The sequence below is a fragment of the Kribbella jiaozuonensis genome (assembly GCF_005233875.1).
Lineage (GTDB): Bacteria > Actinomycetota > Actinomycetes > Propionibacteriales > Kribbellaceae > Kribbella > Kribbella jiaozuonensis.
Window position 1 is genome coordinate 1131358 of the sequence record NZ_SZPZ01000002.1, and the last position, 54693, is coordinate 1186050.

53 protein-coding genes, 7 tRNA genes, 1 pseudogene and 1 riboswitch (2 of these 62 cut by a window edge) are annotated in these 54693 nt (G+C 67.9%); of the genes and pseudogenes, 28 read left to right on the plus strand and 33 right to left on the minus strand.

Features of this window, described 5'->3' with window-relative positions; genetic code table 11:
- Nucleotides 1–161 carry the 5' end (the start) of a zinc-binding dehydrogenase gene (locus tag FDA38_RS16960; RefSeq protein ID WP_137254977.1) on the minus strand. Its footprint begins 814 nt before the window's first position, so only the first 161 of its 975 coding nucleotides appear in the window; it begins with the start codon at nt 159–161; its stop codon lies off the left edge, out of view.
- Nucleotides 162–253: 92 nt separating this feature from the next.
- On the opposite strand from FDA38_RS16960, the gene FDA38_RS16965 reads away from it, so the two are divergent.
- The gene (locus FDA38_RS16965) at nt 254–1474 is read left to right on the plus strand and encodes an ROK family transcriptional regulator (RefSeq protein WP_137254978.1); all 1221 of its coding nucleotides are present in this window, start codon (nt 254–256) and stop codon (nt 1472–1474) included.
- Here FDA38_RS16965 and FDA38_RS16970 read toward each other — a convergent pair.
- Genes FDA38_RS16970 through FDA38_RS16995 form a run of 6 tightly spaced genes read right to left on the minus strand, consistent with a single transcriptional unit; the run spans nt 1471 to nt 7637 of the window.
- The gene (locus FDA38_RS16970; protein ID WP_137254979.1) at nt 1471–2808 is read right to left on the minus strand and encodes a GH1 family beta-glucosidase; all 1338 of its coding nucleotides are present in this window, start codon (nt 2806–2808) and stop codon (nt 1471–1473) included. The two genes, FDA38_RS16965 and FDA38_RS16970, sit on opposite strands and share 4 nt — an antisense overlap.
- Complete coding sequence (locus tag FDA38_RS16975; RefSeq protein WP_137254980.1) at nt 2805–3746, minus strand: aldo/keto reductase; 942 nt, start codon at nt 3744–3746, stop codon at nt 2805–2807. The genes FDA38_RS16970 and FDA38_RS16975 overlap by 4 nt, the downstream gene beginning before the upstream one ends.
- Nucleotides 3743–4519, minus strand: a complete 777-nt coding sequence (locus FDA38_RS16980) for a VOC family protein (RefSeq protein ID WP_137254981.1) — start codon at nt 4517–4519, stop codon at nt 3743–3745. The genes FDA38_RS16975 and FDA38_RS16980 overlap by 4 nt, the downstream gene beginning before the upstream one ends.
- Nucleotides 4520–4538: 19 nt before the next feature.
- Nucleotides 4539–5360: a carbohydrate ABC transporter permease gene (locus tag FDA38_RS16985; RefSeq protein WP_137254982.1), complete on the minus strand. Its 822-nt coding sequence runs from the start codon at nt 5358–5360 to the stop codon at nt 4539–4541.
- Complete coding sequence (locus FDA38_RS16990; RefSeq protein WP_137254983.1) at nt 5357–6319, minus strand: carbohydrate ABC transporter permease; 963 nt, start codon at nt 6317–6319, stop codon at nt 5357–5359. The genes FDA38_RS16985 and FDA38_RS16990 overlap by 4 nt, the downstream gene beginning before the upstream one ends.
- A 4-nt stretch (nt 6320–6323) precedes the next feature.
- Nucleotides 6324–7637, minus strand: coding sequence for an ABC transporter substrate-binding protein (locus FDA38_RS16995; protein WP_137254984.1), 1314 nt, complete (start codon nt 7635–7637; stop codon nt 6324–6326).
- Between the two features lie 105 nt (nt 7638–7742).
- Between FDA38_RS16995 and zapE the strand changes: the two genes are divergently transcribed.
- From zapE to FDA38_RS17015, 4 genes are read left to right on the plus strand one after another with little or no spacing between them, the layout of a single operon-like run.
- Nucleotides 7743–8753 (plus strand): cell division protein ZapE, encoded by a 1011-nt coding sequence (zapE, locus tag FDA38_RS17000; RefSeq protein WP_137254985.1) that lies wholly within the window; start codon nt 7743–7745, stop codon nt 8751–8753.
- 25 nt (nt 8754–8778) lie between these two features.
- On the plus strand, nt 8779–9438 hold the full coding sequence (locus FDA38_RS17005) for a hypothetical protein (protein WP_137254986.1): 660 nt from the start codon (nt 8779–8781) through the stop codon (nt 9436–9438).
- 14 nt (nt 9439–9452) lie between these two features.
- Entirely contained in the window at nt 9453–10319 is an 867-nt protein-coding gene (locus FDA38_RS17010) for a PPK2 family polyphosphate kinase (protein WP_137254987.1), read from the plus strand.
- A gap of 43 nt (nt 10320–10362) precedes the next feature.
- The gene (locus FDA38_RS17015; protein ID WP_137254988.1) at nt 10363–10968 is read left to right on the plus strand and encodes a DUF998 domain-containing protein; all 606 of its coding nucleotides are present in this window, start codon (nt 10363–10365) and stop codon (nt 10966–10968) included.
- On the opposite strand, the gene FDA38_RS43100 is transcribed toward FDA38_RS17015, so the two are convergent.
- The 4 genes and pseudogenes from FDA38_RS43100 to FDA38_RS17025 form a co-directional block, all read right to left on the minus strand.
- Complete coding sequence (locus FDA38_RS43100) at nt 10965–11402, minus strand: Clp protease N-terminal domain-containing protein (RefSeq protein ID WP_233714765.1); 438 nt, start codon at nt 11400–11402, stop codon at nt 10965–10967. The two genes, FDA38_RS17015 and FDA38_RS43100, sit on opposite strands and share 4 nt — an antisense overlap.
- Nucleotides 11403–11447: 45 nt before the next feature.
- A pseudogene (locus FDA38_RS43680) lies at nt 11448–11495 on the minus strand (hypothetical protein); the annotation flags it as partial.
- Entirely contained in the window at nt 11480–11722 is a 243-nt protein-coding gene (locus FDA38_RS43105) for a hypothetical protein (RefSeq protein ID WP_233714766.1), read from the minus strand. The pseudogene FDA38_RS43680 and the gene FDA38_RS43105, both read right to left, overlap by 16 nt.
- Nucleotides 11722–11949, minus strand: a complete 228-nt coding sequence (locus FDA38_RS17025; RefSeq protein WP_170989714.1) for a ribbon-helix-helix protein, CopG family — start codon at nt 11947–11949, stop codon at nt 11722–11724. The genes FDA38_RS43105 and FDA38_RS17025 overlap by 1 nt, the downstream gene beginning before the upstream one ends.
- A gap of 53 nt (nt 11950–12002) precedes the next feature.
- Here FDA38_RS17025 and solA point away from each other — a divergent pair, with 53 nt between their 5' ends.
- Nucleotides 12003–13127 (plus strand): N-methyl-L-tryptophan oxidase, encoded by a 1125-nt coding sequence (gene solA / locus FDA38_RS17030; RefSeq protein ID WP_137254990.1) that lies wholly within the window; start codon nt 12003–12005, stop codon nt 13125–13127.
- Here the strand turns inward: solA and FDA38_RS17035 are convergent.
- The 5 genes from FDA38_RS17035 to FDA38_RS17055 form a co-directional block, all read right to left on the minus strand.
- Nucleotides 13124–13918, minus strand: a complete 795-nt coding sequence (locus FDA38_RS17035) for a sirohydrochlorin chelatase (RefSeq protein ID WP_137254991.1) — start codon at nt 13916–13918, stop codon at nt 13124–13126. The genes solA and FDA38_RS17035 overlap by 4 nt on opposite strands.
- Nucleotides 13915–15201, minus strand: coding sequence for a sulfate adenylyltransferase subunit 1 (locus FDA38_RS17040; protein WP_137254992.1), 1287 nt, complete (start codon nt 15199–15201; stop codon nt 13915–13917). The genes FDA38_RS17035 and FDA38_RS17040 overlap by 4 nt, the downstream gene beginning before the upstream one ends.
- Nucleotides 15201–16100 carry a sulfate adenylyltransferase subunit CysD gene (gene cysD, locus FDA38_RS17045; RefSeq protein WP_202877701.1) on the minus strand — a complete coding sequence of 300 codons (900 nt, stop codon included), beginning with the start codon at nt 16098–16100 and terminating at the stop codon, nt 15201–15203. Before cysD ends, FDA38_RS17040 begins: the two co-directional genes overlap by 1 nt.
- A complete protein-coding gene (locus FDA38_RS17050; RefSeq protein ID WP_137254994.1) occupies nt 16097–16780 on the minus strand; it encodes a phosphoadenylyl-sulfate reductase in 684 nt (227 codons plus the stop codon). Before FDA38_RS17050 ends, cysD begins: the two co-directional genes overlap by 4 nt.
- A gap of 142 nt (nt 16781–16922) precedes the next feature.
- A complete protein-coding gene (locus tag FDA38_RS17055; protein WP_137254995.1) occupies nt 16923–18614 on the minus strand; it encodes a nitrite/sulfite reductase in 1692 nt (563 codons plus the stop codon).
- A gap of 413 nt (nt 18615–19027) precedes the next feature.
- Between FDA38_RS17055 and FDA38_RS17060 the strand changes: the two genes are divergently transcribed.
- The 5 genes from FDA38_RS17060 to FDA38_RS17080 all read left to right on the plus strand — a co-directional run bounded on the left by FDA38_RS17060 (nt 19028) and on the right by FDA38_RS17080 (nt 24431).
- Entirely contained in the window at nt 19028–19597 is a 570-nt protein-coding gene (locus FDA38_RS17060) for an ArsR/SmtB family transcription factor (RefSeq protein ID WP_137254996.1), read from the plus strand.
- Nucleotides 19594–20787 (plus strand): MFS transporter, encoded by a 1194-nt coding sequence (locus FDA38_RS17065; RefSeq protein ID WP_137254997.1) that lies wholly within the window; start codon nt 19594–19596, stop codon nt 20785–20787. Before FDA38_RS17060 ends, FDA38_RS17065 begins: the two co-directional genes overlap by 4 nt.
- Before the next feature lie 83 nt (nt 20788–20870).
- Entirely contained in the window at nt 20871–22655 is a 1785-nt protein-coding gene (locus FDA38_RS17070) for a glycoside hydrolase family 9 protein (protein ID WP_137254998.1), read from the plus strand.
- Between the two features lie 10 nt (nt 22656–22665).
- Nucleotides 22666–23250 (plus strand): hypothetical protein, encoded by a 585-nt coding sequence (locus FDA38_RS17075; RefSeq protein ID WP_137254999.1) that lies wholly within the window; start codon nt 22666–22668, stop codon nt 23248–23250.
- On the plus strand, nt 23247–24431 hold the full coding sequence (locus FDA38_RS17080) for an amidase (protein WP_170989758.1): 1185 nt from the start codon (nt 23247–23249) through the stop codon (nt 24429–24431). The genes FDA38_RS17075 and FDA38_RS17080 overlap by 4 nt, the downstream gene beginning before the upstream one ends.
- A gap of 945 nt (nt 24432–25376) precedes the next feature.
- Here FDA38_RS17080 and FDA38_RS17085 read toward each other — a convergent pair.
- On the minus strand, nt 25377–25847 hold the full coding sequence (locus tag FDA38_RS17085; RefSeq protein WP_137255001.1) for a GbsR/MarR family transcriptional regulator: 471 nt from the start codon (nt 25845–25847) through the stop codon (nt 25377–25379).
- Between the two features lie 62 nt (nt 25848–25909).
- On the opposite strand from FDA38_RS17085, the gene FDA38_RS17090 reads away from it, so the two are divergent.
- Nucleotides 25910–27400: a DHA2 family efflux MFS transporter permease subunit gene (locus FDA38_RS17090; protein ID WP_137255002.1), complete on the plus strand. Its 1491-nt coding sequence runs from the start codon at nt 25910–25912 to the stop codon at nt 27398–27400.
- A gap of 51 nt (nt 27401–27451) precedes the next feature.
- Here the strand turns inward: FDA38_RS17090 and FDA38_RS17095 are convergent, their stop codons facing one another.
- Nucleotides 27452–28900 (minus strand): glycine hydroxymethyltransferase, encoded by a 1449-nt coding sequence (locus FDA38_RS17095; protein ID WP_137255003.1) that lies wholly within the window; start codon nt 28898–28900, stop codon nt 27452–27454.
- 28 nt (nt 28901–28928) lie between these two features.
- Nucleotides 28929–29010, minus strand: a riboswitch (ZMP/ZTP riboswitch).
- Nucleotides 29008–30627 (minus strand): acyl-CoA dehydrogenase family protein, encoded by a 1620-nt coding sequence (locus FDA38_RS17100; protein ID WP_137255004.1) that lies wholly within the window; start codon nt 30625–30627, stop codon nt 29008–29010. Its footprint overlaps the riboswitch before it by 3 nt.
- Nucleotides 30628–30645: 18 nt before the next feature.
- On the opposite strand from FDA38_RS17100, the gene FDA38_RS17105 reads away from it, so the two are divergent.
- The 4 genes from FDA38_RS17105 (at nt 30646) to FDA38_RS17120 (ending at nt 34825) form a co-directional block, all read left to right on the plus strand.
- Nucleotides 30646–31851 (plus strand): YihY/virulence factor BrkB family protein, encoded by a 1206-nt coding sequence (locus FDA38_RS17105; RefSeq protein WP_137255005.1) that lies wholly within the window; start codon nt 30646–30648, stop codon nt 31849–31851.
- Between the two features lie 149 nt (nt 31852–32000).
- Nucleotides 32001–33068 (plus strand): ribosome small subunit-dependent GTPase A, encoded by a 1068-nt coding sequence (rsgA, locus tag FDA38_RS17110; RefSeq protein ID WP_137255006.1) that lies wholly within the window; start codon nt 32001–32003, stop codon nt 33066–33068.
- A 16-nt stretch (nt 33069–33084) separates the two neighbouring features.
- Nucleotides 33085–33828, plus strand: coding sequence for an SDR family NAD(P)-dependent oxidoreductase (locus tag FDA38_RS17115; protein ID WP_137255007.1), 744 nt, complete (start codon nt 33085–33087; stop codon nt 33826–33828).
- A gap of 205 nt (nt 33829–34033) precedes the next feature.
- Nucleotides 34034–34825 carry a DMT family transporter gene (locus tag FDA38_RS17120; RefSeq protein WP_202877702.1) on the plus strand — a complete coding sequence of 264 codons (792 nt, stop codon included), beginning with the start codon at nt 34034–34036 and terminating at the stop codon, nt 34823–34825.
- Nucleotides 34826–34896: 71 nt separating this feature from the next.
- Here the strand turns inward: FDA38_RS17120 and FDA38_RS17125 are convergent.
- From FDA38_RS17125 to FDA38_RS17140, 4 genes are all read right to left on the minus strand, one after another.
- Nucleotides 34897–34968 (minus strand) — tRNA-Val (locus FDA38_RS17125).
- A 27-nt stretch (nt 34969–34995) separates the two neighbouring features.
- Nucleotides 34996–35066 (minus strand) — tRNA-Cys (locus FDA38_RS17130).
- Between the two features lie 39 nt (nt 35067–35105).
- Nucleotides 35106–35178, minus strand: a tRNA-Gly gene (locus tag FDA38_RS17135).
- Nucleotides 35179–35321: 143 nt separating this feature from the next.
- On the minus strand, nt 35322–36197 hold the full coding sequence (locus FDA38_RS17140; protein WP_325053087.1) for a sigma-70 family RNA polymerase sigma factor: 876 nt from the start codon (nt 36195–36197) through the stop codon (nt 35322–35324).
- A gap of 96 nt (nt 36198–36293) precedes the next feature.
- Here FDA38_RS17140 and FDA38_RS17145 point away from each other — a divergent pair, with 96 nt between their 5' ends.
- Both FDA38_RS17145 and FDA38_RS17150 read left to right on the plus strand, forming a co-directional pair.
- On the plus strand, nt 36294–36734 hold the full coding sequence (locus tag FDA38_RS17145) for a pyridoxamine 5'-phosphate oxidase family protein (RefSeq protein WP_137255009.1): 441 nt from the start codon (nt 36294–36296) through the stop codon (nt 36732–36734).
- Between the two features lie 39 nt (nt 36735–36773).
- Nucleotides 36774–37739 (plus strand): aldo/keto reductase, encoded by a 966-nt coding sequence (locus tag FDA38_RS17150; RefSeq protein WP_137255010.1) that lies wholly within the window; start codon nt 36774–36776, stop codon nt 37737–37739.
- Here FDA38_RS17150 and FDA38_RS17155 read toward each other — a convergent pair.
- Entirely contained in the window at nt 37721–38635 is a 915-nt protein-coding gene (locus FDA38_RS17155) for an AraC family transcriptional regulator (protein WP_137255011.1), read from the minus strand. The two genes, FDA38_RS17150 and FDA38_RS17155, sit on opposite strands and share 19 nt — an antisense overlap.
- 74 nt (nt 38636–38709) lie before the next feature.
- Between FDA38_RS17155 and FDA38_RS17160 the strand changes: the two genes are divergently transcribed.
- Nucleotides 38710–39717: an SDR family NAD(P)-dependent oxidoreductase gene (locus tag FDA38_RS17160; protein ID WP_137255012.1), complete on the plus strand. Its 1008-nt coding sequence runs from the start codon at nt 38710–38712 to the stop codon at nt 39715–39717.
- Here FDA38_RS17160 and FDA38_RS17165 read toward each other — a convergent pair.
- From FDA38_RS17165 to FDA38_RS17180, 4 genes are all read right to left on the minus strand, one after another.
- Entirely contained in the window at nt 39714–40991 is a 1278-nt protein-coding gene (locus tag FDA38_RS17165) for a M20/M25/M40 family metallo-hydrolase (protein ID WP_202877703.1), read from the minus strand. The two genes, FDA38_RS17160 and FDA38_RS17165, sit on opposite strands and share 4 nt — an antisense overlap.
- Nucleotides 40992–41277: 286 nt before the next feature.
- On the minus strand, nt 41278–41883 hold the full coding sequence (locus tag FDA38_RS17170; RefSeq protein WP_137255014.1) for a dihydrofolate reductase family protein: 606 nt from the start codon (nt 41881–41883) through the stop codon (nt 41278–41280).
- A gap of 66 nt (nt 41884–41949) precedes the next feature.
- On the minus strand, nt 41950–42789 hold the full coding sequence (locus tag FDA38_RS17175) for a helix-turn-helix domain-containing protein (RefSeq protein WP_137255015.1): 840 nt from the start codon (nt 42787–42789) through the stop codon (nt 41950–41952).
- An 80-nt stretch (nt 42790–42869) separates the two neighbouring features.
- Nucleotides 42870–42941, minus strand: a tRNA-Val gene (locus tag FDA38_RS17180).
- Nucleotides 42942–43071: 130 nt separating this feature from the next.
- Between FDA38_RS17180 and FDA38_RS17185 the strand changes: the two genes are divergently transcribed.
- Nucleotides 43072–43632 (plus strand): CGNR zinc finger domain-containing protein, encoded by a 561-nt coding sequence (locus FDA38_RS17185; RefSeq protein WP_137255016.1) that lies wholly within the window; start codon nt 43072–43074, stop codon nt 43630–43632.
- 44 nt (nt 43633–43676) lie between these two features.
- On the opposite strand, the gene FDA38_RS17190 is transcribed toward FDA38_RS17185, so the two are convergent.
- The gene (locus FDA38_RS17190; protein ID WP_137255017.1) at nt 43677–44489 is read right to left on the minus strand and encodes an aminotransferase class IV; all 813 of its coding nucleotides are present in this window, start codon (nt 44487–44489) and stop codon (nt 43677–43679) included.
- Between the two features lie 166 nt (nt 44490–44655).
- Here FDA38_RS17190 and FDA38_RS17195 point away from each other — a divergent pair.
- The 4 genes from FDA38_RS17195 to FDA38_RS17210 all read left to right on the plus strand — a co-directional run bounded on the left by FDA38_RS17195 (nt 44656) and on the right by FDA38_RS17210 (nt 46263).
- Nucleotides 44656–44728, plus strand: a tRNA-Gly gene (locus FDA38_RS17195).
- A 61-nt stretch (nt 44729–44789) separates the two neighbouring features.
- Nucleotides 44790–44860: transfer RNA gene (locus FDA38_RS17200), tRNA-Cys, on the plus strand.
- A gap of 31 nt (nt 44861–44891) precedes the next feature.
- Nucleotides 44892–44963, plus strand: a tRNA-Val gene (locus FDA38_RS17205).
- A gap of 397 nt (nt 44964–45360) precedes the next feature.
- A complete protein-coding gene (locus tag FDA38_RS17210) occupies nt 45361–46263 on the plus strand; it encodes a zinc-binding dehydrogenase (RefSeq protein WP_267901750.1) in 903 nt (300 codons plus the stop codon).
- On the opposite strand, the gene FDA38_RS17215 is transcribed toward FDA38_RS17210, so the two are convergent.
- The 3 genes from FDA38_RS17215 to FDA38_RS17225 are packed head-to-tail and all read right to left on the minus strand — an operon-like array spanning nt 46253 to nt 49038.
- A complete protein-coding gene (locus tag FDA38_RS17215; RefSeq protein WP_137255018.1) occupies nt 46253–46852 on the minus strand; it encodes a formylglycine-generating enzyme family protein in 600 nt (199 codons plus the stop codon). The genes FDA38_RS17210 and FDA38_RS17215 overlap by 11 nt on opposite strands.
- Nucleotides 46852–48303, minus strand: coding sequence for an ArnT family glycosyltransferase (locus FDA38_RS17220; RefSeq protein ID WP_137255019.1), 1452 nt, complete (start codon nt 48301–48303; stop codon nt 46852–46854). Before FDA38_RS17220 ends, FDA38_RS17215 begins: the two co-directional genes overlap by 1 nt.
- Before the next feature lie 12 nt (nt 48304–48315).
- Complete coding sequence (locus FDA38_RS17225; RefSeq protein ID WP_137255020.1) at nt 48316–49038, minus strand: SDR family NAD(P)-dependent oxidoreductase; 723 nt, start codon at nt 49036–49038, stop codon at nt 48316–48318.
- 79 nt (nt 49039–49117) lie between these two features.
- Here FDA38_RS17225 and FDA38_RS17230 point away from each other — a divergent pair, with 79 nt between their 5' ends.
- The 4 genes from FDA38_RS17230 to FDA38_RS17245 all read left to right on the plus strand — a co-directional run bounded on the left by FDA38_RS17230 (nt 49118) and on the right by FDA38_RS17245 (nt 54148).
- Nucleotides 49118–50200 (plus strand): GntR family transcriptional regulator, encoded by a 1083-nt coding sequence (locus FDA38_RS17230; protein WP_137255021.1) that lies wholly within the window; start codon nt 49118–49120, stop codon nt 50198–50200.
- Between the two features lie 34 nt (nt 50201–50234).
- On the plus strand, nt 50235–51788 hold the full coding sequence (locus FDA38_RS17235; RefSeq protein ID WP_137255022.1) for a sensor histidine kinase: 1554 nt from the start codon (nt 50235–50237) through the stop codon (nt 51786–51788).
- Entirely contained in the window at nt 51785–52450 is a 666-nt protein-coding gene (locus FDA38_RS17240) for a response regulator transcription factor (protein ID WP_137255023.1), read from the plus strand. The genes FDA38_RS17235 and FDA38_RS17240 overlap by 4 nt, the downstream gene beginning before the upstream one ends.
- 144 nt (nt 52451–52594) lie before the next feature.
- Nucleotides 52595–54148, plus strand: coding sequence for a MinD/ParA family ATP-binding protein (locus FDA38_RS17245; RefSeq protein WP_137255024.1), 1554 nt, complete (start codon nt 52595–52597; stop codon nt 54146–54148).
- Here the strand turns inward: FDA38_RS17245 and FDA38_RS17250 are convergent.
- Nucleotides 54132–54693: the 3' portion of a sigma-70 family RNA polymerase sigma factor gene (locus FDA38_RS17250; protein ID WP_137255025.1), read on the minus strand. It continues 320 nt past the right edge of the window; 562 of the gene's 882 nt are visible here — the last part of the coding sequence; its start codon lies beyond the right edge, outside the window; its stop codon occupies nt 54132–54134. The genes FDA38_RS17245 and FDA38_RS17250 overlap by 17 nt on opposite strands.

Genomic DNA, 54693 nt, shown 5'->3' on the forward strand with positions numbered 1-54693 from the left:
CTCCCGCCGGTCGACCCCGCCCGGATCATCGTGTCGACGAGATGGACCCCGGCCGCCTCCACCTCGACCAGCACCATCCCCGCCGACAGCACCGGATCCGGCACGTCCTCGTACACCAGGTTCTCCGCCGGACCGAACGCATGCAATCTGATCGCCTTCATGCCCAGCAACGCTAGAACCTCAACAATGATTGAGGTCAACCTCTGCCACTTCCTTACGTTGTGTACTAAAGTGCGATCCGAGGGAGGGTGACGTGGCGAAGATTCTGAGAGGTGCGACCGCGCAGGAGACCCACAGCGCGATCCTGGACCTGATCCGCTCCAGCGGCACGGTCACCCGCGTCGACCTCGCCGACCGGTCCGGGCTGACCGGTGCGTCGATCTCGCGCGTGGTCAAACGACTGCTGGCCGACGGCCTGATCATCGAGACCGGGTACGGCGACCCCACCGGCGGCAAACGCGCCACGCTCCTGCAGTTCAACCCCCGCGCCCGGCACGCGATCGGGATCGCGGTCGACACCCCGAGCACGACGTACGTCGTCACCGACATGAGCGGCCGGGTGATCGAGCAGGTGTCGTCGCGCGGGATCGGCAAGGATGCTCCGGCGACCGCGGTACGACGGATCACGGCCGAGCTCGAGGACCTGATCGTGAAGGCCGAGATCGAGCCGTCCACGCTGGTCGGCGTCGGTGTCGCACTGGCCGGACGGCAGGGGCGGGGCGGGACGCGGCTGCTGCGGACGGACTCGGAGAAGTACGCGTGGGAGCCCTTCGCCGTACGGGACACGCTCAAGGACGCGATCGACCACCCGATCGTGGTGGAGAACGACTCGACCTGCGCGGCGATCGGCGAGTTCTGGGCGGGCAAGATCCCGTCGGTGAACGACTTCGCCACCGTCTACATGGCGGCCGGGTTCGGCCTCGGCCTCGTGACCAACGGCGATGTGTACCGCGGCTCGTCGTCGAACGTCGGCGAGATCGGCCACATGGTGCTCGACGTCAACGGCCCGCTGTGCTGGTGCGGCGGTCAGGGCTGCCTGGAGAGCCTCGCCGCACCGGCAGCAGTGGTTGCACGTGCCGGTCAAGATGAGCAGCTGGCGGACAAGCTCGGCCTCCGCGGCCGTCGGCTGTCGACCCGCTCCGACTTTGCCAAGATCGCCCGCCTGGCCGCCGCCGGAGACCCGCGCTGTGTCGAGCTGATCGAGGAGTCCGCGACCTATCTGGCCAAGGCCTTGCTCTCGATCACCAACCTGCTCGACCTCAACCAGATCATCCTGGCCGGCCCCGGATTCAGCGAGGCCGGCGACATCTACGTCCGCGTGGCGGCCCAGGAACTCAACCGCCTGTCCTTCGTCCGCGCGATGCATCCGACCCGCGTCGAGCTCTCCAAACTGGGCCCGAGCGCGGCGGCCCTGGGAGCCGCCTCGCTCGTTCTCCACACACAACTAACGCCGCACCAGAACACCCGCTCCTAAGCGGTCAGGTGCTCCTTGAGCCAGCGCCCGCTCTTCTTCACGGTGCGAGCCTGGGTCGCGTAGTCGACGTACACGATGCCGAAGCGGCGGCTGTAGCCCCACGCCCATTCGTAGTTGTCCATCAGCGACCAGACGAAGTACCCCTTGAGCGGGAAGCCCTCGGCGACCAGGTCCTCGCAGACGGCGATGTGCTGCTTGATGTAGTCGAGGCGTTCGTCGTCCTCGATCGCGCCGTCGGCAGTGACCGAGTCCGGGTACGCCGCGCCGTTCTCCGTCACGTACAACGGCAGCTCGGGCGCGAGCTTGTTGATCGTGACCAGGATGTCGCGCAGCCCGGTGGCCTGGATCGGCCAGCCCATCTGCGTCCGGGGCAGACCGGTGTCGACGGCAACGACATTCTCGCTACCCGGCTGCGTCGACGCGACCGGCGACGAGATCGGTCCGTCCGGCGCGGCGACCGTGGTCGGGCAGTAGTAGTTGACGCCGATGAAGTCGAGCGGCGCCGCGATCACCGGAAGATCCGCCTCCTGCTCAGCGAACCACCCAGTCATCCCGGTGTCTTCGAGCACGTCCGAGGGATAGCGCCCCGACAGCAGCGGCTCGAGGAACATGCGGTTCCGCAGTCCGTCGACCCGGCGCGCGGCGTCGCGGTCGGCGGGGGAGTCGGTCGCGGCGTGGATCGGCGCCGGGTTCAGCGCGATCCCGTACGACGAACCCTCCGACCGGATCGCGTCGAGCGTCAGACCGTGCCCGAGCAGCAGGTGGTGTACGGCCTTCAGCGCGTCAGCGCCCTCCGTCCGACCCGGCGCGTGCTCACCGTTCCCGTACCCGAGGAACGCGGAGCACCACGGCTCGTTCAGCGTCATCCAGTTCTTGATGACGTCGGACAGCCCGTCATGCGCGATCACCGCGTAGTCACGGAAGCGCTCGGCCGTGTCGCGGTTCAGCCACCCGCCGGCGTCCTCCAGCGGCTGCGGCAGATCCCAGTGATAGAGCGTCGCGTACGGCGTGACGCCGTTCTCCAGACACGCCTCGGCCAGCCGCCGGTAGAAGTCCAGCCCGGCCGCGTTGGCAGCACCCGAGCCGCCCGGCACGATCCGCGGCCACGCGATCGAGAACCGGTACGCGTTCAGCCCGAGGTCCGCCAACATCCGGATGTCCTCGCCGAACCGGTGGTAATGGTCGTCGGCCACGTCGCCGTTGGTGCCGTCCGCGATCTTGCCCGGGGTGTGCGCGAACGTGTCCCAGACACTCGGGCCGCGCCCGTCGGTGGAGACCGCGCCCTCGACCTGGTACGACGCGGTCGCCGCGCCCCACGTGAATCCGCTCGTCACGTCGTCTCCTTCTCAACCCAGTACTGCCTGTCCGGAAGTAGGCTACCTAACCGGTTAAGTAGCTCGTCGGGCAGGTCCGCCGCCAGCGCTTCCTGCAAGGCGTCGACCCGGGCCGGCTTGGTGATGCCGACGACCGTGCCCGCGATCCCCGGCTCGTCCACCGAGTGCCGCAACGCCGCGGTCGCGAGATCGAGGCCGTACTCCTGGCAGGCCTTCTCCATCTCGGCCACCGCGTCCAGGACGGCCGCAGGCGCCTCCCGGTACCCGTACTTCGTCGTGGCCGCGGGATTGGCGAGGATCCCGCCGCCGTAGATCGCCGCGTTCACCACCGCGATGTCTTCGGAACGAGCCCGCTCGAAGATGCCGAGCGCCGAGTGATCCACGAGGCTCCACCGGTTGTGCACAAGCAGCACCTCGAACCCACCGAGATCCAGATAGCGGGAGAGCTCGCGCGTGTTCCCGCCCGCCAGCCCGACGTGCCCGATCTCTCCGTCCGCGCGCAGTTGCATCAAGGTGTCGACCGCGTCCCGCATCGAGTCGAAGTCGTGGAACTCGGGATCGTGCAGGTACACCAGCGGCAGCTCGTCCAGCCCCAGCCGCTCCTTGCTCTCAGCAACGCTCGCCCGGACCCGCGCACCCGAGTAGTCGCCGTCGCGGGCGTCGACCTTGGTCGCGACCAGGAACCCGTCCGGCAGGCCGCCGTGCTCCTTGATCGCCAGACCGATGCGCAGTTCGCTCTCGCCGTCGCTGTACCCGTTCGAGGTGTCGATCCAGGTCAGCGGGCTGTCGAACACGCGCAGTACCAGGTCGATCGCTTCTCGTCGGGTCACGTCGTACCCGAACACCGCGGGCATGCTTCCGAGGCCGCTGCCGCCGGCGCAGACGGCGGACACGGTCAGACCGGTGGAACCCAGGGGCCGCAGCCAGTTCTCTGTCATGCCTCGGAGCCTACGGCGAACGCGAACCCGTCGCTGTCGACGTAGACCTTCGTTCCGTCCGGGGCGGTCTCGGCGGGTAGATCCGCCCGGTCGCCGACGAGTTCGGCGTACGCGAAACCGGCGACGTCGAGCTGCGGGGCGCGGGAGCTCTTGTCGACCTCGTACGTGAACACCTCGAGGACGGTGTCGCCGCCTTTCAGGTAGCCGATGTGGAAGCCGCGCTTGTCGTGCGGCTGCTCGATCGTGCCGATGAACGAGAAGCCGTAGTTCCGGTCGTAGTACGCGCTGGTGGCGTCCCGGTCCTCGATCGTCACCGCGACATGGTCGAACCGCGGCCGCGCCGGTACGCCGAGCGCCCGCTCGCGCGCGACCCCGTCCGCGTCGAGGATCTCGGCGTACTGCAGGTCGCCCTGGATCATCTCGAGCAGCGTGCCGTCCGGGTCGTAGAAGAAGGAGATCCGGACGTTGCCCTCGGCATCGAGCGGGTCGAGCTTGAACTCGACCCCGGCGTCCTTCAGTACGGCGGCGCGCTCGTCGATCCGGTCGACCTTGAACCCGATGTGCCGGAACCCCTTCTGCAGATCGTCCGGCGACCACGTGCTCTGCTCTCGGCCGTTGCCCACGGCCCGTAACTCGATCGTCGCGGTGACGGCGTCCAGCACGGCGCGTTGTGCGGTCGGCTCGCCGACCACCTCCAGCTCGAGGAACCTGGTGTAGAACTCGACCGAGCGGGCGACATCGGTGCAGTTGACCACGACGTTCTTGATCGGCATACGACCTCTTTCGAAGGAGTCAGTTCTTGACCGCGCCGAGCATCATCCCGGCGACGAACTGCCGCTGCATCCGGACGTAGACGATCACGACCGGTACGACGGACAGCGTGAGGCCGGCGGTGAGGGCCGGCCAGTTCGTGGAGTACTGGCCCATCAGCGTGAACAGCACCGGCTGCAGGGGGAGTGCGTCGGTGTTGCGCAGGACCGTGTTGGCGATCAGGAACTCGTTCCAGGTGGAGAGGAACTGGAAGATCACCACGGTCGCGATCCCGGGCCGGGTCAGTGGCAGGATCACCCGCCGGAAGATCGTCAACTCGCTCCCGCCGTCCACCCGAGCCGCCTCGATCAGCTCGTCGGGCAGGGTCTGGAAGAACGCCCGCATCAGGAACATCGCGAACGGCGCCGATCCGGAGATGTACAGCACGAGCAGCCCGGCCTGACTGTCGAGCAGCCCGAGCGACTTGAGCTCCAGATACAGCGGGATGATCAACGCCGTTGACGGCATCATCAGCGTGGTCAGCAGCAGGACGAACAACGTGTTCCGGAACGGGAAGTCCAGCTTCGCGAAGGCGTAACCGCTCAGCGTCGCGAAGATCAGCACCCCGATCACGGTGACCGAGGTGATCCAGACGCTGTTCCAGAAATGCAACGGGAAGTCGATCGACGTCCACGCGTCCTTGTAGGCGACGCCGGTGAACTTCCGCGGGATGATCGGCCCGTTGAAGATCGTGTTCTGCTCCCGCAGCGACGTCAGCAGCATCCACACGAACGGGAACGCCATCAGCAGGCAGAACGGCAGGAGCACGAAGGTCGCGAAGGACTTTCCGAGCCAGCGATTCATCGGTCCGCCCTCCGCGTCAGCCAGAGTTGTGCGATGACCGCGAGCGTGCAGAGCACCATCGTCACCACGCTGAACGCGCTCGCGTACCCGAGCTGCGGGATCGAGCCGGACGTCGACCCGAACGCCAGCGAGTACAGGTACGTGCCAAGTACTTCGCTGGCGTGGTTGGGTCCGCCGCCCGTCATCACGAAGATGATGTCGAAGGCCTTGAACCCGTTCAGCAGGCCGAGGCTGACGATCAGCCCGGTGACGATCCGCAGACTCGGCACGGTGATGTGACGGAACTGCTGGACCGTGTTGGCGCCGTCCATCGCCGCGGCTTCGTACAGGTTCGGGTCGATGCTCTGCAGGCCCGCGAAGTAGATCAGCATGTTGAACCCGAGCCCGCCCCAGACCGTCACCACGACGATCGCCGGCAGGACGGTCTTGTGGTCGGCCAGCCAGGGATGCTGCAGGCTGTCCAGACCGATTGCCCCGAGCAACCGGTTCAGCGTGCCGATGTTCGGGTCGTAGATCAGCTTCCACAGCACCGCCGACACGACGAACGACACGATGCCCGGGATGAACAGGATGGTCCGGACGACGACGCCGACCTTCGACCAGATCACGTTCACCAGCACGGCGGTGACCATTCCGAGGAACGTCAGGATCGCGGTCGTCACGCCGGTCAGCACCAGCGTGACGATCAGCGCCCGGCGCGCCACCGGGTCGTGCAGCATCCGGCTGTAGTTGTCGAAGTGCACGAACCGCGGCGACCCGAACCCGCCCCACGAGGTCAGGCTCAGGTACGCCGTGTAGAGGATCGGCCAGAGCACGAACGCCAGGAACAAGGCGAACGTCGGCAGTACGAACAGGTAACCCGCAAGCCGTTGCGACTTCCGCAGCGGCGACCCGAACCGGTACGACGTTCGCCCGGCGGATCGTCGTACGACGTCTTGCCGGGAGAGCGTTGTCGCCATCCGATCAGCCGCCCTTGGCGTTCTGGACCGCCTGCTGCATCGCCTTCGCGACCGCGGCCGGCTCGCCGGTGCCGTCGAAGATCTTCGCCAGCGGATCGCCGGCCGCGACCGAGCCGGGCCCGAACGGGATGTGCGGGCACCCGTCGCCGTCGAGCAGCCAGGACGTCATCTGCTTCATGATCGGCAGCTCGATCCGGGCCGCGGCGCTCTTGGTGGCCGGCATCGAGTTCGAGTCGTTCATCGTGGGGGAGTACTGCTCGGCGGAGTACATGAACTTCAGGAACTCCAGCGCGGCGTCCTTGTTCTTGCTGTTCGCCGCGACCGCCCAGCCGGCGCCGGCCTGGTTCGCGGTCCAGTGCCGCTTGCCCGGCGCGATCGCAGGCGTCTTCATCACCTTGTAGAGCTTGTTGAACGCGGGTGTCGCGTCCTTGGTCAGGCCCTGCGGGGTCCAGCTGCCGTTGAACAGCATCGCGGACTTGCCGGTGTAGAAGATCTGCGGAGCCTGGTCGCCGCTGGTGCCGGTCGTACCGGGCTGGAAGACGCCGCCCTTGACGATCTTCTGCTGCAGCTCGATCGCCTGGATCACCTTCGGATCCTCGTACGTCGCACCGTCCTTGAGCTGGTCGAGCTTCAGGTAGTACGTCGGGTCGTCGGCGACCTGCGTGATCAGCGGCAGGAAGAAGTCGAGCGAACTCGTCGTCGGGTTGCAGCTCAGCGCCACCGGGAACTTGCCGGTGGCCTTGATCTTCTGCGCCGCCGCGATCAGGTCGTCCCAGGTCTCGATACCGTCTTCCTCGACGCCGGCCTTCTTCAGCATGTCCGGGTTGTAGAAGATCCCGAACGTCTGCGCCATCCAGCCGACCGCGTACTGCTTGCCGTCCAGGGTGTACTCCTGGTTGGCCGAGTCGAAGAAGTCCTTCAGGAAGTCGTCGCCGAGCTCCTGCTTCAGGTCCGCGGAGATCCCGCCGGTGCCGTACGTCAGCGCGCGCGTGTGCGGCGCGAAGATCTCCGGTACGTCGCCACCCGCGACCGCGGCCTGCAACGCCGGCAGGTACTGGTCCGGGGTGCCGAAGATCCGGTTCTCGATCTTGATGTTGCTGTGCGCGGCCTCGAACGCGCTGATCAGCTTGGGGAACTGGTCCTCCTGGTCGTTGTACCAGGACCACATCCGGACCACGGCCTTGCCGCCGCTGGTCGTCCCGCCGCCGCTGTCACTGCCACCGCAGGCGGCCAGTGTGGATCCGAGCGCGGACCCGAGGCCGAGCGCACCCACCGCCCCTTTGAGAACTGTCCGCCGCCGCACGTGCTGTTCGCCCATCGGAGACTCCTCGTCGTTCGTCTACTCAACTTCCTAACTGAAAGTAAGAAAGCGGTCAAGGTCACAGCTGAGTTTCCAGAGATTTCCCTCGCTTAGGGTTGGTCCATGGTGATCCGGTTGAGCGAGCAATGGCCGGAGGTGAGCCCCGACCGCCTGTTGTCGGAGTGCGTCCCTCCGCCGCGCTTCGCCGACGCCCGCTTCACCACCTACCGCCCGAACCCCGACGAGCCCTCGCAGTCCGAGGCGCTCGAGGCCCTGACAGCTCGCGCCGCCAATCTCGCCAAGCCTCGGCAAACCCGATCGCTCTGGGCCAGGCTCCGCGGTCGCTCCCAGGTCGAGGGCAAACAGGGCATCTACCTCGACGGCGGATTCGGCGTCGGCAAGACCCACCTCCTCGCCTCGCTGTGGCACGAGTCGGCGGGACCGAAGATGTACTGCACGTTCGTCGAGCTGACCAACCTCGTCGGCGCGCTGGGCCTCCGGACAGCAGTCGACAAGCTCTCGGAGTACCGCCTGATCTGCATCGACGAGTTCGAGCTCGACGACCCCGGTGACACGATGCTGATCTCCCGCCTGATCGGTCAGTTGGTCGAGGCCGGCGTCGAGTTCGCCGCGACGTCCAACACGCTGCCCGACAAGCTCGGCGAGGGCCGCTTCCAGGCAGTCGACTTCCTCCGCGAGATCCAGGCCCTCGCGGCGCACTTCGACGTACGCCGGATCGACGGCCCCGACTACCGCCACCGCGGCCTCCCCGTCGCCCCCGACCCCTGGCCCGATGAAAAGGTCGAGCGGGAAGCCGCGCAACGCCCCAACGCCTCCTGCGACCACTTCGTCGACCTCCACCGCCACCTTGCCGAGCTACACCCGAGCAGGTACGGCGCGCTCCTCGACGGGATCGAGACAGTGGCGATCACCGACGTACGCCCGCTGACCGACGAGAACGTCGCGCTCCGGCTGGTTGTGCTCGCGGACCGGATGTACGACCGCAACCTCCCGCTGCTGGCCGGCGGCGTACCGCTTGACCAACTGTTCTCACCCGACATGCTCAAGGGCGGCTACCGCAAGAAGTACCTCCGCGCCCTGTCCCGCCTGATCGCTCTCGCCCGCGCGGCGTGATCCCCGGGCGTGCTTCCCTGGACGGATGAGTCGGCGTTCGATCTCACTGTTGCTGCTGGCAGTCGCCCTCGGGCTGCTGGTCGCCGGCGGGTTCGTCCAGTTCGACGACACCTCCGGCTTCGGCGCCGAGCAATGGATCCTGCCGCTCGGAGGGCTGGCGTTCGTCCCGGCCCTGGCGTCGGTCGTGACCGCGTGGCCGGATCCGAAGGCACGCCTCTGGCTGGGCAACGTCCTGGCCGGCCTGACCGGGCTCCTGATCTGGGGGAGCATCTCCGACGACGGGTTCCGGTTCATCTGGAATCGGAGTGAGGGCGAGCTCGCCCTGCTGGAGTTCGCGACCGGCCTGGTCGCTTTCGTACTGATCGCTAACGGCGTCCAGCCCGCGCCGGCTGATGCGACAGCGATGGAGCCGGGTGTTACCCAGCAGCCTGGGCCGGGGCGGTGGTTGGTCCGTACGGCGGCGTACCTGTGCGGGACGATCTTCGTCGTGCTGGTGGTGATCAAGGCCGGGGCCGACTACTACGCGCGGACCGAGTGCCCTGAGGAGGGAGACTGCCTGGCGCCGATCGCCGGCTTCGTCTGGGGTGCGCTCGCCGTCCCGGTCTGCGGCCTCGCCGTGCTGGTGATCGAGATCGTGTTGTGGCGGCGTCGGCGGCGCAATACCGCTGAAGTCGGGGGTGGATGAGGCAGGATGTGGAGATGGCGAAGCAGAAGAAGGGCGAGAAGGCTGCCGCGGGGATCCGCGAACAGCTGCGGGTGCCGGCCGGGCCGGTTGACCTGACGACGTACGACACGCGTGCGACGCCGGGCTTCGACGGCTCCAAGGACGACGGCAAGGTCGCGCTGGAGGACCTCGGTGCCGAGGTCTCGGACTGGCAGGAGCGGCTGTTCGCCGAGGGGCGCAAGGGCGGCGAGCGCAGTGTGCTGCTGGTGCTGCAGGGCATGGACACCTCGGGCAAGGGCGGGGTGATCCGGCACGGTGCGGGGCTGATGGACCCGCAGGGCCTGAAGATCACCTCGTTCAAGGCGCCGACGCCGGCCGAGAAGCGGCGCGGGTTCCTGTGGCGGATCAAGCAGGCGCTGCCGGCGGAGGGGATGGTCGGGATCTTCGACCGGTCGCACTACGAGGACGTGCTGATCGCGCGGGTGCGGAACCTGGTCACGCCGAACGTGTGGGACCGGCGCTACGACCAGATCAACGACTTCGAGGCCGAGCTGGCCGCGCACGGTACGACGGTCCTCAAGTGCTACCTGCACATCTCGCCGGAGGAGCAGCGCGCCCGGCTCGACGCGCGGCTCGACGATCCGACCAAGCACTGGAAGTACAACCCGTCCGACGTCGACGAGCGGCAGCTCTGGCCGGACTACATGGACGCCTACCACGCGGCGATCGAGCGCTGTAACACGCCCGAGGCGCCGTGGTACGTCATCCCGAGCGACCGCAAGTGGTACCGCAACTGGGCCGTCACCACGCTCCTCCTGGAGACGCTGCGCGAGCTGAACCCGGAGTGGCCGGTCGCGGACTTCGACGTCGAGAAGGAAAAGAAGCGCCTGGCAGCAACCTGACGCCAGGGGTGGCCCGGCCCCCGGGCCACCTACGGTTACGCCCATGGCGTTGCTGCTGGCGGTTCTCGCCGTCCTGGGGATGGGCGGCTACTTCTGCGTCTTCGTTGCGTTCCATCTGCTGCCGACCGGGTACCACCCGGTTCGCCATGCCGTCAGCGATTACGGTGTCGGCCGCTACGCATGGCTGTTCCGTTGGGCGCTCGTGGCGTCCTCGGTCGGCATCCTTGCGTTGGCCGCCGGACTCGCACTCGAGCCCGGCACGCCGACCGTGACCGTGCTGCAGCTGGTCTTTCTGTTCCTGATCCCGGTGATGCGGGTCGGGATGCTGAAGTTCCCGACCGACCTGGAGGGGCAGCGGCTGACCCGCTCGGGTCGGCTGCACTACCTGTTCGCGGTTGCCGCGTTTGCATTGACGTACTCCGCGATCGCCGGGATGACGCCTGAGCTCGGATCCGTCGGCGCCTGGGAATCGGTGGGCGGCCTGCTGTCGGTGCTGCGCATCGTCGCGCTGGTGTCGCTCGTGCTGCTGGTGATCGCGCTCGTGCCGCGGCTGCGGGTCGTGTTCGGTCTGTTCGAGCGCGGCTTTCTGGTGAGCACCAACCTCTGGTTCCTGACCGTAGGCATCTGCCTGCTGGTAGAGGCCGCCTAGCTGTCCGGGTCGATGTCGTGCTGGCGGAGTAGGTCGCGGAGTTTGGCGACCTGCTCGTGCAGCCGCTCGTTCTCGTCCAGCAGCGCGTTGAGCTCGTGGATCAGGTGGTGCCGGCGGCCGTACGTCGTCCAGTTCGCGGTGGCGCTCTCGGTGAGCATGCCGGCGACGAGTGACTCGGAGCGCTCGCGCCAGTTCATCCGCTCCTCGAGCTTGCGGCGTACCTGATCGATGTCGGCGGCAAGCTTCGTGATGATCTGGCCGCCGACGCCGTCCCGGTCGTTCAGTACGCCGAGCAGCAGGTGCTCCGGCCGGACCTGCTCCGCCCCGCGCGCCCGCGATTCGCCCCACGCGTACTCGAACGTGCTCTTGGCCCGCGGCGTGAACGGGATCGACGCTCCCGCCGTACCGGAGTTCCCGCGGCCGATGATCTCCACCACCAGGTCCTTGACGGCCGGCGCGGTGATCCCGACCCCGTTCAGGACCCGGGCGGCGATGCTCTGCCCCTCGGTGATCAGCCCCAGCAGCAGGTGTTCGGTGCCGACGTACGCGTGGTCGAAACCGCGAGCCTCCTCCTGGGCGAGGACGATGACCCGCCTCGCACGCCCGCAGACTCGGCCAGCCCGCTGGTCAACCGGACGCTGTCCAGCACACGCTCGACCGCGTTCAGATCGGTCCGCTGGACCGCGTCCGCCGAGCTGCAGCGCAGCACCCGCGCCGCGATCGCCAGCACGTCGTACGGGCCGAGGTATCGCATCAGTCGTCGCCCTTGAGCCGGCGCAGGGACTCCTCGTGCCGGGCGAGGTTCGCTTCGAGCAGCTCGCTGAACTGGCTGTCCTGCCGCCGCTGATCGACCAGAGCCGCAATCGCCTCCCGCGCCACATCGGACACCGACCGCCCCTCCACCGAGGCCACGGTCTGCAGCCGCTCGGCCAACTCCGGGTCGAGCCGCAGCAGGATGTTCTTGGTCGCGTCCTTCGCCATAGATATCAAGATATCACGCTATCTGACCGCGTCGCTGTGAAAGGGTTGGAGCCATGCGGACAGACGTCGTGGTGGTGGGGCTGGGCGCGTTCGGGTCGGCGGCGTTGTGGCGGCTGGCGGCGCGTGGGGTGAACGTCGTCGGGATCGAGCGGCAGGCGATCGGGCATCCGTTCGGGTCGTCGCACGGGACGACGCGGTTGTTCCGGGTGGCGTGTATGGAGCATCCGGGGCTGACCGAGATCGCGCGGAAGTCGCTCGCGCTGTGGACCGAGCTGGGGGAGCGGACCGGCGAGACATACGTCCGTCAGACCGGCTCGTTGAACGTCGGTGGTCCGGACAGCCGGCCGGTGAAGGGTGCGCGGCAGGCTGCGATGGATGCGGGCGCGCCGACGACAGACCTCAGCCACGACGAGCTGGCCAAGCGTTTCCCGCAATACGCGCTGGCGTCCGAGGACGTCGCGGTCTGGGATCCGGGCGCGGGGATCTGTTACGCCGAGCCGACCGTTCGGGCGCATGTCGCGGAGGCGCAGCGGTTGGGTGCGACGGTGTATCCGCACACGATGGTGACGGCGATCGAGGTCGGTCGCGACGAGGTGACGGTCCGGACCCCGACGACGACCATCACCGCGGACCAGGTCGTGATCAGCACGGGCGCCTGGCTGAGCAAGCTCGTCCCGTCGGCGCCGCTGTCACCCCGCCGTACGCCGTTGTTCTGGTTCCAGCCGAAGGACCCGGCGTCGGACGCGTTCCAGCTGACGAACTTCCCGGCGTTCATCTGGGAGTTTGCCGACGGCAAGGGACTGTGGGGACACGGCTCCGACGAGGACTTCCTGGTCAAGGTCGGCCTCGACGGCGCCGAACGCGACCGGGACGTCGACCCGGACGAGCTGGACCGCTACATCCATCCGCGCAAGGACATCGCCGAGCTGTCCGCGACGATCGCGAAGTCCTTCCCGGAGCTCGACCCGGAGCCGGTCAAGCTGATGCCGTGCATGGTGACGGACTCGCCCGACGGGCAGTTCCTGGTCGGGCGGTACGACGAGCGCGTGGTGATCGCCGGCGGTGACAGCGGCCACGGCTTCAAGCACTGCGCCGGAGTTGGCGAGCTCCTGGCTCAGGTCACGACGAAGGAGACGCCGTACGCCGACGTCTCCTTCATCGATCCGCTGCGGTTCTAGGCGGTACGGACCAGCTCCGGGCGAGCGATGACCGGACGCGGAGCAGGCTCGAGCGTGAGCAGGTCGAGGCCGGCCACGCCGTACCGGAGCAGGACCAGGCGTGCGACCTCAGCGCTCACACCCAGCGGCGCCGACACCGCGACGGCACCCGCACGGCGGGCCGTCGACTCGGCGCGGTCCGGGAGTACGCCGGGAGCGAGGAAGAGCGATCCCACCGCGACGTGCCGACGGCCCTCGAGACGCCACTTGAGCACGGCCTCGGCGGGCGACGGCGACGCGGCGCAGACGAACGCGGCCGTGACCGGCAGCTTGTGCCGCTGACCCCACAGGCGCGCGAGCCGCGTAACGCTCGCGTTGGCGTGCGAGTCGCTCGACCCGGCGCACGCCAGCACCAGCGCGTCCAGTTCGCGGACCCGCCCGTCCTTGAGCTCGGCCCGCATCCGGCGGTCGAGTACGTCGAGCAGCGTGTCGTCGTACCCGAGCACGTCGGACGCGATGATCCGCAGGCTCGGGAAGCGCGAGCGCGCCTCGTCGACGACGGCCGGTACGTCGATCTTCGCGTGGTACGCCGACGACAGCAGCAGCGGCAGGACGACGACCTCTTCCACACCTTCGGCGGCGAGCTTGCCGATCACCTGGTACGGCGTCGGCGGGCAGTGGTCGAGGAAGGAGGCTTCGATCCGCAGGTCGGCACGCATCTCACGCAGGCACTTGATCAGGGCGTGGACGGTGGCGGCCGAACGCGGATCGCGGCTGCCGTGGGCGAGGACTACGAGAGCTGGCGCAGTCATAGCAGTTCCCCTTCTTCGTCGTCGATCATTCCGGCTGCCAGCGTCCACCCGTCGTGGGCGTCGATCAGCAGGAACGATCCGGTGATGGTGTTGCTGGAGTACGGGTCGGCGGCCAACGGTGCGGCGATCTTCAGTTGCACCTTGCCGATGTCGTTCAGTGCGAGCTCGGTGGCGTCGATGACTCCGAGCGTGTCGAGGTCCAGCGCGCCGGTGATCTTGGTGACGATCGCCTGTGCGGTGGTGGTGGTGTGCTTGATCAGCACCCTGGCCCCGACGGTCAGTGGCCGGTCGGACAACCAGCTCACGGTGGCGGCCAGCTCCCGGCGGGTGCCGGGGGAGGCCTCGGCGGCCACGATGACCGAGCCGCGGGCCACGTCGAGGTCGTCGGCGAGCCGGACCGTGACCGCTTCGCCGGCGACCGCGGACGGCCGCTCGACCACGGCGGTGGACGTGGCGGTGACGACGGCGCGGTCGATCCCGGCCACCGACGTACGGCGGCCGGCGGGCAGCACGATCACCTGGTCGCCGACCGAAACGGTGCCGGAGGCAACGGTGCCGGTGTAGCCGCGGTAGTCGCGGTACTGGTCGTCGGTCTGCGGCCGGATCACGTACTGCACCGGGAACCGCAGCGGCTGCTGGGAGTTGTCGATCCGCCCGGTGGCGTTCTCGAGGTACTCGAGCAGCGTCGGGCCGTCGTACCAGTCCGTCCGGCTCGAGTGGTCCACCACGTTGTCACCGACGAGCGCGGAGACCGGGATGGCCTGGATGTCCGCGATGCCGAGCTGGTCGGCGACCTCGTTGACGTCCTTGGCGATCTTGGTGAACACGGCCTCGTCGTAGCCGACCAGGTCGACCTTGTTCACCGCGAGTACGACGTGCGGCACCCGGAGCAGACCGGCCACGGCCAGGTGCCGCCGGGTCTGCTCGAGTACGCCGTGCCGCGCGTCGACCAGGATGATCACCACGTCCGCCGTCGAGGCGCCGGTCACGGTGTTGCGGGTGTACTGCACGTGCCCGGGGCAGTCGGCGAGGATGAACGAGCGCTTGTCGGTGGCGAAGTACCGGTAGGCGACGTCGATCGTGATGCCCTGCTCGCGTTCGGCCCGCAGGCCGTCGGTGAGCAGCGCGAAGTCGAAGTCGCCGCCGCGGGCTTCGGAGACCGTCTTCACGTGCGCGATCTGGTCAGCGAGGATCGCCTTGCAATCGTGAAGCAGCCGGCCCACCAGCGTGGACTTGCCGTCGTCGACCGATCCGGCAGTGGCGAGGCGGAGAAGCGTGCTCATCAGAAGTACCCCTCTCGCTTGCGGTCTTCCATCGCGGCCTCGCTGGCGCGGTCGTCGGCGCGGGTGGCGCCGCGCTCGGTGATCTCGCTGGCCGCGACCTCGACGACGACCTCGGCGGCACTCCTGGCTTCGGAAGCCACGGCCCCGGTGCAGGACATGTCGCCGACGGTCCGGTACCGAACGGTGCGCTGGGCAACGGTCTCGCCGTCGCGCGGTTGCGAGTACGGGCCGACGGCAAGCAACATGCCGTCGCGCTCGAAGACATCCCGCTCGTGGGCGTAGTAGATGCTCGGCAGCGGGATCTGCTCGCGCTCGATGTAGTTCCAGATGTCGAGCTCGGTCCAGTTCGACAGCGGGAACACCCGCACGTGCTCACCCGGCCGGTGCTTGCCGTTGTACAGCGACCACAGCTCCGGCCGCTGGTTCCGCGGGTCCCACTGGCCGAACTCGTCGCGCAGGCTGAAGATCCGCTCCTTCGCCCGGGCCCGCTCCTCGTCCCGCCGGCCGCCGCCGAACACCGCGTCGAACCGGTGCCCGTTGATTGCGTCGAGCAACGGAATGGTCTGCAGCTGGTTCCGGGTCCCGTCGGTGCGCTCGCGCAGCCGGCCGTCGGCGATGTAGTCCTCGACCTTGGCCACCTCGAGCCGCAGGCCCAACTGCTCGACCGTCGCATCGCGGTACGCCAGGACCTCGGGGAAGTTGTGCCCGGTGTCGACGTGCAGCAACGTGAACGGCACTCCGGCCGGCGAGAACGCCTTCCGCGCCAGGTGCAGCATCACGATCGAGTCCTTGCCGCCGGAGAACAGGATCACCGGCCGCTCGAACTCGGCTGCCACCTCCCGGAACACGAAGATCGATTCGCTCTCGAGAGCATCGAGCTCGGTGACTGTGATGCTCATGTGTGCAACCCGCATTCGACCTTGCCCGTGCCGGCCCAACGGCCGCTGCGCGGGTCCTCGCCGGGCGCGACGCGCTGCGTGCAGGGCTCGCAGCCGATCGACGGGTAGCCGTCGTACTGCAGGAGATTGACGAGTACGCCGTTGTCCTGGATGTACGCGTCCAGGTCTTCCTGCGTCCACGGTGCGATCGGGTTGAGCTTGACCATGTCGCGCTTGGCGTCGTACTCGACGACCGGGGTGTTGGCGCGGGTCGGCGCCTCCTCGCGGCGGATACCGGTGACCCAGGCCTTGTAGCCGGACAGGTACCGGTTCAGCGGCTCGACCTTGCGCAGCGCGCAGCATTTGTTCGGGTCGCGGTCGTGCAGCTTCTCGCCGTACTCCGCGTCCTGCTCCGCGACCGTCTGCTGCGGGGTGGCGTTGATCAGGTGGATCGGCAGCGTCGCGGCGACCGCGTCCCGGGTCCCGATCGTCTCGGCGAAGTGGTAGCCGGTGTCGATGAACAGTACGTCGACCCCGGGCGCCGCCTCGGCCGCGAGGTGGGGGAGTGCGCCGTCGGCCATCGAGGCGGTCACGACCAGCTCGTCACCGAAGGTCTCCCGCGCCCACGCGAGCACCTCGACCGCCGACGCGTCGGCGAGCCGTTCGTTCGCCTCCTCGGCGATCGTCTTCAAGTCACTCATTCCACCGTCACCCGCAACCCGATCATCTTGAGCTGGAACACCCGTGCACACGGCCGGCACTCCCACGCGCCATGGCCTTCTTCGGAGGGCCTGAGGTCCTCGTCCCCGCAGTACGGGCAGTACAGAGGTGCCGCACGCTCGCTCATTGCAAAGCCTCCTGATCCGCACGGGTGACCCACTGGGCGAACCGCTCGCCCTCGTTGCGCTCCTTCAGGTAGTTCTGGGTGACGCGCTCGACGTAGTCCGTCAGGTCGTCAGCGGTGACCTTGTGGCCACGCAGCTTGCGGCCGAAGCCGGCGTCCAGGCCGAGCCCGCCGCCGAGGTGCACCTGGTAGCCGGGCACCTGGTTGCCATTGGCATCCATCACCAGCTGGCCCTTGAGCCCGATGTCGGCGACCTGGATCCGGGCGCAGGAGTTCGGGCAGCCGTTCACGTTCACGGTGATCGGTACGTCGAGCTCCGGGATCCGCTCCTCGAGCTCGTCGATCAGCTGGGCCGCCTTCGCCTTGGTCTCGACGATCGCCAGCTTGCAGAACTCGATCCCGGTGCAGGCCATCGTGTTCCGCCGCCACGCCGAGGGTCGAGCCTGGAAGCCGAGCGCGTCGAGTTCCGTCACCAGCGACTCGACCTGCGCCTCCTCGACGTCCAGCACGAGCAGCTTCTGTTGCGCGGTGGTCCGGATCCGGTCCGACCCGTGGGCCGCGACCACGTCCGCGACCTGCGCGAGCTTGGCGCCCGACACCCGGCCGACGACCGGAGCGACACCGACGAAGAACTTGCCGTCCTTCTGCTTGTGCACGCCGATGTGGTCACCCTGTACGGCGGGAACCTCGGGCGCGGGTCCGTCGATCAGCTTGCGCTTGAGGTACTTGTCCTCGAGCACCTCGCGGAACTTCTCCACACCCCAGTCCGCGAGCAGGAACTTCAGCCGCGCCCGCGTCCGCAGCCGGCGGTAGCCGTAGTCGCGGAAGATGCTGGTCACGCCCCACCACGCCTCGGCGACCTCGTCCAGCGGGATCCAGGTGCCGAGCCGCTGCGCGAGCATCGGGTTCGTCGACAGGCCGCCGCCGACCCACAGGTCGAAGCCCGGGCCGTGCTCCGGGTGCACGACGCCGACGAACGCGATGTCGTTCACCTCCGGTACGACGTCGTGCGACGGGTGACCGGTCAGCGCGGTCTTGAACTTCCGCGGCAGGTTCGAGAACTCGTCCGAGCCGATGTATTTCGTGACGATCTCGTCGATGGCCGGCGTCGGGTCGATGATCTCGTCCGCCGCGATCCCGGCCACCGGGCTGGCGATCACCACGCGCGGGACGTCACCGCAGGCCTCGGTGGTGTAGAGCCCGACAGCCTCCAGCTTCTGCCAGATCGCCGGCACGTCCTCGATCCGGATCCAGTGCAGCTGGATGTTCTGCCGGTCGGTGATGTCGGCGGTGTCGCGCGCGTACGTCGTGGAGATCTCCGCGATCACCCGCAGCTGCTCGGCGGTCAGCTGTCCGCCCTCGATCCGGATCCGCATCATAAAGTAGCGGTCGTCCAGCTCCTCGGGCTCCAGCGTCGCGGTCTTGCCGCCGTCGATCCCGGGCTTGCGCTGGGTGTACAGCCCCCACCAGCGGAACCGGCCGCGCAGGTCGGCGGGGTCGATCGAGTCGAAGCCGCGGTGCGCGTAGACGTTCTCGATCCGGGCCCGGACATTCAGGCCGTCGTCGTTCTTCTTGTTCTCCTCGTTCTTGTTCAGCGGCTCGCGGTAGCCGAGCGCCCACTGCCCTTCGCCTTTGCCCTTACGCGGGCGGGCGGGTTTACGGGCAGCCGGAGAGGTGACGCCAGCAGTCATCGGGGACGTGTCCTTGTCCTAGTGACAGGTGCTCACCGAGGTGCGGCGGGATCGAAGCGTCGTCGGTTCGATGCGTTCCGCGCGGTGCGCACCCAGCGGTGATCGGGAGGGATCAGGGGGCCGTCGTTGGCCCGGGCATGGGTCGCTGTCAGAACATCGAAGGACAACAGATGGCGCTGCGCATCCGCCCGAGGTCGACATGAATGCGACCTACGAGGTGGGTGGATCGGGCAGCGAGCATGTCCACAAGCGTCAGCGCCAGCGCCCGACTTTGCAACTGTCAATCCTGAAGTTTGAGACTCGATCTCACGATGTGGCTATGTCCACCAGTCTGCTGGAGATTGATCCAGGCGTCGAACACATCGTACAAGAACTCTTGCACAAGAGTTCTTGTGGAAGCTACGGTGCTGTCCATGACACCCGCCAACCGCCGGACCGTGACGCCGTCCGTGCTCGCCGCGATCCACCATCCGCTCCGCCGCCGGCTGCTCGACCTGATCCACCTGGACGGCCCCGCGACCGCCTCCCGGCTGGCCGAGGCCACCGGCGAACTGGTCGGCAACATCAGTCATCACCTCAAGGTTCTGAGCGCGGCGGGGGTGATCGTCGAGGCTCCCGAGCTGGCCAAGAACCGCCGCGAGCGCTGGTGGAAGCTCGGCGACACCTCGGAGTACTCGTGGTCGATCGCGGACGCCCAGGGCGATCCGGCCGATGAGCTGGTCGCAGCCACCGCCGAGGACCAGAACCTGGCTCATCACGTCGGCAAGGTGCGGCAGTGGTTCGACATCCGGTACGAGTTCGAGGAGCCCTGGGTGCGGGCGGCGTACGCGACCGAGAGATGGCTCACATTGACGCCCGAGCAGCTCGTCGAGCTGAGTGAGCGGATCGAGGACCTGGTCCGCGAGTACCACGACAATCCGGCCGAAGGTGAGGACGCTCACCGGGTCTTCTTCTTCGCCCACGCCGTACCCGCCAGGCCATGAGCACCACGGTCTTCCCGCCGCTCCGGAGAGACCGTCGGGTGCACGGATGGATCATGTCGGCCGCGGTGTCGCAGGCCGGCGACATGGCCTGGTTCGTCGGTCTCGCGTGGAGCGCGGCCCAGGTCACGACTCCGGCCGGCGCCGGTCTGGTGATGGGCATCGGAGCGCTGCCGAAGGCCCTCGTCCTGCTGTACGGCGGTGCGCTCGCGGACCGGTTCGACGGCCGGCGCACGATGATCCTCGCGAACCTGGCCCGGATCGTCGTCCTCGTGGTCGCCTCGATCGTGGTCGCGGTGTGGGGACTGTCCCTCGCCGTACTGCTGACGGTGGCGGTCGTCTTCGGTGCCGTCGACGCGCTGTACACCCCCGCCTCGGGCACATTGCCGCGGCGGATGGTCCGGTCCGAGGATCTGGTGAAGCTGTCGGCCGGTTCGCAGCTGGCGCAGCGGCTGGCGATCTTCGCGGGCGCGCCGCTCGGCGGTCTGCTGGTCGCGCACGGTGGGCTGGTCACGGTGATGATCGCGGACGCCGCGTCGTTCGCCGTCATCGCGGTGGCGCTGGCGTTCCTGGTGAAGCCGCGCCTCCCGCAGCCGGTCTCGACCGGCCGGTCGATCCGTGCGGACCTGCGCGACGGCTTCGCCTATCTGAAGCGGGACGGGCGGGCGCGGACGCTGGTGATCGCGTTCTCCGGGCTGAATCTGTTTGTCGGTCCGGTCCTGGCTGTCGGGCTGGTGCAGCGGACGCACGTCGCCGGGTGGGGTTCGGCCTGGTTCGGCTGGTTCGAGGCGTGCTCGGGGATCGCGGCGGCGGCCGGCGCGGTGGTGGCGATGCGCTGGAAGCCGACGGATCTGGCTCGCTCGGGTCTGCTCGTGCTGGTCGTGCAGGCGGCTGGGTGCGCGATGATCGGCGTGGTTCCGAAGTACGGGGTCTTCGTCGCGATGGCGATGATCGGCTGCACGGCCGGGATCGCGTCGGCGCAATTGTCGGCGGCGTTCCAGCAGTCCGTCGACCCGGCGTACCTCGGTCGCAGCTTCAGCATCGTGAACCTGTCCGACGAGGCGATCATGCCGCTCGCGATGACCGGCTTCGGTGCGCTGATCAGTGTGTCGAGCATCCCGGTCGCCTGTGTCCTCGTCGGGGTCCTGTTCGCCACGCTGGTGCTCTGGGCCGCGGTCCGGGTGAACCGCTGAACTCTGTACTCCGGGAGGCCGGTGCGCTACCGTCCCGATCACAATAGGAAACTTTCCTAACGATTGGGCGGAGGGAGACAATCGTGAGGTCCTGGCGTCGGTTCGGAGCCCTCGTGGTGGCAGCGGGTTTGGTGGTGGGACCGGTGAGTACGGCGCAGGCTGCACCGGGTGGAGCGATCAGGGTCAATCAGCTCGGGTACGGCGCCTTCGACGGCAAGGCGGCGTACGTGCTGAGTCGTTCGGTGGCGACTCGGTTCTCCGTTGTCGACCGGTTCGGGCGGCGGGTGTTGAGTGGCTCGGTCGGCAAGGACGTGGGGGAGTGGAATGCGGCGTACCCGCACGTCTATCAGCTGGATCTGTCCGCGCTGAAGGTGCCGGGGCATTACCGGGTCGAGGTGCCGGGGGTGGCGTCGGCGGGGTTCGACGTGCGCGCGTCGGCGGACCGCCTCCGTTCCTCCGCCAAGGACAAAGCCGTCGGTTTCTTCACGGCCCAACGAGACACCGTGCATCGCAATGATTCGAAGGCGCTCGTCTACGAGATCCCGGAGTTCGTGGATCCGGACAGCGATCAGACGGTCGGCGAACTGAAGCGCATCGGTGGTCCGGTAGACGTTACCGGTGGGTGGTACGACGCCGGGGACTACCTGAAGTTCACGCATATCGCGGCGTACTCGGAATCGTTGCTGTGGGCATCGGTTCGGGACAGGCCGGACGGCAAGGTGCTGGCGGAGGCGCGGCACGGGCTGGACTGGCTGGACAAGATGTGGGACCAGCGGACGCGCACGCTGTACATCCAGGTCGGCGTCGGCGCGGGCAACGACACCGAGACCTACATCGGCGACCACGACATCTGGCGGCTGCCGGGCGTCGACGATCACCTGACGGATCCGTCCGAGCGGTTCCTGCGCAACCGGCCGGTGTTCCGGGCCGCGGCGCCGGGCAAGCCGATCAGCCCCAACCTGGCCGGACGTACGGCGGCGGCGTTCGCGCTGGCCGCGCAGGTCGAGCCGAACCGTGCGGACGCGCGCCGGCATCTCGACACGGCCGCCCAGATCTTCGCGCAGGCTCAGACCAAGAACGTCGGGCAGTTGGTGACGTCGCTGCCGTTCGCGTTCTATCCGGAGACGGCGTGGCGGGATGACCTCGAGCTGGGCGCGACGGAGTTGGCGCTGGCTGCCAAGCGGTTGGGTGATCCGCGGGCCGGGGCGTGGCTGAAGCAGGCTGCGTACTGGGCTTCGCAGTACATCGCTCATGAGGCGGGCGGGGACACGTTGAACCTGTACGACGTGAGCGCGTTGGCGCATGCGGATCTGATCCGGGCGGCGCGGACCGACCGGCCGCTGGTTCGGGAGTTGGCCAGTGATCTGCGGGCGCAGTTGGAGATCGGGGCGTCGCGGTCGGCGGCGGATCCGTTCCGGGCCGGGGCGCAGTACGCCGAGTTCGACGCCGTACCGCACACCTTCGGGCTGGCGACGACTGCTCGCCTGTATGCGCGGGCGACGGGCGACCATCGGTACGACGCCTTCGGTCAACACCAACTCGACTGGGCCTTCGGAGCGAATGCCTGGGGTGTCTCGTTCGTCATCGGCGTAGGCCAGACGTTCGAACGCTGCCCTCACCACCAGATCGCGAACATCACCGGCCGCCAGCTGACCGGCGCTGTGGTCAACGGGCCGAACTCGGCCGACCTCTTCACGGACGGGCTCGACGACTACCTCGACGGGATGACTCACTGTCCGGCGGATGCGTCCGATCCGTACGCGCAGTACACCGGGCACGATTCGCGGTACGTGGACGACGTACGGTCCTGGCAGACGGCCGAACCGGCGGACGACTTCGCGGCGATCGCGGTCTACGCGCTGACGTAAACTCACGCGGGTGGCTGGCTGGGAGGACGTCCGGGATTTCACCCTCGGCAACGTGTCCCGCCGAGCCACCCGCATCGAGTTCGGCCCGAACGCCATTCGCGCTGTCCAAGGCTCGAACGACGACCGGGTGCTGGAACCCTATGCGTACGTCGGCGCGAACCGCTCGCTCTACCTCGACGCCGAACTGACCCAACTCCTGTGCCGCGTCGTCCCCACCGGCGACCACACCTGGTCAGTCCAGGACGCCGACACCACCGAGATCGGCACCATCACCCGCCTCCCGTCACACCGCCGCTACCTCCGCCCCAACTGGCAAATCACCCAACCCGGCCACCCCGAAATCCTTGGCCGCACCGAATGGCTGACCGGCAGCCCAGCCCGCCTGGCGGCTAAGGCTGGTTCCCGCCTAATCGTCAGCGTCCTGGACGGGCTGACAGGCATCGGCGACGAGGGCGGCGACCAACCCACCAAGTCCCGCACTCTCGAATGGCGCACACCCTCCGAGCTCGTGATGATCTCCTCAACCACAATCACCATCACGGCCGACTGGCTGGACCGCCGCCTCCCCTTCGCCTACACGCTCCTGGCCAAATGATCCGGCGTACCGCGATCGAGATCGCAGCTGCTGTTCGGTCCGGAGCTGTCGGCGCGTCGGACGTGGTCGAGGAGGCGATTGCGGCGGCCGAGCGGCTGGACCCGGTGCTGCATTTCCTGGATGAGTTGGATGCTGCGGGCGCGCGGGCGGCGGCGCAGCGGGTCAAGCCGGATGGGCTGCTGGCCGGCGTACCGTTCCTGATCAAGTCGCGGACGCCGCCGGACGCGCCGATCATCGCTCGATTGCTTGCGGCCGGGGCGATCCCGATCGGGTGGTCGACCCGGGCCCGGCCGGGCGCCACGTCGCTGACCTTCGGCTGGAACGGGACCGAATACACCCGGAACCCGTGGGACCTGTCCCGCTCACCCGGCGGTTCGACGGCCGGTGGTGCAGCGGCCGTCGCGGCCGGCGTCGTACCCCTGGCAACCGGTGGCGACAGTGGCGGCTCGCTTCGGATCCCAGCGTCGTTCTCGGGTGTCGTCGGCTTCAAAGGGACGTACGGACGGATCCCGCGACCGGGCGGGCGTCCGCTCGGCGGGCTGACGACAGCCGGTGTGATCGGCGCCGACCTCGACGACGTGATCCTGGCAACGAGCATCGCCTCCGGCCCTCACCGCCTCGACCCCAACGCCCTCCCACCCTGGCCGGTCCCGGCTCGGTCGAGCGGGGGTCGAACTCGGCGGATTGCCTATCGGTCGACGCTCGGGGCGTGTGCTGCTGATCCGGGTGTGGATCGGGTTGTGCGGGAACGCCTGCTGGCGGCTGGAGTGGAGGTGGTCGACGTACCGCTGGAGCTTGCGCCCACGGACGAGGCGTGGCAGGCGCTGTCGGACCTGGACAACGGGCGTGGGGTCGAGGAGTCGGCCGCGAAGCGGGCGCGGGAGGTGCGGGACTTCAACAACACGGCGCTCGCGGATCTGTTCGCCGAGGTGGATGTGCTCGTCACGCCGACCACGCTGACTGTTGCCCACGGCTACGATCAGCACGAGGAGACGATCGTGACCGGCGATCCGTGCTGGGTGTTCAACGTGACCGGCCATCCCGCGGTGAGTGTTCCGGCCGGAAGGTCGCAGGGACTGCCGGTGGGCTTGCAGGTTGTTGCGCCGCATGGGGCGGACGAGGTTGCGCTCGCGGTGGCTCGCCTGCTGCTGGTCGAGCTTCCGCTGCCGCCGGTCCGCTGACTGGCGGGTGAGCCCTCGCCGCGATGTCGGCAACTGGCGGTGGAAGGGCCTTCGCCACGGTGTTGGCGAGATCGACAGCCGAGGCCTGCTTGCGGTCCGGCGTGGTTTCGCCGCGGGCAGTCGGGGAGCGCAGCAGCTCGGGCTTGGTGAAGTCGGAGAATGCGGCGACGACGGGTGGTGTGTAGAGCTCGTCGCGTACGGCGGTAGTCGGGGCGGTGGACGGGGCCGGTGAGTGGAGGGCTTCCTTCAGTTCGGTGCGGAAGAACTTGGTGAGTTCTTTTGCGCGGAGGATTCGGCTGCGGCGGAGGACGTGTTGTTCAACGGCGAGCGACGCTTTCTCGCGCCAGGTGATGTCGAACATGATGCGGCCGAGTCGGAAGCCGGGGTTGGTTTCGCCGCCGGGGTAGCCGCGGGCTCCGCCGTCGGTGAAGAACTCGCTGTAGAAGGCACCCTCGTCCTCGAACTTCAGCACGTTCCACGCCCGGAACTGATCCGTCGGCAGCTCACCCCGCACCCACGCCTCGTCCATCAACGCGTGCGACTCGGCGTTCAGCGGTCGGTGCCCGACATAGCGGTACTGCGGACGCTCGCCGCGCCGGCGTCGTTCGTACTCCGCGATGATCTGCGGCCACTCGTCCGCCGAGATCGCCCGCGCCAGCCGTGACGCGAACGACGTCCGCGCCCGCAGCTCGGCCCGCGAGGTGACCGGATGGTCCGTCCGCCCGGTCATTGTCTCGAGCTTGTCCATCACGAAAGTCCGGCCATGCGGTCCGACCCGCTCCCACTGGGTCACCTTCAGCGAAGGACCGCCGCCGGTCACAGCGTTCAGAGCACGCAGCGCAGCGATTCCGACCCGGTAGAGCGGCACGCGACGGCGCATGATGCGCGTCTCCCAGCGAGTTCGCTCGTAGCTGTCCAACCACGCAGTACCAACGAGACGCCGGCTCATCCCGGATGGTCCGCGCGCCAGTTCTTGATCATTTGTTCCATGTCGGAGTGGATGAACGCGAAGAAGTCCGCGGCCTCGGTCAGCCGGCGCGCGACGGGTGAGTCGGCGGCGAAGAGCGCGGCGCCCGAGCGGCTGGTCGACTCCCACTCGCTCAGCGCGAGGTTGCGGCGCTCGAGGATCGCCGCGAAGACGTCCTCGCGGATGCGGTAATGGTCCTTGCGTGAACCGGGCAGCCGCTCGCGGGAGATGAACGACACCTGCAACAACTGCCGTACGGCGCCGGACACCGCAGGCTGACTGATCTTCAGCGACTCGGCCAGCTCGGCGGCCGTCATCGTGCCGGTCGGGCTGACCAGCATCGCGCCCATCACCCGAGCCGACATCGTCGGTACGCCGCTGTTCGCCAGCACGCCCGCGAACCGCTCGACGAACTGGCTCACGGCCTCCGGACTCGGTTCCTCCGCCATGATTGAAGCTTACAGTAATCTGATCTATCGCAAGTATCACAAACTTCTGATAATTTGAATTCATGACCACGACCACCGACACCGCAGCGCCGACGCTCACCGGCGGCCGCCGCTTCGGCGTACTCATCGCACTCTGTCTCGCCGTACTCGTCCTCGGCCTGGACACGACCGTGCTCAACGTCGCGCTGCCGACGCTCGCCAAGGACCTGGACGCGTCGACCAGCCAGCTGCAATGGATGGCGAACAGCTACAACCTCGTCCTCGCGGCGTTGCTGCTGCCGGCCGGTCTGCTCGGCGACCGGTACGGGCGGCGCAAGATCATCGCGATCGCGCTCACGCTGTTCGGCCTTGCGTCGCTGGCGTGTGCCCTGTCCGACACGGCCGGCCAGCTGATCGCCGCCCGCGCGTTCCTCGGGATCGGGGCGGCGATGATCGTCCCGGTCGCGCTGTCGCTGATCACCGTGCTGTTCCGCACCGAAGAGGACCGGAAGAAGGCGATCGGGTTCTTCGTCGTTGCCAACAGCATCGGTATGCCGCTCGGCCCGATCGTCGGCGGTCTGCTCCTCGACCACGCCGGCTGGCAGTGGATCTTCCTGATGAACGTCCCGATCGCCTTCATCGCCGCCCTCGCGGTCTCCTTGCTCGTCCCCGAGACGCGCAGCTCGAACCGCCCGGCGATCGACTGGCTCGGCATCGTGCTGTCGAGTACGGGCCTCGCGGCTCTGGTGTACGGCGTGACCAAGGCCGGCGAGTCGTCCTGGACCGACGGTGTCACAATCGTCTTCCTCGGGCTCGCCGTCGTACTGATCGCCGGCTTCCTCGTCTGGCAGCGGCGGAACCGGGAGCCGTTGATCGAGCTGCGGTTGTTCGGCGAGCGGGTGTTCACCGGTGGCGCCGTACTGCTGACGGTGTCGGTGTTCGCGATCTTCGGGTTGCTGTTCACGATGCCGCAGTACTTCCAGGGCATCAACGGATCGGACGCGTTGCACACCGGGCTCAAGCTGCTGCCGTTCATCGGCGGGATGACGGTCGGTGCGAAGCTGGCGTCGCCGGTCGAGTCGAAGATCGGCACCCGGCTTGTGGTGATGACCGGGTTCGTCGTGATGGCGGTCGGGTTCGCGCTCGGCGCCTTCACCGATCTCGGGACCGGCTACGGGTACACGGCGATCTGGTTCGTGGTGGTCGGATTCGGCCTCGGGTGTTCGATGCCGCAGGCAATGAACGCGGCGCTCGGCGTACTCGATCCGGAGCGGGCCGGGACCGGATCCGGGCTGCTGCAGGCGTTCCGTCAGGTCGGAGGTACGGTCGGCGTCGCCGTACTCGGGACCGTGCTGAACTCGGTCTACCGCCACAACGTCGACACGAACGGGCTCCCGGCGCAGGTCGCCGATGCGGTCGAGAAGAGCCTGGGCGGTGGACTCGCGGCCGCCGCCAAGGCCGGCTCGCCGGGGCTGCTCGCCAATGTGCGCGACGCCTTCATGACCAGCCTCAACACCACCATGTGGGTGTCGGCCGGGATCGCCGTTGCGGGTGCGATCCTCGCGCGGTACTGATGCCGAAGAAAGCTGCCCGCCCCCAACACTCTGGGAGCGGGCAGCCGGTGATCAGTTGAGTACGAGGCCCGGGTACAGCGGGTGCTTGTCGAGGATCTCGGCCGAGGCGGCGCGCGTCTTGTCCGCGACGCCGTCGGCGAGGACGTACTTCGCCTTCGACGCCGCGCCCGCGGACGTGGTCGTCGGGGTGGTCGCGGACAGTACGTCCACGATCAGCTCGGCGACCCGGTCGAACTCGTCGGCGCCGAACCCGCGCGTGGTCAGCGCCGGCGTACCGATCCGGACGCCCGAGGTGTACCAGGCGCCGTTCGGGTCGCGCGGTACGGCGTTCCGGTTGGTGACGATGCCCGCGTCGAGCAGCGCGGACTCGGCTTGCCGGCCGGTGATGCCGTACGACGAGACGTCGAGCAGGACCAGGTGGTTCTCGGTGCCGTCCGTCACGAGCTTCACGCCACGCTTCATCAGGCCCTCGGCGAGTACGACGGCGTTGTCCGCGACTGCCTGCGCGTAATCACGGAACGACGGCTGCCGCGCCTCGGCCAGCGCGACCGCCTTCGCGGCCATCGTCTGGCTCAGCGGACCGCCCAGCACCATCGGGCAACCGCGGTCGACGGACTCGGCGTACTCCGGCTGGCAGAGCACCATGCCGCCGCGCGGACCACGCAGCGACTTGTGCGTCGTCGTCGTGGTGACGTGCGCGTGCGGGACCGGATCGAAGTCGCCGGTGAAGACCTTGCCCGCGACCAGGCCGGCGAAGTGCGCCATGTCGACCATCAGCGTCGCGCCGACCTCGTCGGCGATCTCGCGCATCTTGGCGAAGTTCACCTTGCGCGGGTACGCCGAGTAGCCGGCGATCAGGATCAGCGGCTTGAACTCGCGGGCCTTGCGGGCGACCTCGTCGTAGTCGAGCAGCCCGGTCTCCGGGTCGGTGCCGTACGAGTGCTGGTTGAACATCTTGCCGGAGATGTTCGGCCGGAAGCCGTGCGTCAGGTGACCGCCGGCGTCCAGCGACATGCCGAGCATCTTCTGGTCGCCGAGCGCCTTGCGGAGCTTGGACCAGTCGTCCTCGGACAGGTCGTTGACGTGCTTGGCGCCCGCCTCGGCCAGCGCCGGGGACTCGATCCGCTGCGCCAGGATCGCCCAGAACGCGACCAGGTTCGCGTCGATGCCGGAGTGCGGCTGGACGTAGGCGTGCGGGGCGTCGAACAGCGCGGTCGCGTGGTCGGCCGCGGCCTGCTCGACGGTGTCGACGTTCTGGCAGCCGGCGTAGAAGCGGTGGCCGATCGTGCCCTCGGCGTACTTGTCCGAGAGCCAGTTGCCCATCGTCAGCAGCGTGGCGGGGGAGGCGTAGTTCTCGCTCGCGATCAGCTTCAGCGAGGACCGCTGGTCGGCCAGCTCGGCCTTGATCGCGCCGGCGATGGTCGGTTCGACCGCGGCGATCACCTGCAGGGCGTTGTTGTACGCGGCCGACGCGGCGGCGGCATCGAAGGGTTGAGTCATCGTTGTCTCTCCTGCGGTTGCAGTCGGTCGAAGGCACCCAGGCGCACGGTGCCGACGGGTTTCGCTCCCCGGTGGTTATCCACCTCAGCGCGCCAGTCGCGACGCGCTCACCCTATCGCGCGCCGGACGATCTGATCGAACGGTGTCGTCCGCGGCAGCGTGCCGAACACGCCACCCCAGTCGTTGGCCAACCGGGACGCCACGAACGCGTCTGCGACGGCCGGGGTCGAATGCCTGACGAGTAGCGAACCCTGCAGGCAAAGGGCCATCTGGGCGGCCAGCCTGCGGGCGCCGGCTTCGGCGTTCTCGATGTCAGCAAGCGCTTGCAGTACGTCGTTCACCGCGGCGTCGAGCCGTGCGTCGGCCCCTTGCACCGCAGCCATCTCACCCAGCCAGGCCTCGAGCGACTCCGGCCGGCGCAGCGCCCGCAGTACGTCGAGCGCGTTGACGTTGCCCGATCCTTCCCAGATCGAGTTGAGCGGCGACTCGCGGTAGAGCAGCGGGAGGCCCGACTCCTCGACGTACCCGTTCCCGCCGAGACACTCCAGCGCCTCGGCGACCATGAACGGCGTCCGCTTGCATACCCAGAACTTCGCCAATGGCAGCGCAATGCGGCGGAAGGCTGCTTCCTTCGGGTCCGATGAGTCGACAGCGGCGGCGAGACGCATGGCCAGGGCGGTCGCGGCCTCGCTTTCGATCGCCAGGTCGGCCAGTACGTTCTGCATCGCCGGCTTGTCGGCGAGCAACCCACCGAAAGCCGAGCGGTGCTGCGTGTGCCAGATCGCCTCGACGAGGGCTTTCCGTTGCAGCGCCGACGAGCCCAGGACACAGTCGAGCCGGGTGGCGGCGACCATCTCGATGATCGTCCGCACGCCCGCACCTTCATCGCCGAGCCGGTAGCCGATCGTGCCGTGGAACTCGACCTCAGACGACGCGTTCGACCGGTTCCCGAGCTTGTCCTTCAGCCGCTGCAGTGCGAACGGGTTCCGGTTGCCGTCGGCAAGCACCCGCGGTACGACGAAGCAGCTCAGCCCGTCCGGCGCCTGCGCCAGCACCAGGAACACGTCGACCTGCGGCGCCGAGCAGAACCACTTGTGCCCGTTCAGCTGATACTCACCGTCATCGCCCACCGGCGTCGCGGTCGTGAGATTCGCCCGTACGTCGGAGCCGCCCTGCTTCTCGGTCATCCCCATCCCGGCGAGCACACCGCTCTTCGCCGCGACCGGCAACCGGCGTACGTCGTACTCCGTCGACGCCAGCTGCGGGACCCACTCCTTCGCGAGGCGCTCGTCCGCCCGGAGCGCCGGGACCGCGGCGTACGTCATCGAGATCGGGCAACCGTGCCCCGGCTCGACCTGGGACCACAGGTAGAACCCGGCCGCCCGGGTCAGATGCGGCGACGGCCGATCGCTCGTCCACGGCGCGGCCTGCAACCCGAAGCCGACGGCCTGCTCCATCAGCCAGTGCCACGAGGGGTGGAACTCGACCTCGTCGATGCGGTTCCCGTACCGGTCGTGGGTGCGCAGTACGGGCGGGTTCTGGTTCGCCGGGAGGGCCTGTGCGCGGGCCTCCTCGGAGCCCGCCAGCTCGCCGATCCGGCGTAGACCGGGGTCGTCGGCCAGGTCGGCGTACGGACGCAGAGCGTCACCGAGAGCCGCATCCTGGGTGAAGAAGTTCACGCCCCGCAGTGGGGGAGCCTGATTCGTTACCGCGAATGGGTCCGCCATGTCAGTACGGTAAGCGGTATGGCACGTATCGGGGCAGGACCCACTGGTGGGAGCTCCCTCTCATTGGCATGGGTTCGCCGGATCCCCGCGACGACCTGGAGTCTGCTGACGCAGACCGTCGGGGTGTGCTTGCGGTACCGCGTCACGGGGCTCGCGGCCGAGGGGGCGTTCTTCGCGATCCTCTCGCTGCCGCCGCTGATCTTCGGGCTCGCCGGATCGCTCGGTTACATCGCGAGCAAATGGTTCGAGGTCGAGACGATCAACGACATCAAGCAGCAGATCGTCGATCTGGCCGCCCGCGCGCTGACCGACGACTCGATCAAGAGCGTCATCTCGCCGACCCTCGACCAGGTGCTGAACGGCGGCCGGCCGGACGTCATCTCGATCGGTTTCGTGCTGTCGCTGTGGTCCGGCAGCCGCGCGCTGAACGTGTTCGTCGACACGATCACGATCATGTACGGGATGGGCGGCAAGCGCGGCATCGTCCGGACCCGCGCGCTGTCGTTCAGCCTGTACTGCGCGGCGCTGATCATCGGCGTGATCGTTCTGCCGCTGGTGCTGGCCGGTCCGGACGCGGTCCAGGCGCTGCTGCCGCATCGGCTCGACTTCCTGAACCAGCTGTACTGGCCGGTCGTCACGATCCTGTCGGCGGGCTTCTTGAACACCCTGTACCACCTGTCGGTGCCGATCCGGACGCCGTGGGTCTCCGACCTGCCCGGCTCGTTCCTGGCGTTGTCGATCTGGATCCTGGGCAGCTTCGTCCTGCGCTGGGTCCTGCAGAGCACCGTTGGTGGTACGTCGATCTACGGTCCGCTGGCCGCGCCGATCGCCGTACTGATGTGGCTGTACATGACAGCTATCGCAGTACTGATAGGTGCGGCGTTGAATGCCGTGGTGGACCGGCTGTGGCCGCACAAGCAGCATGTCGCCGAGGTGAAGGCTGCCGCCGCCGACGAGGACGAGATCGAGCCGGTGATGAAGGCTGAGCCGGAGCGGCACCACGACCACTCGCTGACGCCGGTTGAGTCGGACGAGCGGCCGGAGGCCGAGGTGGCGCGCAAGATCGAGGAACTCGCCGAGCGACCGCCTGCGCCCGCTGCTGCTGCGGCGCCTGAGGCTCCTGCGGCTCCTGTTGACGAGGAGCCCGCGGCTGAGGAGCCTGAGCGGAAGCCTGCGTCGGTCGGAAAATCCGGTGCGCAGAGTGACACCGACGACCTAGTCTGACCACATCAGAACGGTCCCTGGCTCGGGACCGACCGGACCGGAGGGAGGCAGCCGCCATGAGCTACTACCAGGCCCAACGGCCTGCTGTCTCCGACACTGTCCGTCCGCTGAGCTGAGCTCGCGGCCGGGCCCTCTGAAAGGTTCGCCGCATGTCAGCCACACTCCAGGCCCTGGGACTCGACAGTTCCACGGCCGACTTCTTGCAATCCGTCCCGGAAGAGCTGGTCCCGGGACGCGTCGCCCGGGTCGACAAGGGCCTGGCGACAGTCTTCACCACCGACGGCCCGGTCCGCGCCAGCTGGTCCGGCGCACTGCTCACCGCGATCGCCGCCGACGCACAGGCCGGCCCATGTACGGGGGACTGGGTCGTACTGCGGTTCTGGCCCGACGACCGCATCACCGTCGAGTCGGTGCTGCCACGCCGCACTGCGATCGTCCGGGCGGAGGTCGGCGGGTCGTCGCGCGGGCAGGTGCTCGCCTCGAACGTCGATGTGATCGCCATCGTTGTCGGACTGGTCCCGGAGCCGAACATCGTGCGCATCGAGCGTTTCATGGCGCTGGCGTGGGAGAGCGGCGCACGGCCGGTCGTCGTACTGACGAAATCCGACCTGGTCGGTGACGCCGATTCGGTAGCCGAGGACGTCGCGCTGGCCGCGCCCGGCGCCGACGTACTGGTGTGCAGTGCGACCACTGGCCCGGGGATGGACGACGTACGTGCGCTGGTGGCGGGAGATGCCACTCTGGCATTGCTGGGGTCGAGTGGTGCGGGCAAGTCGTCACTGGTGAACGCACTGGCCGGTGTGGAACTCCTGGACGTGCAGGACATCCGTGAGGACGGCAAGGGCCGTCACACGTCGGTGCGGCGTGAGCTGATCGTGCTGCCCAGCGGAGGGATCGTCATCGACACGCCTGGGCTGCGGGGGATCGGTCTGCAGGAGTCAGGGGAGGGGCTGGCAGCGGCGTTCCCGGACATCACCGCGCTGGCGGAGCGGTGCAAGTTCAAGGACTGCTCGCATGTGATGGAGCCCGACTGTGCTGTGCGAGCAGCTCTGGACGACGGCTCGTTGCCGTACCGGCGCTACGAGAGCTGGGTGAAGCTGCAGCGCGAGGCGGCGTACATGGCACGTCGGGCGGACATCCGGCTGCGCAACGAGATGAAGAAGGAGTGGGTCCGGGCCAGCAAGTCGTACCGTCGCGACCACAAGCCACGACCCTGATGAAAAGATCGTCTGCATGAACCGATCTGTGCTGGTGACAGGAGCATCCCGGGGGATCGGAGCGGCGACGGCCCGCGCCTTCGCCGCCGCAGGCGACCGAGTGGCAGTCCACTACAGCGCCTCAGCCGACGCAGCAGCCCAGGTACTGAAGGAGCTCCCCGGCACAGGCCACGTAATGGTCGAGGCCGATCTCGCTGATCCCTCGGCGATCGAGTCGATGGTCGACGACGCCGCAAGAGCCCTGGGCAGCATCGACGTACTGGTCAACAACGCCGGCCTCTACGTACCCCACCGAATCCGCGAAACGACGTACGCCGAGTGGCAGCAGGCGTGGGCGGAGACGCTCGCGGTGAACCTCGTCGGGCCATCCAACGTCACCTGGTGCGCGGTCCGGCACATGGGCCGCGGCGGGCGGATCGTGAACGTCTCGTCCCGCGGCGCGTTCCGCGGCGAGCCGAACCAGCCGGCGTATGGCGCTTCGAAGGCCGCGATCGTGTCGTTGACCCAGTCGCTTGCTCGAGCCCTGGGCCCCGAAGGCATCGCCGTCACAGCCATTGCCCCTGGCTGGACGGTCACCGATATGGCCGCCGTGAACCTGTCCGGCGACGGCTACGACCGCCGCCGCCTCGAGAGCCCTTTGGAACGAGTAGCCGATCCCTCTGAGGTCGCGGCCGCCATCATGTATCTCGCTTCCGCGGAAGCCGAGTTCGCCACCGGCACCGTCCTGGACTTCAACGGCGCCTCCCACCTCCGCATGTAAAACCATTCGCCGCGCCTCCGTGGACTAGCTACTGTCCACCTCGTGCATCGCATCATCTGCCCGCCGGCCGCCGCTTAGCGGACGGCTTCCCAACGCTCAGGTCGCTCTGACCTGAGCTCCTTCGGCCTGTTCGCAGACGCCCCACCTTCACCGCGAACATCCGGAGCAACCGATGCACTCCCGTCTCTCCACCAGACGTGCCCTCATGTACGTCGTCATCGCCGCCATCGCCTGGGGCACCGGCGGCCCGACCGGCGCACTCCTCACCCAACACGCCGGCCTGACTCCCACAGCGACGTCCTTCTGGCGCCTGGCCACAGCAGCCCTCTGGCTGGCCCTGGCCCGCCGCCTGTCAGGCCGAGGAGCCGCCCGACCGCACTTCACCGCAACCCCACTGCGCCATCTGGTCGGCGGAGCCGGCCTGGCCCTCTGCCAACTCGGCTACTTCATCGCCATCCCTCGAGTAGGCGTAGGCATAGCCACGGTCATAGCGCTCGGCGCCGCCCCCGTCCTCATCACCCTCGCAACGAGAGAACGCTTCACCAAGTCCATCCTCGTCGCCCTGGTCGGCCTCACCCTCCTGACCTTCACCACCGGCCAAGCCAACCTCACAGGCATAGCAGCAGCCCTGGCCTCAGCTACCGGCTACTCAGCAACAACAATCCTCAACCGCCACACCCCAGACCCCCTGACCACCGCATTCATAGGCTTCGTCACAGGCGCAGCCTTCCTACTCCCATTCGCCGCCCTACCGACCACCCCCGCCGGCTGGCTCCTGATCGCCTACTTCGGCCTGATCCCCACGGCCCTCGCTTACACCCTCTTCTACACAGGCCTGAGAGCCCTCAGAGCCTCCACCGCATCCGTAGTAGCCCTACTAGAACCAGTAGTAGCCACCGCAATAGGTGCAGCCCTCTTCCAAGAACACCTGTCAACGATGTCCCTGGTAGGCGGCGTACTGCTCCTGTTGGCCGTAACAACCCAAGCCAGGAGGTGAAGCAGCCGCACAACACGACGAAGGCGACCCGGCCGACGCTTTGCGTCGGTATGGGTCGCCTATCGACTTCGTGGACGATACTGGGATCGAACCAGTGACCTCTTCCGTGTCAGGGAAGCGCGCTACCGCTGCGCCAATCGTCCAGGAAACTCAACACTACTGAAGTTTCGAGGTGGAGACGGGATTCGAACCCGTGTACACGGCTTTGCAGGCCGTTGCCTCGCCTCTCGGCCACTCCACCAAAGAGACGTGCCACAAAGTTTGGGGCGAACCCTCTCCGAGCGGACGACCGGGTTCGAACCGGCGACCTCAACCTTGGCAAGGTTGCGCTCTACCAACTGAGCTACGTCCGCATCACCCCGAGCAGTTTCCCTCGGTGCGAGAGCAGAACAGTAGCGCACTTTCCGCCCGGACAAAAACCGGATTCCACGCCGTGAATCGGTCCCCATCCGTCACTCGAGTCACAGCGAACCTGTCCACTCGACACGCCGTCCGATCAGCCGTTCAAAGACACCAGATCAACCGTTTGCAGGTACTCGGCATCGCCGCGGAGATCGATCGTCGCGACACGCCCGTCGACGACGGTGAAAGAGAACACAACGACCGGTTCGCCGCGCTGCATCCACACCAACCCGGGCATGCCGTCGACCAGCACGAGTTTCGCCGCCTGTGCCCGTCCGGTGAAGGCCCGCGCGACGCGGTCGTGCCCGGTGACGCTCGCCGCCATCCCGCGTTCCGCAGCGGTCGCGTCCGCACGCAGTACGACCTCGGGATCGAGTACTTCGAGCAGCGCCGAGAAGTCCGCGTTGCGCGCGGCGGCCAGGAACGCGCTGACGACTTCCTGCTGCCGAACCACATCCACACTGGTCGGTTCCGGCGTACCGCGAACTCGCCGTCGCGCCCGGCTCGCGATCTGCCGCGCGGCCGCCGGCGACTTGCCGATGATCGGCGCGATGTCCTCGAACGGTACGGCGAACAGATCGTGCAGCACGAATGCCAGCCGCTCGGCCGGCGACAGCGTCTCGAGTACGACGAGCAGCGCGAGACCGACCGAGTCCGCCTGCACCGCCTCGAGCTCGGGATCGGGTACGACGTCGTCCGCGAGCACGGGGGAGTGGTCGCTGACCGGCAGCTCTGGCCGGCCGCGGCGGGTGCGCAACATATCGAGGCAGATCCGCCCGACAACTGTGGTCAACCAGCCGCCGAGGTTGTCGATCGTGGCGGTGTCGCTGCGGCTGAGCCGGATCCAGGTCTCCTGGACCGCGTCCTCGGCCTCCGGCTCAGAGCCTAGGATCCGGTAAGCGACAGCCCGCAGCCGGTCCCGGTTCTGCTCGAACCGTGTCGCCAGCCAGTCGTCCGCATCCATGTCCATCACCATTCCACCTGTCACACCACTCGACCCAGCGCCGTCATCCCGATGACGAAGTACTCGGACCGCATGTGACAGCAGAACGAACAGGAGCCCGCCATGACGGCACCACCCCGCCCGCTGCCGGAGCGCAAGCAGGACATGCTGCGCCGGTTCGCCGAGGACGTCGACGCCTGGGTATCCACGGCGTCGCTCGACGGTACGCCGTACCTGATGCCGCTGTCGTTCCTGTGGACCGCCGACACCCTGCTGCTCTCCACCACCGTCACCAACCCGACCGCCCGCAACCTGCAGGCGAACCCGCAGGTCCAGCTCACCATCGGCGAGTTCCGCGACGTCATCCACATCACCGGCACGGCTGCAATCACCGAGGTCACCGACGTGGAAGGCGAGTCCTTCGCGACCAAGGCCGGCTTCGACCCCCGCCCGCTGGCCAACTACCCGTTCTTCCGGGTCATTCCCACCAAGATCCAAGCCTGGCGAGAGGCCAACGAACTCAAGGACCGCGTCCTCATGAACGACGGCGTCTGGCTCATCTGACTTGACTTCGAGTGCGCTCCAGGAGGAAAGGTGGAGGGCATGTTGTCTCGAACTCTTGGGAACGGACGGAATGTCAGCGCGCTCTGCCTGGGGGCGATGAACTTCGGTACGTCGACGCCGGCTGATACCGCGATCGCGATCCTGGATCGGTTCGTGGAGGCGGGCGGGACGTTCGTCGACACGTCGAACAACTACAACCAGTGGCACGGGCACGGCGGTGACAGTGAGGAGTTGCTGGGCCGCTGGATGCGGGCCCGTGGCAACCGTGACGAGTTGTTCATCGCCACCAAGTGTGGCGCACGGACCACGGTCCCCGGCGATCCCGATGACGCCCACTGGGAAGGTCTCAGCGCGTCTGCCGTAGGCGAGGCGGTCAAGGGCAGTCTCAGTCGGCTGGGCGTCGACCAAATCGATTTGTACTACGCGCATATCGACGACCGCAGTACTCCGCTGGACGAGACCGTCGCCGCGTTCGGGCGACTGGCAGCGGACGGGGTAGTTGACCTGATCGGCTGCAGCAACACCGCCACGTGGCGGCTCGACCGTGCTCGGCAGACCGCGGCTGCCCAGGGTGTAGCGCAGTACTCCGTGATCCAGCAGCACTCGAGCTTCCTCTGGCCGAACCCGCCTGCTCTGCAGGGTGTACGCCGTCACGGCACTCCGCACTACCAGCACGCGGGTGTGGAGCACTTCGACTACCTGTCGGAGCACCCGGACGTGACGCTCGTTGCGTACCAGGCGCTGCTCGGTGGCTCGTACGCGCGTGCGGACCGGCCGTTCCAGCCCCGTTACGCGCATCCGACGGCGTACGTTCGCTATGAGGCTCTTCGCCGGGCGGCCCACGACCTCGGCGTCACCCCGAACCAGGTCGTACTGGCCTGGCTCCTGCACCACAACGTCATTCCGCTGATCGGTGCATCGTCCCTCGAACAGCTGGACGAGGCGTTGGCCGCGGTCGATATCCAGCTCGACGACGACCTGGTGGATCAGCTGGACAACGCCTGATCGCGGATCCGGTAGCGGTAGCGCAGGGGTGACTCGCCGACCTCGCGTTTGAACGCAGTACTGAACGCACTCTCCGACGCGTACCCGAGCTCGGTCGCGAGTGACCCGACGCTGACGTCCGCGTCGCGGAGAGCGCGTTGGGCGAGCATCATCCGCCAGCGGTTGAGGTACGCGCGCGGCGGCATGCCGGCCACGTCGCGGAACCGCTCGGCGAACGACGTACGCGACATCGCCGCCGCGTGCGCCAGCTCGTTCAGTCCCCAGAGCTTGTCGGGCTGCGAGTGCATGAGGGTGAGGGCGGGGCGGAGGCGTTCGTCGGTCAGGACGCGCAACCATCCCGGTGGCAGCTCGGCTTGTTCGACGTACGTCCGGAGTACTTCGAGGAGCACCAGCTGGGCATGTTGCCGGATCGCGAACGCCGAGCCGATGCGGTGGCCGGCGACCTCGTCGAACAGCCGGTGAAGGCTGCCGCGCAGGTTCGCGCCGGTGGTGGGGGAGGCGCGCACGTGCGCAACCGGCGGCAATGCCTCGAGCAGCAGCGTCCGCCCGGCTTCGTTGAGGTCGATCCGGCCACCGAGGATGACGTCGTTCGTGCTCCAGCCCGTGAGCGACAGTCCGGTCTCGACAGGAACGACCTCGCGGACCGGCCCGTCGCCCGTGCCGCCGGAGAGCTCGAGCCGCGCCCGGTTGTTGAGGATCGCGACGTCGCCGGGGAGAAGCTCGATCGGCGCGTCGATCCCGTCCGTGATCAGACCCGCCCGCCCGCTGACCACCGCGATGAACTTGAACGACTCGACCAGCGAAGCGCGTGACACCCATCGTCCGCTCACGTTGAACCCGCCGGACACCAACCCGCGGACCTCGACCAGCTCGAACACCTCGGACAACTGATCCATGCGCTGTACTCTCGCGAAGAAAATCTGGACGGATACTTATTCAGAGTACGCCGCCAGCACCGCAGGCTGGGTGCATGACGAAACAGCACCCCATCGGCACGGGCTTCACCGCCGCCTCGACCGCGGACGACGTACTCGCAGGAATCGACCTGACCGGCAAGAACGCGATCGTCACCGGCGGCCATCGCGGCCTCGGCCTCGAGACCACCCGTGCCCTCAGCAAGGCCGGCGCCTCCGTGACAGTTGCCGTACGCAACCCCTCGAGCGCCGCCGCGGCGTTGGCGGGGATCGATCGCGTCGAGACCAGCGAGCTCGACCTACTGGACCCGAAGTCCATCGACGCGTTCGTCGATCGCTATCTCGCGACCGGCCGCCCGCTCCACATCCTGATCAACAACGCCGGCATCATGGCCGGCCCGCTCGTCCGCGACGCGCGCGGCTACGAGTCGCAGTTCGCGACCAATCACCTCGGTCACTTCCAGTTGACCCTCGGCCTACTTCCGGCCCTCCGAGCGGCTCATGGCGCCCGCGTGGTCAACGTGACGTCCGGGGGTCACCGCCTCTCCGACATCCGTTGGGACGACCCGCAGTTCGCCCACGACTACGATCCGCTCCTCGCGTACGGCCAGTCGAAGACTGCCAACGTCCTGTTCGCGGTGGAGCTCGAACGCCGGTGGTCGCAGTACGGCATCCACGCGTACGCCGTACATCCCGGCATTGTCATCACCACAAACCTCGGCCCGCACCTGGCCGAAGGCGAAACCCGCACGCCTTGGCTGACCACTGAGGATCTGCAGGCGATGGACCTGGTAGATGCCGCCGGCAACCAAATCGTCGACCCTGCGCGAGAGCTCAAGACTCCGTCACAGGGCGCCAGCACAGCCGTCTTCGCCGCGACCAACCCGCAGTTGGAGTCGTACGGCGGCACCTACCTGAAGGACAACGAGATCTCCCTGCTCGACGAGCCCACTCCGATCAACTTCACAGACCACGACGTCCGCTCGTACGTCGTACCGCACGCGCTGGACCCCGAGTCGGCCGATCGCCTGTGGACCCTCAGCGAGGAGCTGATCAAGCACTAAGCCACGGCTTGTGGGGCTGCGGCCGGGCTCCGGTTCCCGTTCCGATCCACGGCGCGGATGCCCATCTGCACGTTGTCCTTGGAGATGTCGAGCGTCACCGTGGTGACGTTCCCGACCGGAATCGCACTGGTCCAATCGGAATCCGTCGTCTCCCGCAACACCACCTCGTACCCGGTCAGGTTCGTTTCCGGGTTGGCGTCCCAGGAAAGCGTGGTGAGGTTGGTGCCGGACAGGGTGCCCGGGGGCGTCGTGTGGATCTGGGCGTTCTTGGGAGTGCCGGGCGACGTGGCAAGCCCCCACAAGGCCGCCGCGTTCACCCGCGTCACCCGAGCGATGTAGTCGAAGTCCACGAAGTCGATCAGGTCGCCGAACTGCACGCCGTCGACCACCTGGACGTTCTGGTGCTCGTGGTTGAAGTTCTCCCGCGGCTCGGTGAACCTGGCGGCGGGATAGCCCAGGCTCTGGAACGAGACGTGGTCGCTGGAGCGCAGGAACCGGTCGCGCCGCCAGACCAGCCGGATGTCCATGCCGGTCAGGCTCTTCGGCGCGACCGAGTGAACGAAGCGACCGAGTTGACGGGCCTTCCCGTCGTTCTCCCCGCCGGCCGACTGCAACAGCGAGATCTGGGCAGCCGTCACGTTGGTCGGGATGCCCTCCAGGAACATCCGCACCGTGAACGGGTCAGGCTTGTGCCCGTCGAACGACCTGCTCGCCCCGATGATGTCGTTGCTGAACATCCCCTGTACGTCGTTGCCCGCGCCCGCCATCTGCTGCGCCATGAAGGAGGAGCCGTACAGCCCTTGTTCCTCACCGGTGACCGTGGCGAAGACGATTGTCCCGGGGAACTGATGCGTCGCGAACACCCGAGCCAGCTCGAGTACACACGCGACCCCGGACCCGTCGTCATCGGCACCCGGCGCGTCGCTGGTGAAGTCCATAACGTCGGTCACCCGTGAGTCAAGGTGACCAGTGACGACATAGAACCGCTCGGGCGAGGCGGTCCCCTTCAATGTGGCGATGACGTTGGTGATCTGGGTCGGTACCGGGATCCGGCTGGAGACCGGCTGGATGAACGACTGCCGCGCCACCGTCATCTTCCCGCCCGAAGTCGCAGCAATAGCGTCCATCTGCTGCCCGACCCACACCGTCGCCGCCCCGATACCGCGCGCCGGATCCGTCTGGCTGGACAAGGTATGCCGAGTCCCGAACTCGGTCAGCCGCTGAATCGTCGCGCCGATCCGCTTCGGATCCACGTTCCGCAACAACTTCCGCAACTCACCATCGAACTTCGCTGCCTCCAGCCCAACTGAACTTGCACCGGCCGCTTCGGCCGAGCCTCCAACCAGCGCGGCGCCAACAGCGCCGGCAGCCACAGCCCCCGAGCCGGCCAGGAACACCCGGCGGCTGGAGCGCGACGAGGAGTCCGAAGAGTCCGAAGACGAGGATCGAGACGAACGGGAGCCAGACATGGCGCCTCCTGAGTGAGCGGACGGTATACGCCTCGCCCTCACTCTGGCACCGACCACCCACCCCGTCAGCCGCTCGCGAAAGAGGTTTTCCCTACCCTTTCTGCTCGTCAGACCCGAGGCGACGCACCGGATAGCGCAGGTGAAGGACCCGGTTGCCCTGAATGACCTCGTCGGGATCCTCCAAGAGGTGCTGCGCGTCGACCGACCCGAAGTAGCGCTTGCCGGACCCGAGCACGACAGGTACGACGTCCATGCGCACCTCGTCGACCAGACCGGCGGCCAGCACCTGGCCACCGACGTCGCCGGCGGCGACCTCGACGATGCGGTCACCCGCAAGCTCCTGTGCCTTTGCCACGGCAGCCTCGACACCCTCGACGAAGTGGAACGGCGCCTCGGGGTCCCAGCCCTCGGGTGCCGGCCGGTGCGTCACGACGACCACGTGGTCGATCCCGGCCGGAGGCTTGCCGTCCCAGCCGTCGGTGATGTCGAAGACGTGGCGGCCGACGACTGTTGTCCCGATCTGGTCCCAGTACGGCCGGGTGTAGTCGTAGGACACCTGCGACACCTTCACGATGCCGCTGTCGTCCAATGCGACGTCACCGCTGGACAACCAGTCGAACAGCGGTCCGGGCTGGTCGTTCTCGTCCGCGACGAAGCCGTCCACCGACACCGAGCTGTACATGACCACCTTGCCCACGGGGCTCTCCTTTGCTTCGGGGTGCCCTCAAATTAGCGTGTCGTGAGCTGTCGTTCTTGTAAGAAATCAATCGGCCGGCAGCGGCCACCCCTCCAGCGCGTGGCCGGGATGTTCGCGCAGGAACCGCCGCCGTACTTCGACGTACCGGGTCGGCGTGAGCCCGGTGAACGTACGGAACTCGTGGCCGAAGTGGGCCTGGTCGAAGTAGCCGGCGCCACCGGCCAGTTCACCCCAGTCGACCGGACCGGCGGGATCGATCGACAACACGGTGGCGGCGAAGCGGCAGGTCCGGGCCAGCCGCTTCGGCGTGACGCCGATGAGCTCCTTGAACCGCTGTGCCAGATGGGTGCTGCTGACACCGGCTGCCGCGCTCAGGTCGCCGATCGCCACCGCCCCGCCGGTCGCCCAGATGAGACTGCTCGTTTGGCTGACCAGCCCCAGGCCGGCGGTCTCGGACAGCCGTCGCATCAGCTCGTCCTCGAGCAGCGTCAGCATCTCGTCCGGTCCGTCCGCCGCGGCCAGCCGGTCTCGCAGCTCGGCAACGGCTGCCCGGCCCCATACCTGCTCGATCGTCACCGGCCGGTCACACAGCTCGGCCGCCGGCATCGGCAGGAACGGCGCCAGTCCCCACGCCTTTACGTGGACGCCGACGGACCGTGTCGGAACCGGGTAGCCGAACTCGAACGCACGCGTGGGCATGGTGACCACGCACCCGTCGACGTACTCGGCCGTCTCGATGTCCGCGCCGGCACGGATGCGGAACGGCGCCCCGAGATTGACGATGAGCAACGCCCCCGGCATCGGCGGCAACGTGAGCCGGGCGTACGGCGGCACACCCTCCAGGTAGTAAAGGTCGTCGATCAGCCCGTCCAGCGGCGCCCGCGGCACTCTCGACACGTACTCCATCCCCACAGCATCCCGTACCCAGTGCCGGTGGCCCATACAAAAGGCCGGTCCCATGGGGACCGGCCTGAGTTAATTCCGGGTGGGCGATACTGGGTTCGAACCAGTGACCTCTTCGGTGTGAACGAAGCGCGCTACCACTGCGCCAATCGCCCGGATGATGGTGCTGGTGTTTCTTGTGGGGTGGTGCGGGTGAAACCTTAGCGCATCATTGCAGCGACGATCTAATCGGGCCGGGCTACTCTTGCTGCAGGACGGAGATCCCGTCGCGTTGGAGACGTGATTGTGACTTTCTCGCACGACACCGAGCAGGCGCTCGGGACGCTGGTCCGGCTCGTCAACACCATGCCCGGACCGAACAGCCAGGTCGACTCGCTGGAGACACTCGAGGAACTGGAGAAGTTCGTCCAGGAGCGGGAGTTCAGCGCGGTCGACACGTTGACGGAGAAGGACCTGGCCGAGGTTCGCGATCTGCGGCCGTTGTTCGCGCCGGTGTTCACCACGGATTCCGACGCGTCCGCGGCAACGATGATCAACGCGATCATCGCCCGCGGTACGTCGACTCCGCGGCTCACCAACCACGACGGGCACCCGTGGCACATCCACTACTCCCGCGCCGGCGCGTCGCTGGCGTGCCGGATCACGGTGGAGTGCGGGATCGCGCTTGCCCAGGTGATCTCCGCCGGCGAACGCGAACGCCTCCGCCGCTGCGAGGCGCCGGATTGCGACGACGCCCTCATCGACCTGTCGCGGAACCGTTCCAAGCGGTACTGCGACGCCCGCACCTGCGGCAACCGGTTGCATGTGGCCGCCTACCGCGAGCGCCGCAAGGCATCCGGCGAGTGACGAACTGAGTTGGGGAGGATCTGCGAAGATCCTCCCCAACGTCGTCAGGGGTTGGGTTCGTCGGCCGAGCGGTCGGCGAAGATCTTCGCCACCTGCGCCGTGATCGTGCCCGGGGCGGTCAGCTCGCGGTCGTCGACGCGGTGGATGCCCTGGATGTCGCGAGTCGTGGATGTGAGGAAGATCTCCTCGGCCTCGAAGAGCTGCTCGAGCGGTACGTCGCGCTCGACGCCGCCGAACCATTCGAGGACCAGGCCGCGCGTGACGCCCGCCAGCGCGCCGGACTCCAGTGTCGGCGTGACGAGCTCACCGTCGTACACGCAGAAGATGTTCGAACCGGTGCCCTCGGCAAGGTTGCCGATCGTGTTGGCGAAGATCGCTTCGCTGCCGCCGCGTTGCTTCGCGTAGGCGAGCGCGCGGACGTTCTCGGCGTACGACGTGGTCTTCAGGCCGGCGACCGCGCTGCGCTCGTTGCGGATCCACGGGACCGTGACGATCGCGGAGGTGGCGGACGGGCGCTTGATCTCCTGCGTCGCGACCAGGATCGTCGGCCCGGACGTACCGCGATCGGACGACAACGGTGAGACACCACCCGTGTACGTGATCCGCAGCCGCCCGAACGGCATCCCGGGCTCGACCACGGCCTCGATACCGGCCTCGATCGCCGCGAGATCCGGCGTCGGCAGGCCGAGCCCGACCGCGGACCGAACGAGTCGCTCGAGATGCCGTCGTACGGCGAACGGGCGGCCGTTCTCGATCTTGATCGTCTCGAAGACGCCGTCACCGGTGGTCAGCCCGTGGTCGAGCGGCGACACGGTCGCCTCGTCGTCCAGCAAGGCGCCGTTGAGCCAGATACGCATGTGGTGCTCCTTCCGCGCAACACCTTAGTGCGCAGGGGATCCGGTACTGCGAGGTGACCGGCCGATGACGATACGTCGACCTGCCGGCGGACCCCGATTTTTGAAGTCGGCCCGGGATGGGCTAATGTTCTTTTCGCGCCGGGGGACACTCGAACCCGGTCGCACTGCGGACGTAGCTCAGTTGGTAGAGCGCAACCTTGCCAAGGTTGAGGTCGCCGGTTCGAACCCGGTCGTCCGCTCGGAGAGGGTTCGGCGGGCCTACTTCTCAGTGCCAGCTTTCTCAATGCCAGCTTACTCAGTGGTGGAGTGGCCGAGAGGCGAGGCAACGGCCTGCAAAGCCGTGTACACGGGTTCGAATCCCGTCTCCACCTCGAGAACCTCAGGTCAAACTGGGGATTTTTCGGACGATTGGCGCAGCGGTAGCGCGCTTCCCTGACACGGAAGAGGTCACTGGTTCGATCCCAGTATCGTCCACGAAGGCGATGGGCGAGGTGTGTCGCGCAGTTCCTGCGCTGACCGCCTCGCCTTCGTCGTGTTGTGCGGCTGCGCTTCGCTTGCCGCGAGCGGGGGCTTCGCCACCCGCACCCCCTTGCGCCTTCGCTTCGCTCGGCTCCGTGGCTGGGTTGGGTGGGTCGCTCACCGGCCTGGGGTGGGTTGCCGGTCGCTCGCCGGCTTTGGGTTGGGTTCGGCAGTTCGCTCACCGCTTGGGTTGGGTTGGGCGGTTGCTCACCTGCTTGGGTTGCGTTTCGGGCGGTTGGTCTGTGGTTGTGTTCGATGGGCGTCTAACTGATGTACGGTGATGGTCGAACATAATGGGAGGGGTGGCGTGATGCGGGCTTTGTTGCAGGGGTCGTGGGGTGGGGCGGCTGATATGCGGCTGGTGGATGTTGGGGTGCCGGGGGTGGGGGATGGGGAAGTGTTGGTGCGGGTGGGGGCTGCGGGGGTGAACTTTGCTGATGTGATGCGGGCTCGGGGGACTTATGACGGTGGGCCGGTGGCGCCGTATTTGGCTGGGTTTGAGGCTGCTGGGGAGGTTGTTGCCGTTGGGCGTGGGGTGAGCGGCGTGGGGGTGGGGGATCACGTTGTGGGGACGGGGGATGGGGCGTTTGCGGAGTACATGGTGATGGGGGATTTTGTGCCTGTGCCGGTGGGGTGGCGGGATGAGGAGGCGCTGGGGTTGGTGTTGAACTGGGCGACGGCGCTTGGTGCGCTTCGGTCGCTGGGGCGGGTGAAGGCTGGTGACACGGTGTTGATCAATGCGGCTGCTGGTGGTGTTGGGCAGGCTGCGGTGCGGATCGCGAAGTACTACGGGGCGACGGTTATTGCGTCGGCGTCTGCTTCCAAGCACGACGTGGTGCGGGGGCTTGGTGCGGATCGGGTGGTCGAGACCGCGGATCTGGCAGCGGTGGCCTCGGGGAGTGTCGATGTTGTACTGGAGTCGGTGGGTGGTGAAACGTTCCGTCGGAGTGTGGAGTTGGCTTGTCGGGTGACGGGGAAGGTCATCGTGATCGGGCTTGCTGCGGGGGAGGCCTCGATCAGTAACTGGGAGTTGAACTTCAGGCACCCGGTGCAGGTGATCGGGCATCACCTCACCACGTTCATCCAGCAGGCGCCGGAGCTGTTTGCCGACGTGATGGCTGAGCTGGGCAGGCTGATCGACGCGGGTGTGTATCCGCCTGGCACACCGACCGTCTACGACCTGGCTGATGGGCCGAAGGTGCTTGCCGAGCTTGAGGCCGGCGTGACGGTGGGCAAGCTTGCGCTCAGGCCGTGACGGATTGCGCGACGCGGAAGCCCAGGTCCTCGATCGCGAACGTCGGGTGCGATCGGCGGCGGACGGTCGAGCCGACGGAGCGTTCGGGGTCGTCGAAGCCGCCGCCGCGGAAGATGCGGTACGGGCCGTAGGTGTCGGGGTCGTACAGATCCCAGCACCACTCCCAGACGTTCCCGAGCATGTCGTGCAGGCCCCACGCGTTGGCCGCCTTCTCGCCGACGGGATGCGCATGCCCGCCGGAGTTCTCGGCGTACCAGGCGATCTCGTCCAGCTCTCCATAGCGGTACGCCGGTGTGCCCGCCGTACACGCCCATTGCCACTCGGCCTCGGTCGGCAGGCGATACCCGGGAGAGGTCCAATCGCAGCTGACAGCTGAGCCGGAGATCTCGTAGGCGACGGGCAGTCCGGCATCTACCGACATTTGGTTGCATAGGGCAACGGCATCGTGCCAGCTGATACCTGTGAGCGGTACGTCGTTCACTGTCACGGGATAACGCGCCAGCCGGAACGCGGGCAGGTTGACGTGCCAGCGGCGGCCCAGGCGGTCGTCCCGAAGGAAGATGACGCCGGCCGGAACCTCAACCAGCATCAGTAGAACCGGCGGAGCTTCGGCCACAGGGTGGACCACGGCTGTGCGGGTGACTCGCAGATGAACAGGGTGGCGCCGTCCTCGTCGTTCGAGACGATCGAGTCGATTGCTCCGACCTGCCTGCAGTCGCGGAACTCCGGCGTCGGCACGATGCCGACGAGGAGGACGGGGCCGGTGTTCGTGTCCGGCGGGCGTTCCCAGTCGGCGAAGCTCATGTGGCCGGAGTACGCCGTGGGCAGGCCGTGCGACGGCCCGTACCGTCGAAGCGCGCCGGCCTCGCCGTAGTTGCCGGTGAAGATCGTTGCCGTCGACCGCTCCGCGGGCGGGATCTGTCCCCACGCGGTTGCGACCGAGGCGGTGAAGGCGGGCCAGCCGATCTGTTCGCCTTGCTCCTTGTTGACCGGGATGACGAAGTCGGCAGCTGATGCGGGCAGGAGCGGCAACGTGAAGAGGGCCGAGGTCAATGCCGTGAGCACCAGACCGATGACGGCCTGGATCCGATGCCGGTCGACCCATCGCAGCGTCGGCTCGGCCCCGGCGGCGACGAGGACGAGCAGGAGCGGCAACGCGTAGTACGACTTCCCGCCCGCGATCAGGACTGCCACACAGAGGACGGGATAGGCCAGCACGATCGAGCGAGCCCATTGAAGGTGCCGCCACAGCCGAAGGAATCCGGCGATCCAGATCGGTACCAGGAACGGTGACAGCTGCAGGATCTGCAGCGGGATGAACATGATCCGGTTCTCGGTGCCGTCGTCCTCACTGATCCCGCCGGCCACGGTGAGCTGGGGCCAGCCGTGCTGGAACTGCCACAGCACGTTCGGCAGCGCGACCACCCCGGCCACGGCGACGCCCGCGAGCAGCCACCACGAACGCAGTACGCTGCGCGGTCCGACGATCAGGAGGGAGACGAGCAGCGCGCCGACCGGAAGCACCACGAGGTACTTGTTCTCCAAGGCGATCCCGGCCGTCAGCCCGAGCGCCAGCCACCAGCGGCCGTCGCGCGTGCGCAGCAGCTTCACCGCGAACAGCGCGATCAGCATCCAGGCAAGCAGGTCGTACGTCGCCGTCGACACCATGTGCCCGACGCCGAGCACGAACCCGGACACGGCAGCGCAGATCGCGGCCAGCACCTGTCCGCGCCGAGCGCTGCCGAACTCGCGCGCGAGGAGCGCGATGACGATGATCGTCGCGACGCTGCTCAGCGTCGACAGTACCCGCAGACCCATCACGGTGTCGCCGAAGATCGTCGTCGAGATGCGCGCGATCAAAGGCGTCAGCGGCGGCTGGTCGATGTACCCCCAGCTGAGGTGCCGACCGGCGACCATGAAGTACAGCTCGTCGCGGTGGTAGCCGTACCGCCCCGAGAGCGCAGTCAGCACAACACCAACGAGCAACGCCACGCCAACCACCGGTCGCGCGGCGAAAGGGTGGACCGGAGGGCGACTCATGGCGGCATGTTGTCAGTCGGAGGGGGTCCCCGCTACCAATTCAGGATCGACTCCGCGATTCAGCAGCAGCACCCGTCCGGCGAGGGTCTCGTCCTCGACGAAACGGATCACGCCATCGGTCACTGCCTCGAGCGGCACCAACGCCGGCCCACGCTCGTCCACCGGCAGCGCATCACGCTCACGTACGCCGCGTTCGGTCGCCACCCAGTCCGGTACGACGCAGTTCACCCGCACGCCTTCGAGTGGCGCCAGCGTCGTCGTCAGCCGGATCAGAGCTGCCTTGGCCGCGCTGTACTCCGGTGACACGTGCGGCCCGAATCCCAACCCAGCAGTCGATCCCACGTTCACCACGACGCCGCCACCAGCCGCCCGCATACCCGGCAGAGCAAGCTGAGTCGTCAGCATCGGTGCCCGGAGATTCACCAGGAGCGAGTCGGTCCACCGCTCGACCGACGCCTCCGGGAAGCACGGTCTGAGCACGGCGCCACCGCCCGCGTTGTTGACGAGGATCTGCGGTTGGCATGCCATCAGCTCGGCGACCGCGTCGTCGTCCCGCATGTCCACCTGCACGAACCGCGCCGACGGCCCGATCAGCTCCGCCGTACGCTCGCCACCAGAAGCGTCGATGTCCGCGACCACCACCGACGCGCCCGCCGCGGCGAGGCGTTGGGCGATCGCGCGGCCGATGCCGACCGCGGCTCCGGTAACTATTGCGACCTTCCCGGTGATGTCCATGCCCGAAGGCTGCCACCGCCCACCGACAGTCCGGGATGATTGGATATGTCAACCAGACAACGGGCGAGGGGACACGCAGGTGGCACTGCTGTACGAGCGGATCTGCGCTCACGTCCTGGAGCAGCTCCGGCGCGGCGCTCTGAGGCCGGGGGACCGGGTGCCGTCGGAGATGGAGCTCGCGGCCCAGTTCGGGGTCAGCCGGATCACCTCCAAGCGCGCCCTGGAGGTACTGCGTGAGGCCGGTCTGGTCGAGCGGATCCGCGGCAAGGGCACCTTCGTCGTACGGCGACTGCCCGACCTCACCGATCTGACCGTCCCGCTGCGTCCGACCCCGCGGCGGGAGGCCCGTTCGATCGCGCTCATCGTCCCGGACATGTCCGAGGCGTACGGGCTCGACCTGCTCAACGCGATCGAGGAGCGCTGCGCGGAGTACAACGCCCACCTCGTCGTACGGCGTACCCATGGGCGCCAGTCCGACGAGGAGAAGGCGGTCGACTCGCTCGTAGCCACCGTAGACGGCCTGATCGTGTTCCCGGTGCACGGCGACTTCTACAACGCCAGCCTGCTCCGGCAGGTCCTCGACGGGTTCCCCGTGGTCCTCGTGGATCGGCATCTGGCCGGCATCCCGGTGGCCGCCGTACACACGGACAATGTGGCAGCTGCCAGGGCGCTCACCACCCGTCTGCTCGACCAGGGCCATGAACACATTGCTTTCGTGTCACCACCGCCCGTGAACACCTCCTCCATCGAGGACCGTCTGGACGGCTTTCGCGCGGCGTTCACCGGCCGCGGGCACGCGTACGAACTGACCGACCTCCGCAGCACGCTGCCCGGTTCGACGACGACTGAAAGCGTGCGCGCGGATCTGGACGTGATCCGCGCGTTCCGCGACCGCATGCCTCAGGTGACGGCGTACTTCGCCTGCGAGTACAACCTGGCCCGCATGGTCGACCGGATCCTGGGCGACCGGGTCGTCGCGTGTTTCGACTCGCCAGGGGACTCCATCGGCGGACCGCCGTACCTGCATATCCGGCAGAACCAGACCGAGATGGGACGTCGTGCCGTCGACCTCCTGCTCGCCCAGCTCCGCGGCGAAGAGGTGCCGAACCTGTCGCTGGTCCCGTTCGAGATCGTCGAGGCAGCACCTGACTTTCGGCAGTAGGGCGTCGTTCGCGCGACTGTGTAGCGTCTACGGCATGAAGTGGCGGCGCCTGGGGGACGTGGGTCTGTGGGCCGCGCTGAGCTTCCTCGTGCTCGCCGAGAGCGGCGCACGGCAGGATCCGTACTGGTTCCGGGCGGCCTGCATCGCCGTACTGGCGTTTGCCGTCTACGGCCGGCGCAGGTGGCCGCTCGCGGCGTTGGCCGTGGTGGCGTGGACAGAGATCGTCATCCTGGCGTTGGCGCTCGGTACGACGAACGGCATCCAGATCGCGCTCGTACCGGCGATCAGCCTGCTGAGCTACCTGGCCGGGCGGCGCGAGACACAGCTCAAGCACTTCGTCCTGCTGTGCAGCTGGTCGCTGCTCGGGATGCTCATCCTCGCTCTGACCGTACGCCGGGGTGCGCAGGCCACCGAAGCGGTTCTGACCTGGCTGTTGATGCTCCTGCTGGCTCTGCTGCTCGTCGCACTGCCCTGGTTGATCGGGCGGTACCGCGCGCAGCAGGCGTTGCTGGCGACGGCCGGCTGGGAGCGGGCCGAGCGGATCGAGCGCGAGCAGCAGATGGAGATCGACCAGGAGCGGCTGCGCGAACGGTCGCGGATCGCCGAGGACATGCACGACTCGGTCGGCCACGAGCTCAGCCTGATCGCCCTGCGCGCTGCGGCGCTCGAGCTCGACCCATCGCTGCCGGAGGAGCACCGGCGGGCCGCGGGGGAGTTGCGGGAGTCAGCAGCCACTGCGACGGAGCGGCTGGGCGAGATCGTCGGCGTACTGCGTGACCAGGACGCACCGACGATGCCGCACGACGAAACCGTGCAGGCATTGGTGGAGCGCGCTGCAGCTTCCGGACTGGCGGTCCAGCTGACCGAGGACGTCGACGGCGAGCTGGCGCCGATGGTGGACCGCGCAGTGCACCGCGTGGTCCAGGAATCGTTGACGAACGCGAGCAAGCACGCACCCGGCGCATCCGTGACAGTAAGCGTCAGCACACAAGAGCAGGACGTACGCGTGCAGGTCGTAGACACCGGACCCGTCAGACCGGTGGCCGCACCGTCCGGCGGGCGAGGACTGGACGGTCTGCGGGAGCGAGTCCGCCTTGCCGGTGGATCGCTGACGGCCGGTCCGCAAGCAGGTGGGTTTGCAGTCACTGCGACCATGCCCCGAGCCGGCGGCCGACCGGAGCCGCCGACAGCTGCGGTCGAGCGAGCCACGGTCCGACGGAGTGCACAGCGCGGACTGATCACCGCCATTGCCGCACCGCTGCTGCTCGGTGCAGTAGTAGGTGCGGTTGCCCTTGGCTACTACCTCGTCGCGGGTTACAGCGCGATCCTGCGACCCGCGCAGTACGACGAACTCTCCATCGGCCAGTCCGAGGCTGATGTGGCGAAGGTCCTGCCGCGGATGCAGATGATCGACGCGCCGATCGAGGGATACGACCCACCTGCTGGGTGGAGCTGCCAGTACTACCGGCCGGCGGCTCCGTTCTCCAGCAACTACGTCTACCGCCTGTGCTTCGCCGACGGCGCACTGGTCGCCAAAGCAGTCGTCCAGAGCGGCTCGGTCGCACCAACCCCGGAGGCCAACGGATGATCAGGGTGATGCTCGCCGACGACGAGGCGATGGTGCGGGCCGGAGTCCGTGCGATCCTCGGGACCGACGACGAGATCGAGGTAGTTGCCGAGGCAGCCGACGGCGTCGAGGCCGTCGACGCGGTACGCCGTCATCGGCCGGACGTCGCCGTACTGGACATCCGGATGCCACGGATGGACGGACTGGCTGCGGGCGCAGAGATCCGGAAGACCGTGCCGGAGACTGCCGTCGTCATCCTCACGACCTTCTCGGAAGATGCCTACATCGCCCGTGCACTCGGCGACGGAGCGAGTGGGTTCCTGCTGAAGTCGGGGGACCCCCGCGAGCTCATCGCCGGACTGAAGGCCGTGGCCGACGGCGCTGCCTACCTGTCTCCCAAGGTCGCGCAGCGGGTGATCGCCGAGCTGAGCGCCGGGTCCGGTGGAGGCGCGATGGCGCGGGCGGCGGCTGCCAAGGAGCAGGTCGCCGTACTGAGTCCGCGGGAGCTCGACGTACTCGGACTGGTCGGTGCGGGGCTGTCGAACGCCGAGATCGCGGCTCGGCTGTACCTGGTCGAGGGGACGGTGAAGGCCTATGTCAGCGCAGTACTGCTGCGGCTCGGTGTGAAGAACCGGGTGCAGGCTGCGATCGTGGCCCACGAGGCCGGACTGGTCACCTCCTGACCTCGGTCACGTGAACGCTCCGGGTGGTGACGTTGTGAGGACACCGGGTCATGGGATAGTGGTGCCTCCCGGAGCCCTCACCCTCCGGACCACCCAGCAGCCTCCAGGGGCCACCGCCCCCTCACAGAATCGGGGATCCAGGTCGTGACCGACTCGCACAACTCCGGACAGCACAAGGACCGGGAAGCGGCGGCGGCCGAGGTCCGGAGAATGTGGCAGCCGACCCCCTCCTGGACCCAGCCGGACCCTAACGACACCGAGACGGCCGAGGAGAAGGACGAGCAGCAGCCCGACGCTCTGTCCCAGGAGTTCCCTGCCGACACGTGGTCCACACCGGCCGCCGACGAGCCCGTCGACCAGCCCGCGCCATGGACACAGCCGACACAGCCGGCACAGCCGACCCCGCCGGCCCCGTCCTGGACGCAGCCGGTCGCCGAGTCCGCCGCGGCGTCGTGGACGCAGCCGGAGGAGTTCGACGAGGAGCCTGTCCACGAGTCGCCGGCAACCGACGCGACCGAGCAGTCCGCCGAGAGCCCGGAGCAGTCCCCGGCAGGCCCGAACAGCCCGGTCTTCGGCGGTTCCTCCTTCCACGGTTCGGGTTCCGGGGCGCCTGGGCAGCCCCAGCCCGGTCAGCCGGCTCAGCCTGCGCCGCAGCGTGGTCCGGGTGGTCAGGGTGGTCAGGGTGGTCAGCCGCTGTCCCCGGCGGCGCAGCACTTCTTCCCGCAGGGCATCCCCGGCCAGCAGCCCCAGCAGCCGCCGCAGAACCTCTCGTTCCGCACGGACGACCTGATCCAGGCCCTGCCGCTGCCGCGGGAGGCTCCGGCCGAGCGTGGTGTCCGCAGCATGCTGAAGCTGCGTCCGGGCAGCTCGGAGCGCTCCGAGCGGATTGCGCGTGCGACCGCCGCGACGGCGTTCCGGCGTCCGGTGACGATCGTCGTGGCCAACCCGAAGGGCGGCTCCGGCAAGACGCCGACCACGCTCCTTTTGTCCGGTGCGCTCGGCCAGGCCCGTGGCGGCGGTGTGGTCGCGTGGGACAACAACGAGCTGCGCGGCAACATGCACCTGCGCACCCACGACACGAACTCCCGGTCCACCGTGACCGACATGCTGCAGGCGATGCCGATGCTGACCCAGCCGGACGCCCGGCTCGGCGACGTCGCGGCGTACCTGCGGCACCAGGTGTCGGGTCAGTACGACGTGCTGACGTCGGCGACCACGACGTACGCGCAGATCGAGGCGAACGACTTCGACCTGATCCACCGGTTGCTAAGCCGGTTCTACAAGGTGCTCGTGATCGACACCGGGAACAACGAGGGCTCCAGCAACTGGCGTGAGGCGATGAAGGCGGCCGACGCCCTCGTCATCCCGATCAAGTGGAAGAGCCTGTCCTGCGCCGCTGCCGTGCAGATGCTCGAGGAGCTCGACAACCAGGGTCCCGAGGCGCAGCGGCTGATCCGCCGGGCCGTGATCGCGGTGTCGAACGGCCCCGGCGACGTCAACAAGGAGGTCGAGAAGCAGCTCCGCCCGTACTTCGAGTCGCGCGCAGCTGCAGTCATCGACATCCCGACCGACATGCACATCGCGGCCGAAGGCCCGATGGACCACTCCGCCCTGCAGCCGGCCACCCGCCGCGCTGCGCTCGAGCTCGCGGCCCGGGTATCGGAACAGGTGACGATCGCGCTCAACGCTCCGCGCTGAGCACAGCAATACTCAACCCGCCGAGGCGGTCCGGATCGGCAACCACGTCGTACGACGTGATCCGGTCCGCCTCGCTGGTGAAGGTGATGGCGAGGAAGAGCTTGCCCCCTGGCGCGAGCACGACGCCGACCTCGCCGTTGACCAGGGCGAGTTCGGCCAGCTGAGACCGGCCTGACAGGGCCGCAGTACCTTCGGCGACCGCGCGTGCTCCACGCAGTTCGGCGGCCATGCCGGGCGCCAGTGCTGCGGTGTCGACCCGGCGGACGACATCCGGGTCCAGCACGTCCAGGATCGCTGGTAGGTCACCGGCTCGAGCAGCGTCGAGGAATGCCGACACCACGCGGCGCTGCCTGGCCAGCTCAGCAGCCGGTACCGCTGGCGTGCCCTGCACCTTCTGCCGAGCCCGGCTGGCCAGCTTCTTCGTCGCGACCGGGTTCCGCTCGACGAGCGGTGCGATCTGCGCGAACGGTACGGCGAACATGTCGTGCAGCACGAACGCGATCCGCTCCGCCGGCTCCAACGTGTCCAGTACGACGAGCAGCGCC

Excerpts from the sequence above, each read along its gene's own strand:
- FDA38_RS17005 (WP_137254986.1), top strand. The coding sequence starts at position 8,779 with ATGAGTCGGCGTTCGATCTCACTGTTGCTGCTGGCAGTCGCCCTCGGG.
- zapE (WP_137254985.1), top strand. The coding sequence starts at position 7,743 with ATGGTGATCCGGTTGAGCGAGCAATGGCCGGAGGTGAGCCCCGACCGC.
- rsgA (WP_137255006.1), top strand. The coding sequence starts at position 32,001 with ATGTCAGCCACACTCCAGGCCCTGGGACTCGACAGTTCCACGGCCGAC.
- FDA38_RS17025 (WP_170989714.1), bottom strand. The coding sequence starts at position 11,949 with ATGGCGAAGGACGCGACCAAGAACATCCTGCTGCGGCTCGACCCGGAG.
- FDA38_RS17240 (WP_137255023.1), top strand. The coding sequence starts at position 51,785 with ATGATCAGGGTGATGCTCGCCGACGACGAGGCGATGGTGCGGGCCGGA.
- FDA38_RS17190 (WP_137255017.1), bottom strand. The coding sequence starts at position 44,489 with ATGCGTATCTGGCTCAACGGCGCCTTGCTGGACGACGAGGCGACCGTG.
- FDA38_RS17215 (WP_137255018.1), bottom strand. The coding sequence starts at position 46,852 with ATGCTGGTTGAGGTTCCGGCCGGCGTCATCTTCCTTCGGGACGACCGC.
- FDA38_RS17115 (WP_137255007.1), top strand. The coding sequence starts at position 33,085 with ATGAACCGATCTGTGCTGGTGACAGGAGCATCCCGGGGGATCGGAGCG.
- FDA38_RS16990 (WP_137254983.1), bottom strand. The coding sequence starts at position 6,319 with ATGGCGACAACGCTCTCCCGGCAAGACGTCGTACGACGATCCGCCGGG.
- FDA38_RS16985 (WP_137254982.1), bottom strand. The coding sequence starts at position 5,360 with ATGAATCGCTGGCTCGGAAAGTCCTTCGCGACCTTCGTGCTCCTGCCG.
- FDA38_RS17035 (WP_137254991.1), bottom strand. The coding sequence starts at position 13,918 with ATGACTGCGCCAGCTCTCGTAGTCCTCGCCCACGGCAGCCGCGATCCG.
- FDA38_RS17155 (WP_137255011.1), bottom strand. The coding sequence starts at position 38,635 with ATGGATCAGTTGTCCGAGGTGTTCGAGCTGGTCGAGGTCCGCGGGTTG.
- solA (WP_137254990.1), top strand. The coding sequence starts at position 12,003 with ATGCGGACAGACGTCGTGGTGGTGGGGCTGGGCGCGTTCGGGTCGGCG.
- FDA38_RS17220 (WP_137255019.1), bottom strand. The coding sequence starts at position 48,303 with ATGAGTCGCCCTCCGGTCCACCCTTTCGCCGCGCGACCGGTGGTTGGC.
- FDA38_RS17065 (WP_137254997.1), top strand. The coding sequence starts at position 19,594 with ATGAGCACCACGGTCTTCCCGCCGCTCCGGAGAGACCGTCGGGTGCAC.
- FDA38_RS17085 (WP_137255001.1), bottom strand. The coding sequence starts at position 25,847 with ATGGCGGAGGAACCGAGTCCGGAGGCCGTGAGCCAGTTCGTCGAGCGG.
- FDA38_RS17090 (WP_137255002.1), top strand. The coding sequence starts at position 25,910 with ATGACCACGACCACCGACACCGCAGCGCCGACGCTCACCGGCGGCCGC.
- FDA38_RS17175 (WP_137255015.1), bottom strand. The coding sequence starts at position 42,789 with ATGGAGTACGTGTCGAGAGTGCCGCGGGCGCCGCTGGACGGGCTGATC.
- FDA38_RS17050 (WP_137254994.1), bottom strand. The coding sequence starts at position 16,780 with ATGAGTGACTTGAAGACGATCGCCGAGGAGGCGAACGAACGGCTCGCC.
- FDA38_RS17210 (WP_267901750.1), top strand. The coding sequence starts at position 45,361 with ATGCGGCTGGTGGATGTTGGGGTGCCGGGGGTGGGGGATGGGGAAGTG.
- FDA38_RS17225 (WP_137255020.1), bottom strand. The coding sequence starts at position 49,038 with ATGGACATCACCGGGAAGGTCGCAATAGTTACCGGAGCCGCGGTCGGC.
- cysD (WP_202877701.1), bottom strand. The coding sequence starts at position 16,100 with ATGAGCATCACAGTCACCGAGCTCGATGCTCTCGAGAGCGAATCGATC.
- FDA38_RS17015 (WP_137254988.1), top strand. The coding sequence starts at position 10,363 with ATGGCGTTGCTGCTGGCGGTTCTCGCCGTCCTGGGGATGGGCGGCTAC.
- FDA38_RS17040 (WP_137254992.1), bottom strand. The coding sequence starts at position 15,201 with ATGAGCACGCTTCTCCGCCTCGCCACTGCCGGATCGGTCGACGACGGC.
- FDA38_RS17100 (WP_137255004.1), bottom strand. The coding sequence starts at position 30,627 with ATGGCGGACCCATTCGCGGTAACGAATCAGGCTCCCCCACTGCGGGGC.
- FDA38_RS17060 (WP_137254996.1), top strand. The coding sequence starts at position 19,028 with ATGACACCCGCCAACCGCCGGACCGTGACGCCGTCCGTGCTCGCCGCG.
- FDA38_RS17120 (WP_202877702.1), top strand. The coding sequence starts at position 34,034 with ATGTACGTCGTCATCGCCGCCATCGCCTGGGGCACCGGCGGCCCGACC.
- FDA38_RS17150 (WP_137255010.1), top strand. The coding sequence starts at position 36,774 with ATGTTGTCTCGAACTCTTGGGAACGGACGGAATGTCAGCGCGCTCTGC.
- FDA38_RS17095 (WP_137255003.1), bottom strand. The coding sequence starts at position 28,900 with ATGACTCAACCCTTCGATGCCGCCGCCGCGTCGGCCGCGTACAACAAC.
- FDA38_RS16980 (WP_137254981.1), bottom strand. The coding sequence starts at position 4,519 with ATGCCGATCAAGAACGTCGTGGTCAACTGCACCGATGTCGCCCGCTCG.
- FDA38_RS17235 (WP_137255022.1), top strand. The coding sequence starts at position 50,235 with ATGAAGTGGCGGCGCCTGGGGGACGTGGGTCTGTGGGCCGCGCTGAGC.
- FDA38_RS16975 (WP_137254980.1), bottom strand. The coding sequence starts at position 3,746 with ATGACAGAGAACTGGCTGCGGCCCCTGGGTTCCACCGGTCTGACCGTG.
- FDA38_RS17105 (WP_137255005.1), top strand. The coding sequence starts at position 30,646 with ATGGCACGTATCGGGGCAGGACCCACTGGTGGGAGCTCCCTCTCATTG.
- FDA38_RS17080 (WP_170989758.1), top strand. The coding sequence starts at position 23,247 with ATGATCCGGCGTACCGCGATCGAGATCGCAGCTGCTGTTCGGTCCGGA.
- FDA38_RS17140 (WP_325053087.1), bottom strand. The coding sequence starts at position 36,197 with ATGGACATGGATGCGGACGACTGGCTGGCGACACGGTTCGAGCAGAAC.
- FDA38_RS17010 (WP_137254987.1), top strand. The coding sequence starts at position 9,453 with ATGGCGAAGCAGAAGAAGGGCGAGAAGGCTGCCGCGGGGATCCGCGAA.
- FDA38_RS17160 (WP_137255012.1), top strand. The coding sequence starts at position 38,710 with ATGACGAAACAGCACCCCATCGGCACGGGCTTCACCGCCGCCTCGACC.
- FDA38_RS17145 (WP_137255009.1), top strand. The coding sequence starts at position 36,294 with ATGACGGCACCACCCCGCCCGCTGCCGGAGCGCAAGCAGGACATGCTG.
- FDA38_RS16995 (WP_137254984.1), bottom strand. The coding sequence starts at position 7,637 with ATGGGCGAACAGCACGTGCGGCGGCGGACAGTTCTCAAAGGGGCGGTG.
- FDA38_RS43105 (WP_233714766.1), bottom strand. The coding sequence starts at position 11,722 with ATGCGATACCTCGGCCCGTACGACGTGCTGGCGATCGCGGCGCGGGTG.
- FDA38_RS17055 (WP_137254995.1), bottom strand. The coding sequence starts at position 18,614 with ATGACTGCTGGCGTCACCTCTCCGGCTGCCCGTAAACCCGCCCGCCCG.